At 71.6% G+C, this 57,671-nt stretch carries 41 protein-coding genes, 3 rRNA genes and 1 pseudogene (2 of these 45 only partly in view); 15 read left to right on the forward strand and 30 right to left on the reverse strand.

Going from position 1 to position 57,671, the window contains the following annotated elements; genetic code table 11:
* Positions 1-855, forward strand: the 3' portion of a protein-coding gene (locus tag O7611_RS27310) for a DUF885 domain-containing protein (protein WP_194803294.1). It extends 816 nt beyond the left edge of the window; only the last 855 of its 1,671 coding nucleotides appear in the window; the start codon falls outside the window, past its left edge; its stop codon occupies positions 853-855.
* A gap of 45 nt (positions 856-900) precedes the next feature.
* On the opposite strand, the gene O7611_RS27315 is transcribed toward O7611_RS27310, so the two are convergent.
* From O7611_RS27315 to O7611_RS27325, 3 genes are all read right to left on the reverse strand, one after another.
* Positions 901-2,445: a DUF6114 domain-containing protein gene (locus tag O7611_RS27315; RefSeq protein WP_269697801.1), complete on the reverse strand. Its 1,545-nt coding sequence runs from the start codon at positions 2,443-2,445 to the stop codon at positions 901-903.
* Positions 2,446-2,522: 77 nt separating this feature from the next.
* A complete protein-coding gene (locus O7611_RS27320) occupies positions 2,523-3,146 on the reverse strand; it encodes a DUF6230 family protein (RefSeq protein ID WP_194803292.1) in 624 nt (207 codons plus the stop codon).
* 392 nt (positions 3,147-3,538) lie between these two features.
* Positions 3,539-4,696 (reverse strand): DUF3068 domain-containing protein, encoded by a 1,158-nt coding sequence (locus O7611_RS27325; RefSeq protein ID WP_120572659.1) that lies wholly within the window; start codon positions 4,694-4,696, stop codon positions 3,539-3,541.
* A 113-nt stretch (positions 4,697-4,809) separates the two neighbouring features.
* On the opposite strand from O7611_RS27325, the gene O7611_RS27330 reads away from it, so the two are divergent.
* Together O7611_RS27330 and O7611_RS27335 are read left to right on the forward strand one after the other, a co-directional pair.
* Positions 4,810-6,033: an acyltransferase family protein gene (locus O7611_RS27330; protein ID WP_194803291.1), complete on the forward strand. Its 1,224-nt coding sequence runs from the start codon at positions 4,810-4,812 to the stop codon at positions 6,031-6,033.
* Positions 6,034-6,185: 152 nt separating this feature from the next.
* Positions 6,186-7,364: a glycosyltransferase family 4 protein gene (locus O7611_RS27335; protein ID WP_194803330.1), complete on the forward strand. Its 1,179-nt coding sequence runs from the start codon at positions 6,186-6,188 to the stop codon at positions 7,362-7,364.
* On the opposite strand, the gene O7611_RS27340 is transcribed toward O7611_RS27335, so the two are convergent.
* Genes O7611_RS27340 through O7611_RS27350 form a run of 3 tightly spaced genes read right to left on the reverse strand, consistent with a single transcriptional unit; the run spans position 7,349 to position 11,165 of the window.
* Positions 7,349-7,543: a hypothetical protein gene (locus O7611_RS27340; RefSeq protein WP_091425994.1), complete on the reverse strand. Its 195-nt coding sequence runs from the start codon at positions 7,541-7,543 to the stop codon at positions 7,349-7,351. The genes O7611_RS27335 and O7611_RS27340 overlap by 16 nt on opposite strands.
* A gap of 35 nt (positions 7,544-7,578) precedes the next feature.
* A complete protein-coding gene (locus O7611_RS27345; protein ID WP_269697802.1) occupies positions 7,579-9,288 on the reverse strand; it encodes a hypothetical protein in 1,710 nt (569 codons plus the stop codon).
* Positions 9,288-11,165, reverse strand: a complete 1,878-nt coding sequence (locus tag O7611_RS27350) for a hypothetical protein (protein WP_442929399.1) — start codon at positions 11,163-11,165, stop codon at positions 9,288-9,290. Before O7611_RS27350 ends, O7611_RS27345 begins: the two co-directional genes overlap by 1 nt.
* Positions 11,166-11,334: 169 nt before the next feature.
* Between O7611_RS27350 and O7611_RS27355 the strand changes: the two genes are divergently transcribed.
* On the forward strand, positions 11,335-15,858 hold the full coding sequence (locus tag O7611_RS27355; RefSeq protein ID WP_269697804.1) for an alpha-(1->3)-arabinofuranosyltransferase domain-containing protein: 4,524 nt from the start codon (positions 11,335-11,337) through the stop codon (positions 15,856-15,858).
* Complete coding sequence (locus tag O7611_RS27360) at positions 15,855-17,138, forward strand: lipopolysaccharide biosynthesis protein (RefSeq protein ID WP_269697805.1); 1,284 nt, start codon at positions 15,855-15,857, stop codon at positions 17,136-17,138. The genes O7611_RS27355 and O7611_RS27360 overlap by 4 nt, the downstream gene beginning before the upstream one ends.
* On the opposite strand, the pseudogene nudC reads toward O7611_RS27360, so the two are convergent.
* A pseudogene (gene nudC / locus O7611_RS27365) lies at positions 17,029-17,952 on the reverse strand (NAD(+) diphosphatase); the annotation flags it as partial. The gene O7611_RS27360 and the pseudogene nudC sit on opposite strands and share 110 nt — an antisense overlap.
* A gap of 186 nt (positions 17,953-18,138) precedes the next feature.
* On the opposite strand from nudC, the gene O7611_RS27370 reads away from it, so the two are divergent.
* Positions 18,139-19,962 (forward strand): VanW family protein, encoded by a 1,824-nt coding sequence (locus O7611_RS27370; protein ID WP_194803328.1) that lies wholly within the window; start codon positions 18,139-18,141, stop codon positions 19,960-19,962.
* 58 nt (positions 19,963-20,020) lie between these two features.
* Here the strand turns inward: O7611_RS27370 and O7611_RS27375 are convergent, their stop codons facing one another.
* The 5 genes from O7611_RS27375 to O7611_RS27395 form a co-directional block, all read right to left on the reverse strand.
* Positions 20,021-20,647 carry an NADPH-dependent F420 reductase gene (locus O7611_RS27375; protein WP_194803287.1) on the reverse strand — a complete coding sequence of 209 codons (627 nt, stop codon included), beginning with the start codon at positions 20,645-20,647 and terminating at the stop codon, positions 20,021-20,023.
* 205 nt (positions 20,648-20,852) lie between these two features.
* Positions 20,853-20,969: ribosomal RNA gene (gene rrf, locus O7611_RS27380) — 5S ribosomal RNA — on the reverse strand.
* 80 nt (positions 20,970-21,049) lie between these two features.
* Positions 21,050-24,158: ribosomal RNA gene (locus O7611_RS27385) — 23S ribosomal RNA — on the reverse strand.
* A 385-nt stretch (positions 24,159-24,543) separates the two neighbouring features.
* Positions 24,544-26,058, reverse strand: a 16S ribosomal RNA gene (locus O7611_RS27390).
* The 16S, 23S and 5S rRNA genes sit together here, the layout of an rRNA operon.
* 703 nt (positions 26,059-26,761) lie before the next feature.
* Complete coding sequence (locus O7611_RS27395) at positions 26,762-27,046, reverse strand: SCO4848 family membrane protein (protein ID WP_194803430.1); 285 nt, start codon at positions 27,044-27,046, stop codon at positions 26,762-26,764.
* Positions 27,047-27,169: 123 nt separating this feature from the next.
* Between O7611_RS27395 and O7611_RS27400 the strand changes: the two genes are divergently transcribed.
* The 7 genes from O7611_RS27400 (at position 27,170) to O7611_RS27430 (ending at position 35,731) form a co-directional block, all read left to right on the forward strand.
* Positions 27,170-27,613 carry a PRC-barrel domain-containing protein gene (locus tag O7611_RS27400; protein ID WP_194803431.1) on the forward strand — a complete coding sequence of 148 codons (444 nt, stop codon included), beginning with the start codon at positions 27,170-27,172 and terminating at the stop codon, positions 27,611-27,613.
* Positions 27,614-27,883: 270 nt separating this feature from the next.
* A complete protein-coding gene (gene trpS / locus O7611_RS27405; RefSeq protein ID WP_269697806.1) occupies positions 27,884-28,942 on the forward strand; it encodes a tryptophan--tRNA ligase in 1,059 nt (352 codons plus the stop codon).
* A gap of 271 nt (positions 28,943-29,213) precedes the next feature.
* Complete coding sequence (gene argS, locus O7611_RS27410) at positions 29,214-30,932, forward strand: arginine--tRNA ligase (RefSeq protein WP_194803433.1); 1,719 nt, start codon at positions 29,214-29,216, stop codon at positions 30,930-30,932.
* 150 nt (positions 30,933-31,082) lie between these two features.
* Positions 31,083-32,423: an MATE family efflux transporter gene (locus O7611_RS27415; RefSeq protein WP_194803434.1), complete on the forward strand. Its 1,341-nt coding sequence runs from the start codon at positions 31,083-31,085 to the stop codon at positions 32,421-32,423.
* Positions 32,424-32,470: 47 nt separating this feature from the next.
* Positions 32,471-33,646, forward strand: coding sequence for a hypothetical protein (locus O7611_RS27420; RefSeq protein ID WP_269697807.1), 1,176 nt, complete (start codon positions 32,471-32,473; stop codon positions 33,644-33,646).
* Positions 33,621-34,310, forward strand: coding sequence for a hypothetical protein (locus O7611_RS27425; protein WP_194803436.1), 690 nt, complete (start codon positions 33,621-33,623; stop codon positions 34,308-34,310). The genes O7611_RS27420 and O7611_RS27425 overlap by 26 nt, the downstream gene beginning before the upstream one ends.
* A complete protein-coding gene (locus O7611_RS27430) occupies positions 34,298-35,731 on the forward strand; it encodes a condensation domain-containing protein (RefSeq protein ID WP_269697808.1) in 1,434 nt (477 codons plus the stop codon). The genes O7611_RS27425 and O7611_RS27430 overlap by 13 nt, the downstream gene beginning before the upstream one ends.
* Before the next feature lie 52 nt (positions 35,732-35,783).
* On the opposite strand, the gene O7611_RS27435 is transcribed toward O7611_RS27430, so the two are convergent.
* The 3 genes from O7611_RS27435 to O7611_RS27445 all read right to left on the reverse strand — a co-directional run bounded on the left by O7611_RS27435 (position 35,784) and on the right by O7611_RS27445 (position 39,848).
* On the reverse strand, positions 35,784-37,889 hold the full coding sequence (locus O7611_RS27435) for an MMPL family transporter (protein ID WP_194803438.1): 2,106 nt from the start codon (positions 37,887-37,889) through the stop codon (positions 35,784-35,786).
* 113 nt (positions 37,890-38,002) lie between these two features.
* Entirely contained in the window at positions 38,003-38,668 is a 666-nt protein-coding gene (locus O7611_RS27440; protein WP_030504405.1) for a response regulator, read from the reverse strand.
* A 28-nt stretch (positions 38,669-38,696) separates the two neighbouring features.
* A complete protein-coding gene (locus tag O7611_RS27445; RefSeq protein WP_269697809.1) occupies positions 38,697-39,848 on the reverse strand; it encodes a sensor histidine kinase in 1,152 nt (383 codons plus the stop codon).
* Positions 39,849-40,017: 169 nt separating this feature from the next.
* On the opposite strand from O7611_RS27445, the gene O7611_RS27450 reads away from it, so the two are divergent.
* The gene (locus O7611_RS27450; RefSeq protein WP_135242443.1) at positions 40,018-41,097 is read left to right on the forward strand and encodes an inositol-3-phosphate synthase; all 1,080 of its coding nucleotides are present in this window, start codon (positions 40,018-40,020) and stop codon (positions 41,095-41,097) included.
* A 48-nt stretch (positions 41,098-41,145) separates the two neighbouring features.
* On the opposite strand, the gene O7611_RS27455 is transcribed toward O7611_RS27450, so the two are convergent.
* From O7611_RS27455 to O7611_RS27525, 15 genes are all read right to left on the reverse strand, one after another.
* On the reverse strand, positions 41,146-41,829 hold the full coding sequence (locus O7611_RS27455; RefSeq protein ID WP_194803440.1) for a 4'-phosphopantetheinyl transferase family protein: 684 nt from the start codon (positions 41,827-41,829) through the stop codon (positions 41,146-41,148).
* Positions 41,822-42,979: an acyl-CoA dehydrogenase family protein gene (locus tag O7611_RS27460; RefSeq protein WP_194803441.1), complete on the reverse strand. Its 1,158-nt coding sequence runs from the start codon at positions 42,977-42,979 to the stop codon at positions 41,822-41,824. The genes O7611_RS27455 and O7611_RS27460 overlap by 8 nt, the downstream gene beginning before the upstream one ends.
* Positions 42,976-43,629 carry a hypothetical protein gene (locus tag O7611_RS27465; protein WP_194803442.1) on the reverse strand — a complete coding sequence of 218 codons (654 nt, stop codon included), beginning with the start codon at positions 43,627-43,629 and terminating at the stop codon, positions 42,976-42,978. The genes O7611_RS27460 and O7611_RS27465 overlap by 4 nt, the downstream gene beginning before the upstream one ends.
* A complete protein-coding gene (locus O7611_RS27470) occupies positions 43,626-44,459 on the reverse strand; it encodes a hypothetical protein (protein WP_194803443.1) in 834 nt (277 codons plus the stop codon). Before O7611_RS27470 ends, O7611_RS27465 begins: the two co-directional genes overlap by 4 nt.
* A 5-nt stretch (positions 44,460-44,464) precedes the next feature.
* Entirely contained in the window at positions 44,465-44,740 is a 276-nt protein-coding gene (locus O7611_RS27475; RefSeq protein ID WP_209310374.1) for an acyl carrier protein, read from the reverse strand.
* A 34-nt stretch (positions 44,741-44,774) separates the two neighbouring features.
* Complete coding sequence (locus tag O7611_RS27480) at positions 44,775-46,031, reverse strand: type III PLP-dependent enzyme (RefSeq protein ID WP_269697810.1); 1,257 nt, start codon at positions 46,029-46,031, stop codon at positions 44,775-44,777.
* Positions 46,028-47,407: an ATP-binding protein gene (locus tag O7611_RS27485; protein ID WP_194803445.1), complete on the reverse strand. Its 1,380-nt coding sequence runs from the start codon at positions 47,405-47,407 to the stop codon at positions 46,028-46,030. The genes O7611_RS27480 and O7611_RS27485 overlap by 4 nt, the downstream gene beginning before the upstream one ends.
* Before the next feature lie 9 nt (positions 47,408-47,416).
* The gene (locus O7611_RS27490) at positions 47,417-48,346 is read right to left on the reverse strand and encodes a 3-oxoacyl-[acyl-carrier-protein] synthase III C-terminal domain-containing protein (protein ID WP_194803446.1); all 930 of its coding nucleotides are present in this window, start codon (positions 48,344-48,346) and stop codon (positions 47,417-47,419) included.
* Positions 48,343-48,615: an acyl carrier protein gene (locus O7611_RS27495; protein WP_228533073.1), complete on the reverse strand. Its 273-nt coding sequence runs from the start codon at positions 48,613-48,615 to the stop codon at positions 48,343-48,345. Before O7611_RS27495 ends, O7611_RS27490 begins: the two co-directional genes overlap by 4 nt.
* Positions 48,612-50,318, reverse strand: a complete 1,707-nt coding sequence (locus O7611_RS27500; protein WP_194803447.1) for an acyl-CoA dehydrogenase family protein — start codon at positions 50,316-50,318, stop codon at positions 48,612-48,614. Before O7611_RS27500 ends, O7611_RS27495 begins: the two co-directional genes overlap by 4 nt.
* Complete coding sequence (locus O7611_RS27505) at positions 50,318-52,039, reverse strand: acyl-CoA dehydrogenase family protein (RefSeq protein ID WP_194803448.1); 1,722 nt, start codon at positions 52,037-52,039, stop codon at positions 50,318-50,320. Before O7611_RS27505 ends, O7611_RS27500 begins: the two co-directional genes overlap by 1 nt.
* Before the next feature lies 1 nt (position 52,040).
* Positions 52,041-53,813 carry a fatty acyl-AMP ligase gene (locus O7611_RS27510; RefSeq protein WP_194803449.1) on the reverse strand — a complete coding sequence of 591 codons (1,773 nt, stop codon included), beginning with the start codon at positions 53,811-53,813 and terminating at the stop codon, positions 52,041-52,043.
* 115 nt (positions 53,814-53,928) lie between these two features.
* Positions 53,929-55,083 carry a hypothetical protein gene (locus O7611_RS27515; protein WP_269697811.1) on the reverse strand — a complete coding sequence of 385 codons (1,155 nt, stop codon included), beginning with the start codon at positions 55,081-55,083 and terminating at the stop codon, positions 53,929-53,931.
* Positions 55,080-56,114, reverse strand: coding sequence for a Gfo/Idh/MocA family protein (locus tag O7611_RS27520; protein ID WP_194803451.1), 1,035 nt, complete (start codon positions 56,112-56,114; stop codon positions 55,080-55,082). Before O7611_RS27520 ends, O7611_RS27515 begins: the two co-directional genes overlap by 4 nt.
* Positions 56,111-57,475: an aspartate aminotransferase family protein gene (locus tag O7611_RS27525; protein WP_269697812.1), complete on the reverse strand. Its 1,365-nt coding sequence runs from the start codon at positions 57,473-57,475 to the stop codon at positions 56,111-56,113. Before O7611_RS27525 ends, O7611_RS27520 begins: the two co-directional genes overlap by 4 nt.
* A gap of 181 nt (positions 57,476-57,656) precedes the next feature.
* Between O7611_RS27525 and O7611_RS27530 the strand changes: the two genes are divergently transcribed.
* Positions 57,657-57,671 carry the beginning of an inositol monophosphatase family protein gene (locus O7611_RS27530; protein ID WP_269697813.1) on the forward strand. The gene runs 810 nt beyond the window's last position, so the window shows 15 of its 825 coding nt (coding positions 1-15); it begins with the start codon at positions 57,657-57,659; the stop codon falls past the right edge of the window.

Below are 57,671 nucleotides of genomic sequence, written 5' to 3' on the forward strand. Positions count from 1 at the left end.
TCGGTCGACGACGCGGTACGCGCGCTCGACGCCGACCCGGCGCGGACGGTACGCGGCAAGGAGGCGTTCCGGGACTGGATGCAGGCGCTCGCCGACAGGGCGATCACCGAGCTGAACGGCACCCACTTCGACATCCCGGAGCAGGTACGCCGGATCGAGTGCTGCCTCGCGCCGACGAGCGACGGCGCCATCTACTACACCGGCCCGAGCGAGGACTTCTCCCGGCCGGGACGGATGTGGTGGGCGGTGCCGCAGGGCATCACCGACTTCTCCACCTGGCGCGAGGTGACCACCGTCTACCACGAAGGCGTGCCGGGTCACCACCTCCAGGTCGCCCAGACCGCCGTCCGAGCCGACCTGCTCAACCGCTGGCAGCGGCTGCTGTGCTGGGTCTCCGGGCACGGCGAGGGCTGGGCGCTCTACTCCGAGCGGCTGATGGACGAGCTGGGCTACCTCGACGACCCGGGTGACCGGCTCGGCATGCTCGACGGGCAGGCGCTGCGCGCGGCCCGGGTCATCGTGGACATCGGCATGCACCTGGAGCTGGAGATCCCGAAGGACAACCCGTTCGGCTTCCACCCGGGCGAGCGGTGGACGCCGGAGCTGGGCTGGGAGTTCATGCGGGCGCACTGCCGCGTGCCGGACGAGAACCTGCGCTTCGAGCTGAACCGCTACCTGGGCTGGCCCGGGCAGGCCCCCTCGTACAAGGTGGGCGAGCGGATCTGGTTGCAGGCCCGGGAGGACGCGAAGGCCCGCAAGGGAGCCGACTTCGACCTCAAGGAGTTCCACCGCCAGGCGCTCGACCTGGGCTCGCTGGGGCTGGACCCGCTGCGCAAGGCGCTGGCCCGGCTCTGAGCCGTGGTCCGGGTGCCGGCGGTGCGTCCGCCGGCACCCGTCGCCCTACGCGCCGAGGGTCAACCGCAGCGGCTCGCCGGTCAACGTGTTGCTGGTGACGTACGCCAGGTCGATGACCGGGTCGGTGAACGTCACCTTGAAGGGCAGCGTGACCGGCAGCCCGTCCGGGAACGGCAGGTCCGGGGTCAGCGTCAGCTTGATGCCGGCGAGCTTGCCGACGAACCGGGTGCAGTAGAACGCGACGTCGTCGCGGACGACGAGCTGAGGGGTCACGTACCGCTGGGTGCGACCGAGTGGACCGTCGGCGACCAGCAGGAAGTCGTCGGTCACCGCCTCCTTCATGCTGAACTTCAGCACCTTGAGCGCACCCTGCTCGGTCTGCAGGTCGGTGATCCCCTCGAACCGCAGCCCGGTCATGGCCACCTTGGAGCCGGTCAGCTTCGACGGCGTCCGGCCCACCTTCGGCAGGCCCGGGTCCGCGGCGATACGCGGCAGGGGCTTGCCCGGTTCCACCTTGCCGGGCTTCGCCGGGTCCACCTTGCCCGGCTTGTCCGGCGCCGGGCACTCGGTCGACCCGGGACGGGCCGTCGGCTTGCTCGTCGGGGCCGCCGATCCGCTCGCGGTCGGCGTGGGCGAGGGCGTCTCGCTCTTCTTGCTGCTGCCCTTGAACAGGTCACCGATCCCCTCGAAGAAGTCGGTGATGATGTTGCCCGCCCGCGTCGGGCTCGCGCTCGGCGACGGGGTGGGCGTCGCCGTGGGCGCGCTCGCGCCGGGCGCCGGCGTGGCGGGCTTCGACGGGCAGGCAGTGGCGGCGGGCTTGCTCGGGGCGGCCTGCACCGCGCGCGGCTGCACGGCGAGGCCGGCGGTGGCGAGGCCGAGCACCACGAGGACGATGCCGAAGGCGCGCGGGTCCGCCGAACGGCCCGCCCACTCCGGCGGCCCGCCGTCGGATCCGGCCGCCTGCCCGTTCACCGACTGCCGAGGGACCGGCCGCTCCCCGCCCGGCCGCTCGGCAGTCGGCTGCTCGACGGCCGGCCGTACGCCGGCCGGCACCTCGACGGTCGGTCGCTCGTCCGCGGGCTGCGTGTCCACGGGCTGCGCGTCCACGACGGTGTCGGCCTCGGCGTCCGCGGCGGTGCCGGGTTCGGCGTCCGCCTCGGTGTCGGGTTCGTCGGCGGCCGGACCGGCGGGACCAGCCGGAGGGGTCGGCACCCAGGCGAACGCGAGCGCGCTGCCCACGATGCCGAGCAGCAGGCCGAGGAAGAAGCCGCCGAGGTTGAGCCCGATCAGGGAGTAGACGGCGGTGATCGCCGCGACGATGGAGTAGAACAGCCGCTGCGGCGGGCTGAGCCAGAGCAGCACCCCGCAGGTCACCAGGATGCCCGGGATCAGCAGCGAGAGCAGGCCGGTGGCGCCGCTGCTGAAGCTCAGGCCGTTGAGGGTCAACCGGGTGGAGGCGAGCATCTCCACCCCGGCCAGGATGATCAACAGGCCACCCCAGAACGGCCGGCTCCGCTGCCAGCGGCGGAAGGTCCGCCATGCCCGGGCCGCGGTGCCGGGCCGGGCGTGGGACGGGTCGACGGTTGTCACGTACTCCTCCTGGCGGAGCGGGGACGGGGACGGTCGGGCGGGCCCGCGGTGGTCGGCCACCGCGGGCCGTGCTCAGCTCAGAAGCACTCCTTGCCCTTGGCGTCGTCGCCCACGTTGACCTTGAGCCGCAGCCCGACCAGGTTGAACGTCGAGGAGGTGGTGTAGCGGGACACCTGCTTCAGGTCACGGATGGTCACCCGGTCGGAGTTCTGGCCGAACGAGCCGCGCTGCGCCGTCGGGTTGAGGTCGCTGGCGTCGCGTCCGATCTTGATGTTGGTGAAGGTCGCGTTGCCCTCGAGCGAGTCCATCGCGATCACGAGGTCCTTGGCCCGGGCGGGCTCCTTGCCCTCACCGGCGTTGATGGTGAGCACCACCGGCAGGCCGGGCAGGTCGGCGCGGACGGACTGGCAGAGCTTGTACAGCTCCGCGCTGCTGATCTCGGCCATCGCGACCGGGCGGGTCGCGCCGGCCTTCCCGTCCTCGCCCTTCTCGCGGACGATGCCGCCGTACTGCTTGAAGCCCTCACCCTCCAGGCGGTCGGCGCCGATCTTGAACGTCTGCCCGGACACGGTGATGTCGGAGGCGATGGCGCCGGTCGACATGCCGAACAGGATGGCACCGGCGGCGGCCGTGGTGGGCACGATCATGGCGGCGAACCGCCGCCACCGGGTACGACCCTGGTTGTCGAGCCGATTCTGCACGGGTTCCTCCTCGAACGAATGTGCGCGGCGGCCGGTGGGGAACCGGCGGCCCGCGCCGGGCCCGTCCTCTGTTACCGACGGGTAACGATCGAGCCTGATCGTGCACCCGATGCGGTGCAGCTCACAACCCCCCGATTACCCGGCGGTAACACCGGGGTGAGACGGGGAGGTGACCACGCGTCACGAAATGCCAGGCCAAGGGCTGCCTAAGGGGCGAAATGTCGCGGCAAACCGGGCATAGATGACGGTGAGCGCGACGGAAAGTCACCGGATATCTCGCCGTTACAATCGAGTAACGAATGTAAAGTAGGTTCGCCCGCATGGGAGATCTTCACGACGGAGGGGTGGGCCGCGATGCGGTCCACCCCTCCGTCGTGCTTCCGGCTCACCGGTCAGCGGCGCTCCACCTCACCGGCGCCCGAACGCTGGGCCGGCACCGACGGGTCGTCGGACCGCCAGTTCGTCGACGCCGGCGGGATCTCGTCGTCGAGCGGGCCACCCACGGGCTCCTGGTCGACGCGGGTGGGCGTCGGGTCGGAGGTCGGCGCGTCCGCGCGGTGCCGGGCGTTGCCGTCGCCCTTGGGCCGGGTCACCAGCCACACGCCCGCGATCAGGGCGATCAGGCCGAGCACGCCGGCGATGATCGGGCCCCAGACACTGATCATGCCGATCTTGAAACGGTTGTCCTTCACCGTCTCGACGCTGCGGCTGATCGTGTCGTCGTTGTAGTTGAAGTCCGCGTCCAGCAGCACGGTCGGGGCGCCGGTGTCCGGACGCAGCTCCTTGTACTGCTGCTCGCGCACCTTGATGTAGGCGCCGGTCACCGGGTCGACCCAGAGCGTACGGGTGTTGCTGTAGACGACCTGGCCGCTGGTCGCGGTGGGGGCGAACTTGCCCAGCAGCGTCTTGACGCTGTCCGCCGGGGTGTTCAGCGGCTCGTTCTCGATCCGCTGCTCGAAGCGGTACGTCTCGACGCCCTTGATCTTCTCGGTGCCGGTGAACCGCGCCGGGAACGTCTTCTTCAGGTCGCGGTCGAACACCTGGTAGTCACGCTTGCCGGTGCCGAACGGGAACTTGTAGATCTGGCCCGAGTAACGCACGTTGCCGACCGGGGTCTGCTCCGCGCCGGACTCGTTGAGCCACTGCTCGTCCCACGGCGCCGCCGCGCCGGAGATCCGGTAGAGCGCCAGCTCGGTGCTGTACTGGCTGATCACATCCTGGTTGTCGCTGCGCTTGACCGTCTGGAAGACGTTCCAGATGACCGCGTCGCCCTTCAGCTCCTTGGGCACGCGGTCCTTGGTGTCCTCCGGCTGCGGGATGACCTCGATGCTCGATACGAGATCGGCCTGCGGCACCTCGATGCTCACCGCGCCGGCTTCGGACTTGATCTGTAGGAACTTCGCGCCCTTCGCCTCCGCGACGGACGTCGTTGGTTCCAGGTCATAGGGCAGCTTGGTCACGGCGGGGGCCACGTAGAACGGCAGCCCGGCCGCGAAGACCAGCAACAAGACACCTAGCCCGAAGAGCGCGGCGCCCACGCGAAGCTTCACTCATCCTCCTGTAACCTGCCGCCCTGCGGTCTGTCGTCCGGGGCACCCGATCCTTAGCATTGGCGGGAGGTTACTCCCCAGTCACCTGCAAAAGCGACCCCCTGGATGTCCAGATGTCCACAGCCACCACGCCAACAATCCCGGAGCCACCGGTAACGGGCCGTCTTCCCGCCCTCGACGCGCTGCGAGCGATCGGCGCGGTGGCGGTCGTCGGTCACCACGTCGGCTTCCAGACCGCCGTCACCATGAACACCACGTGGGGCGGCTGGTTGGCGCGCCTGGACGTGGGCGTGGCGATCTTCTTCGTGCTCTCCGGCTTCCTGCTGTTCCGCCCGTGGGCGCTCAGCGTCGCCACCGGACGGCCGCGGCCCCGCACCGAGCGGTACTTCTGGCGCCGGGCGCTGCGAATCCTGCCCGCGTACTGGCTGGCGGTGGTGGTCTGTTTCGTCGTCCTGCCCGGCAACCACCCGGTGTCGGCCGGTGACTGGCTGCGCCACCTCACGCTCACCCAGATCTACGAAGCCGGCCAGCTCGGGCACGGGCTCAGCCAGACCTGGAGCCTCGCCACCGAGGTCGTCTTCTACCTGCTCCTGCCGCTGCTCGCCGTGCTCGCCGTGGGCCGGACGTGGCGTCCCGTCCGCACCGTGCTGCTCGCCTCCTCCGGGGCGCTGCTGACCCTCGCGTGGGTCGCCATGATGGGCGCCGGCTGGCTCGACGGCGCGCTGCACACGATGTGGTTCCCGTCGTACGGCGCCTGGTTCGGCGGCGGCATGGCGCTGGCCGCGGCGCACGTGGCTCTGCGTACCGGCACCGCGCCGGCCGCCTTCCGCGTGCTCGACGACCTCGCCTCGGCACCGCTCGCCTGCTGGGCGGCAGCGGTCGCGGTGATGGCGATCGCGACGACGCCGATCGCCGGCCCGCGCGACCTGACCAGCCCGACCGCCACCGAGTTCGGCACCAAGCTGGCTCTCTACCTCCTGATCGCCGTCCTGATCACGATCCCGGTGGCGTTCGGCGGGCAGACCCGGGCCAAGGAGGCCTTCAGCAGCGGTTGGGCACGCTGGATGGGCCACGTCTCCTACGGCCTGTTCCTGTGGCACCCGCTGGTCATCGAGCTGATCTACCTGCTCGAGGACCGGCCGCTGTTCACCGGCGATTTCGTCGACGTCTTCGCCCTGACCATGATCTTCGGGCTGATGTACGCGGCGGCCAGCTACTACGGCGTCGAGCGCCCGCTTCAGATGCTCGGCACGCAACGCCGCCGCCGGCCGACCGGACGCGGACCGGCGCCGGGGACACCGGCCGCCACCACGCCGGACGTCGCGGCGCCCGCCTGACGGTCACCGACCGAACACCGATCGTCATACCGCGACGCCCGGCGGCTCAACGCCGCCACTCGGGGCATTGCCGGGCGCAAGTCCCAGCCCTTAATGTGACGCGCACCGCTAAATTACTTGAGAGTAGGGTTCGCGTGGAGCGTCGCTTCGGCATGCCCGGACACGTGCTGTTCCTCAACTGGCGAGACACTCGCAACCCCGAGGGCGGCGGTTCCGAGGTGTACGTGGAACGGATCGCCGCCGAGCTGGTGGCGCGCGGATTCCGCGCCACCCTGTTCTGCGCCGCGCACCGCGAGGCTCCCGCCGACGAGGTGAACGACGAGGGCATCCGGTTCGTCCGGCGCGGTGGCCGGCACACCGTCTACGTGTGGGCCGCGCTCTGCTACCTGGCCGGGGCGTTCGGCCTCGGCCCGCTCGCCGCACGCCGGGGCGGCCGGCCGGACATCCTCGTCGACGTCTGCAACGGCCTGCCGTTCCTCTCCCCGCTCTGGGCCCGGCGCCCGGTGGTCAAGCTGATCCACCACGTGCACCGCGAGCAGTGGCCGGTGGTCCTGCCGCAGTGGGCCGCCCGGTTCGGCTGGTGGGTCGAGTCGTCGCTTGCGGTACGCGTCTACCGGCGCTGCCGGTACGTCACCGTGTCCGAGGCGACCCGGCGCGAACTCGCCACCCTCGGCGTACCACCGGAGCAGGTGTCGGTGGTCTACAACGGCACGCCGGAGCTGCCCCGCACCGACGCCGAGCGCGCCCCGTTCCCCCTGCTCGTGACGCTGAACCGGCTGGTGCCGCACAAGCGGGTGGAGGTGGCGCTGCGTGCGGTCGCGGCGCTCGCCGACGAGCTGCCCCAGCTCCGGCTGGTGGTCGCCGGTCAGGGCTGGTGGGAATCGCACCTGCGTGAGGTCGCCGACGAGCTGGACATCGCCGACCGGGTGGACTTCCGGGGCTTCGTGACAGAGGAGGAGAAGGCCGCGCTGCTCGCCTCGGCCTGGGTCGCCCTGACGCCGTCACTCAAGGAGGGCTGGGGGCTGACGATCGTGGAGGCCGGCGCGGCGGGTACGCCGACAGTGGCGTTCCGGGAGGCGGGCGGCGTCGCGGAGGCGGTGGTGGACGGGCGTACCGGCCTGCTGGCCGACGACATCGACGACTACCTGGCGAAGGTGCGCGCGCTGCTGCACGACGACGAGATGCGTCAGGAGATGGGCGCCCAGGCCCGGCGGCACGCGGCGAACTTCACCTGGCCGGTGGCGGGGGAACGCTTCGCGACCCTGCTGGAGACTGCGGACTCGCCCCGCCCGGTCCAGCGGCGGGGCGACCCGTCCTACCTGTTGCCGTAGACCTCGGGGGCGTACGGGTCCTGCTTCCCGGCCCGCTTGGCCGCCTCCGTGGCGTTGCGCGCCTCGGTCGCGGCCTCCTCGGCCGTGGCGGTCGCGGCGGCCGAGAGCCCGCCGAGGGCCAGGACCCCGAGCAACGCCGCCACCAGGCCGGACACGACAAGGGTCAAAGCTCTACGCATGCCATTCCTCCGATGGTGAGACGTGCGAGCGGACGTTACCACGCAGTAGCTCGCCGGCGTAGGGTCGAAAAGGCGGCAGCCATGACCGCCAGAACGGCAGTTCCGCACGCCAGCACGACCAGCCAGCGGCTCGCTCCGGTCCGCGGCGGCGAACCCGAGGCGGCCGGGTTCCGGTAGAGGCTCAGCGACTCCCCCTCGTACCGGAGGTCGAGACCGGTCAGAACGGCCGGGTCCACTGTGCTCGGCGTACCGTGCTGCACCACCACCCAGCCCACCCCGGTGGCCGAGACGGGCCGCCCCTCGGCGAGCGCCCGGCGCACCTCGCGCAGGCGCGGATTCTCCCCGGCCACCGCGACGTCGTCGACCACCAGCGTGTCGTCGGTGAGCACGGTTCCCGGCAGATAGCGGGGCGCCGGGTCGAGCACCACCCGCCCCGGGTTCCACGGATAGGCCCGGTAGGTGGTCAGCGGCAGGGCGAGGACCTCCCCCGGGTCGTCGGGCAGGCGCTCGGCGACCGCCCGCCAGTCCGCCGGGTAGCGCACCGGGCTGATCCGGCCGGCGCCGCCGAACGCCAGGTCCGGCATCGCGGCCACCGGCAGGAGCAGCAGCCCGGCCAGCACGATCCCGCCGACCTCCCGGTCGATCCGGGCCACCAGCCGCTCGGCGCCCAGCGCCGCGCACACCACCAGCACGAGGGCGTACGGCGCGAGGAACTTCTGCCCGTCGCGGAGCAGTCCCGCGCCCGGCACGTGCGCCACCGCCCAGCTCAGCGCCGCGTTCCCGCCGGGCAGCACGGCGAGGGCGGCCAGCAGGTACCCGCCGCCGGCCAGCACGCCCAGCCGTACCGCCGCGCCCGCCGGCAGCCGGCGCCGCAGCAGGCCCGCGCCGGCCACCGCCAGGACCACGAGCACCACAGTCGCCAGCGGGGCCAGCGTGGCGGACCGGCTGGACGGGGTCGCCTGCACGTTCCAGATGCCGCCGGTGCCCGCGAGCGCCACCAGCGGGCCGGCCCAGTTCTCGGCGCGCGCCGAGAACGCCGCCACACCCGCCGGGTCGGACGTGCCACCCGCGCCGGTGACCAGGGCCGCCACGATCCACGGGGCGTTCAGCAGCGCGACACCGCCCACCGCGACCGCCGACGGGCGGAGCCGGGCCCGGTCCGCCGCCAGCACCAGCACCGTCGCCAGCGCGATCAGGCCACCGGTCGGGGTGATCGCGGCGGGCGCGGCGAGCAGCACCACCCGGGCGAGCGCGCCGTCACGGCCCGCCCGCAGGTCCAGCGCCGCCCGCACCAGCCACGGCAGTGCGGCGTACGCCAGCAGCAGCCCCCACTGCCCGATCAGCAGCCGCTCAGCCAGGTACGGCGTCCACGCGTACGCCACGGCGGCCACGAGTTGCACCGCACGCCGCTGCGTCGGCACCAGCCGTCCGGCGCCCACTGCGGCGAACAGGACCGCACCGGCCAGCGCCACCCGCTGCACCACCCAGCCCGGCACGAGCTGGGTCACCAGCGAGACCAGCGCGTCCATCGGCACCGCCCGGGGCAGGCTCTGCGCCGGGGCCACCAGATCCCAGCTCAGCGGCTGCCGGGGGACGAACACCATGTCGTACCGCAGCGCGTAGCCCGGCGCCACGAGCGGCGCCAGGATCAACGCGGTGACGACGACCGCCACGAGGTACAGCGGCAGCGTCTCCCGCCACCGCCGGAGCGCGGGGCCGCCGGCCTCGGCGGGACGTCCGGTCATTACGGCTTCGGCACCGCCCGGCCGATGGTGATCAGGTTGGTGCACAGCCGGACGCCCGGCGTGTTCACGGTCAGCTCGACGGCGGAGCCGGCGCCCTCGAGCATGAAGAACACGTCGTTCAGCCCTTCCTTCAGCGTGATCTCGCGGGTGGCGTCGCCGAGCTTGAACACCGCCGTCGAGTCACCGGAGCCGACGTAGCCGAAGTGCACCACGTACGGCCACTCCACCAGGTAGCCGTCCATCGGGATCCGGGCGGTCCGGCCGCCCTCGGCCAGGTGCCCGCAGCCCTCCACGGTGCCGGGCGCGACCTTGCGCCCCTCGACCACGACCGGCCGGATCCGGCCGTTCTCGTCGAACGTCGACGGCTTCTCGCTCATCGTCACGAACGTCGGCCGACGCTGGGCCGGACGGAAGAAGTGGGACTGGAGGTTGTCCGGCCAGAAGTATCCGGCCACGACCCGGTCCGGGACGGTCGTGTCGAAGAAGACGGTGCCCGGCGGCGCGGCGGCCAGCTCGGCCTGCGTCGTGGCCAGGTAGTCCCGCCCGTGCTTGGTGCTCCAGTTGTCGCCGAACCGCGCGGTGCTCCACAGCGTGCCCACGCCGATGGTGGCCAGCAGCACGACCATCGAGACCAGGCCGACCGCGAAGGCGCCCGGCTCCCGCAGCACGGTCGGCAGCGGCCACGCGGAGACGTCGTCCTCGTCGCTGTCCTTCATCCCGAGCAGCGCCACCCCGACGCAGATCGCGGCCACCAGCACCACGTCCGCGACGTACCGGGGGACGACGCCGACCAGCGGTCCCAACGGTCCGCCGAGCCGGGTCACCGCGAACAGCGCCGCGACCAGGCCGAGGTAGCAGGCGAGCAGCAGCCAGGCCCGCCCGGCGGTCGGCCGCCGCCGCACGGTGACCACGATCAGCGCCGCGAGCACCGCCCACGACAGCCACTTCGCGATGTCGTACGGGTCGGACAGCGGCGGCCCGTCACCGGCGTACGTCCAGCGCCACGGCCCGCCGAGCAGGCCCGGCACCACCGTGTCGCCGATCAGGTCGCCGAGGAAGGAGAAGACCTGCCCGACCGAGGTGGGCTCGTCCAGCCCACGGGCCGGGCGGGTCAGGTAGTACGCCAGGTACGCCCCGGACAGCACGGTGAGCATCAGCCACGCCGGCCAGAACCGCACGACAGTGCTCACCAGGCTGCGCCACGCGCGGCCCTTGGTGAACAGGAACGCGGTCAGCAGGAACAGCAGCGGCACGATCAGCAGCGCCTTGGTGTCGAAGAGCAGGCCGAACACCACCCAGAACGCCACCAGCACGAGGTGCCGCCTACGGCCGGTACGCACGTAGCGGACCTGGGCCGCCACCGCGAGGACCAGGGCGAGCTGCGGCGGCAGCACGAGCAGCCCGACCAGCCACAGCGACGACACCTCGAGCGTCAGCGGGCTGAACAGGAACAGGCTCAGCGGGACCAGCAGCCCCCAACCGGGCCGCAGCAGGTCACGCAGCAGCCGGTAGAGGGCGATCCCCACCGCCGCCTGCCCGGCCGCCAGCAGCAGGATCCACGGCCAGCCGGCGAAACCGGCCGCCCGGACCATCAGCCACGCGACCGCCAGCCCGGCCGGCATGAGGTGGTTGTTGAACGTGCCCAGCAGGTAGTCCGGGTCCAGGCGGGTGTCGAGCACCTGCGCGGCGATGACGAACTCGTCCTGCGAGAACCAGCCACGGGCGGCCAGCCCGGCGCGCGACGCGACGGACACGACGATGAGGGCGATCGCGACCGCGCGGACGCGGTCGGCGGCGATCCAGCGACCGATCGGTCCGGGTCCGTCGTCCTCCGCGCCGACGGCTGCCGGATGCGTCTCGGCCGCTGCTTGTGGCATTGACATGGTCGGCAGCCTGCCACACGCTTACACGCCGTGGGGACGGCCGTTCTCCTGATAACGCCTCGCCGCGCCCCCAGGTCGCCACTGCGCGTCCGGTCCGGATAACGTCGCGCGACACGCGTCATGTTGCAGGTGCGCGTACGGCCGGCGGAGACGGGAGCCGAAAATGCGTGCGGACGGGACGACAACGTCGCCGACGGGGACGGACACCCCGGCCCGGGAGACCGGCCGTGCCCGGCAGACGGCGCGACGGTTCCGGCACCTGACGATCTGCCTCGCGCTCACCGCCCTCGCCTTCCAGCAGGCACCCGGGCAGGTCGTACCGGACACCAAGGTCGACCTGAACGTCAACCCGGCGGGCTGGCTGCTGCGCTCGCTGCACCTGTGGGATCCCACCGGCACGTTCGGCCAGCTCCAGAACCAGGCGTACGGATATCTCTGGCCGATGGGCCCGTTCTTCCTGCTCGGGACGGAACTGGGCATCGCGCCGTGGATCGTCCAGCGGTTCTGGTGGGCGCTGCTGTTCTGCGTCGCGTACCTCGGTGTGGTGCGGCTGGCGGGCCGGCTCGGCATCGGCAGCCCCGCGGGCCGGATGATCGCCGGTGTCGCGTTCGCGCTGTCGCCGCGCATCCTGACCCAGCTCGGCTGGTCGTCGGTGGAGTCCTGGCCCAGCGCCGTCGCACCGTGGGTGCTCATCCCGCTCGTGGGGCTCGCCCGGGGCGCCCGGCTGCGGCGTGCGGTCGCCGGGTCGGCGGTCGCCGTCGCCTGCGCGGGCGGCGTCAACGCCACCGCCGTCGCCGCCGTGGTGCCGCTCGCCCTGCTCTGGCTCGCCACGCTCCGGCCGCTGCGCCGCCGCGTCACCGCCCTCGCGGCCTGGTGCGGCGCGGTCGCCCTGGCCACCGCGTGGTGGCTGATCCCGCTGCTGGTCCTCGGCCGGTACAGCCCGCCGTTCCTGGACTACATCGAGACCGCCCGCAACACCACGAGCGTCACCGACGCGGTGACGACGCTGCGCGGCGCCTCCTACTGGGTCGCGTACCTGGCCTCCCCGTTCGGCGCGAACATCCCGGCCGGCGCCCGGCTGGCCAACGACACGCTGCTCGTCGTGGCCACCCTGGCGGTCGCCGCGCTCGGCGTGCTCGGCCTGTCCCGGCGCGGCATGCCGCACCGCCGGTTCCTCATCACCGGCCTGCTGGTCGGCGTCGCGCTCGTCGGGCTCGGGCACACCGGCGACCTGCCGAACATCCTCGCCGGGCCGCAGCAGCAGTTCCTCGACGGCATCGGCGCCCCGCTGCGCAACGTGCACAAGTTCGACGTGCTGCTGCGCCTGCCGCTGGCGCTCGGCCTGGCGCACCTGGTCAGCCTCGCCGTACGCGCCGCCCGGACCGCGCCCGAGCAGCGCCGCGGTCGTGCCACCGCCCGGGCCTGGCTCACCGCCGGCACGGCGATGGTCGCGGTCGCGGGCGTCGCCTCGCCGGCGCTCGCCGGTGGCCTCGCCACCCCGGGAGCGGTGAAGGACGTGCCCGGCTACTGGCACGAGGCCACCGACTGGCTGGACGCGAACACCGGACGCGGACGCGTGCTCGTCGTCCCCGGCGCGCGCTTCCCCGCGTACGACTGGGGCAGCACCACCGACGAGATCGCCCAGCCGCTGCTGGACAGCCGGTGGGCGGTCCGCAACGCCATCCCGTTCACCCCGCCCGCCACGATCCGGCTGCTGGACGCGATCGAGTCGACGCTCGCCACCGGCGCCGGTTCGACCGGCCTGGCCGACCTGCTCGCCCGCTCGGGGATCAGCCACGTCCTGTTCCGCGCCGACCTCGACCACGGCCGCTCGGACACGGCCCGCCCGGCGGTCGTCCGGCAGGCGCTGGAACGCTCGCCTGGGCTGACCCGCGTGGTGTCCTTCGGCCCGGTACGCGGCGGCTCCGACACCCCTGACGAGTTCCGCGACCAGGGCCTGGACGTGCCCGGACGGGCGCTCGAGGTGTACCGGGTGGACCGGCCCGTCCAGCCGGTGGTCGCGTACGACCGCGACGACGTGACCACTGTCGTCGGCGGTCCCGAGTCGCTGCTCGACCTGGCCGCCTCGGGCCAGCTCGGCGCCGCGCCCACGATCCTGGCCGGCGACGTGAAGGCCGGCGAGACCAGCGGGCGGGTCGTGATGACCGACGGGCTGCGCCGGCGCGACGTCTCGTTCGGCCGGCTGCGCGACAACTCCTCCCAGACGCTCACCGCCGACGACACCTTCGCGGTGTCCGCGCCCGCGCACGACTACCTGCCCGACTGGGGGCCGGAGTGGTCGACAGTCGCGCGTTTCGAGGGCATCAGCGGGATCCGCGCCTCGACCGCCCGCTCTCAGATCGACGCCACCGGCGGCGCCCGGCCGGAGTACCAGCCGTACGCGGCGATGGACGGAAACACCGCCACGTCCTGGCGGTCGGCGCCGCACTCGGACAGCGACAAGCAGTGGATCGAGGTGAACCTGGCGAACCCGACCCGGGTCACCCGGGTGGAGGTGTGGTTCGACCTGAAGGCCGACGCCCTGCCCACCACGGTCACCGTGACCGCCGGGTACGAGAGCCGCACCGTCGAGCAGTTCGGTGACCACATGGTCTTCGAGCTGCCCGGCGTGCACGCCACCCGCAAGGTCGAGGTCTCCGTCGACGCCGCGTTCGACCTGCGCCCGTTCGGCGACAAGTCGGTCGGCATCAGCGAGATCAAGATTCCTGGCGTCGAAACCGGCCGGACGCTCCAGTTGCCCGCCGCCCCCGCAACCGAGCAGCCGGCCGGCGTCGTCGTGTCGGCGGCGCCGTCCACGCCCGCCTGTTTCACCGTCGACGGCCGGCCGCGCTGCTCCACCGACGCGATCCGCGGCTCGGAGGACGCCTCCACCATCGACCGCACCTTCACGCTGCCGGTCGCCGGGACGTACGACGCGAAGCTGTGGGCGCGACCGACCCCCGGCCCGGAGCTGAACGAGGCCTTGGACAAGCTGGTCGCCGACGCCCAGCCGTTGCGCCTCGCGCCGCAGGTCACCGCGTCCTCGACGGCGGTGCCCGACCCGGCCGGCCGGCCCGGCGCGGTCCTCGACGGCGACCCGGCCACGAGCTGGTCACCGGCGCTGAACGACGAGGCGCCGATCCTGCGCCTCACCTGGCTCGAACCGCAGGTCATCAGCAAGATCCGGTTCACCGTCGAGGAGGGGACCGCCGCCACCCGGCTCGGCAGCGTCCGGGTGGTCGGCAACGACGGGTTCCGCAGCAACCTGCTCACCAACGACGGGGTGCTCACGCTCGACCCGCCGATGCGGACCGACTCGATCACCATCCAGTTCCTCGACAAGCCGTCCGCCACCAGCACCGACCCGTACGGCCTGCGCCTGCCCGAGCCGCTGCCCATCGCTGTCGGCGAGGTGACGGTGCTGCCCCTCGGGACCACTGTCGCACCCCGCCCGGAGACGCCGCTGAAGCTGGCCTGCGGCTCCGGCCCGACGCTTCAGGTCGGCTCGTCCCGGATCACCACCACGCTCACCGGGACCGTCCGCGACCTGCTGGAACTGCGCGAGATGCCGGTCACCGCCTGCGGCCGGACCACGCCGAAGCAGCTCGACCTGGGCAGCGGCGAGCACCGCCTCGTCACCACCGCGAGCACGCTCGCCACCGCCACCCGCGTCGCGCTGACGCCACGGACCGCGACGCCCGCCGCGGCGGCCACCGCCGGCGACATCGAGGTGGGTTCCTGGTCGGCCACCGAGCGGCGGGTACGGGTGTCCGAGCACTCCGTCGACCGGGTGCTCGCGGTCCGGGAGAACACGAACACCGGCTGGCAGGCGACCATCGGCGGCACGACGCTCACCCCGCTCGTGGTGGACGGCTGGCAGCAGGGCTGGATCCTCCCCGCCGGTGTCTCCGGGGACGTGGTGCTGCGTTTCACGCCGGACACCCCGTACCGGATGGGTCTGCTGCTCGGCGGCGTCCTGCTGGCGGTGGTGGTCCTGCTCGCGGTGCTGCCCGACCGCCGGCCCGCCGGGGATCGCGCGGTCGTCGTCGCACCGGCGGCCCGGCGACGGCTCACCCGCTCGCTGCCGCTGCTGGCAGTCGGCGCCGCCGCGCTCGTGCTCCACAGCGGTCTCATCGGTGCCCTGCTGGTCGCGGCGGGCTTCATGCTCGCCGTACCCGGGCCGCGCCGCCTGCCCTGGACCGGTGACCCCAGGCGGGTCAGGAGAATCGCCCGGGCCGCCGAGACGTGGCTCCCCGGCGCGCTCATCGTGCTCGCCGGATGGATCTACCTGGAGTCGGCCGACCGGCACACCGACGCGCTGCCGCAGCTCGTGACTGTCGCCGCGCTGGGTGCGCTCTGGCTCTCCACTACCGCCCGCCGACGGCCGGTACGCCGGATCAGCCCGGCCTCGGCCGCAGCCGTGACCGTGCCGGCTCCCCGGATGCCGGAGCCGGCCGGACAGCCGGCGCTCGTCCCCGCCCTCGCCGGGGCCGCCGCGGCTCCCACCGCCCACATCGACCCGGGCGCGGGTCCTGATCGAGCGCCGGACCTCGACGCCGAGCCGGAGCCGGACCGGGATGCGGATCTGGACGGTCGTGCCGAGCCCGACCCGGACGGGCGGCCGGGGCCGGACGCCGCGCCGGGACCGGACGGCGGTCCGGCGTCCCGCGTCTCGGAGATCACGTGAGCGAGGGCCGGCCGGGCCCCGAGCCGGCGGGCGGCCGGAGGACCGGGCTGGGTGCGGCGGGCGTCGCCGTCACGCTCGCCGGGGTCCTGGTGAACGGCCTGGCCTACCTGGTGCCGGTGCTCGCCGCCCGGAAGCTCGACGCGGACGACCTCGGCGCGCTCGCCACCGCCCTCGGCCTGGTCGCCATCGCCGGTGTGCCGGGGCTCGGCCTGCAACTCGCGGTCGCGGTGCACCACGCCCGGCACGGCCCGTCCGACACCCGGCGGCTCACCGTGCTGACCGCCGCCCTCTGCGCGGGTGCCCTGCTGGTGGCGACGCCGGTGCTGGTCGCCGCGCTGGACCTGCCGACTGTGGTACCGGCGCTGCTGGCGGTCACCACCGCCTCGGTGGTGCTCTCGTCGCGTTCGCTCGGCGAACTGCAGGGCGGTCAGCGCTTCCTGCGGCTCGCCACCGCGATGGCGCTGCTCGCCGCCGCCCGCTACGGCGGGGTGATCGTGGGGCTGCTGCTCGGCGCGGGCCTGACCGGCGCGCTCGGCATCGGTGCGCTCACCGCCGCGCTGGCGCCACCGGCGCTGGCCTGGCTCACCGGTACGCCCCGGCGTCCCTCGGCCGCCCCGCGCCTGACTGTCGCCCAGGTGACCGCCGGATGCGGCGCGACGCTGGCGATGCTCGTCGTCTCCTACGCCGACCTGCTGCTGGCCCGGCAACTGCTGCCGCCCTCGGGCTCCGGGGCGTACTCGGTGGGGACGGTTCTGACCAAGGGCGCGCTCTGGGCGCCGCAGGTCGCCGCCGTCCTGGCGCTGCCGCGCCTGGCCCGTGGGGACCGCCGCAGCCGCACCGTCGCGCTCGCGGTGACCGGTGCCTGCGGTCTGGTCCTGGTGGGCGCGTCGGCTGTCGCCGGCGGGCTGGCCTTCCGGCTCGTCGGCGGACCCGGCTACACGGCGCTCGGCCGGTACGCGCCGCTGTTCGCCGCCGTCGGCGCGCTCTACGCGGTGACGTTCGTGCTGCTCAACGACCGCCTCGCCGGGGGCGTCAGGTGGGCGGCGGCGCCACTGTGGTTCGGCACGGCCGCGCTGGTGACAGTCGCCGCGACCGTGCGCCCGCGTACCGTCGGCGGTCTCGTCGTCGCGGCCCTCGCCACGGCCGCGGTCACGACACTGCTGATGGCCGTGCCGGCGCCTCGGCGGACAGCCAGTCACCCAGCAACAGGTGATCGATCGAGTCCACCCGGCCCAGCGGCCGACCGGACGCGATCCGCTCCCGCAGCTCCGCCCGGCTGAACCAGCGCGCCTCCAGCAGTTCCTCCCCGTCGACGCGGACCTGCTCGGAGGTGGCGACGGCCCGGAACGCCACCATCAGGCCGGCGGGGAACGGCCACGCCTGCGACCCCTGGTAGGTCACGTCGGTGACTGTCACCCCCGCCTCCTCCGCCAGCTCGCGGCGGACCGCGTCCTCCAGGCTCTCACCGACCTCGACGAACCCGGCGAGCGTCGAATAGGACCCCTCGGCCGCGCCCGCGTGCCGGGCCAGCAGGCAGCGCCCCGGCGGGCCGGGCGCCTCGACGAGCATGATGACGGCCGGCTCGATCCGGGGGAACAGCAGCCGCCCGCACTCCGCGTCCGCGCAGGTCCGGACGTGTCCGCCGCCGCCGGCCACCGCCGCCGCCCCGCACGCGCCGCAGTATCGCTGCTGCCGGTGCCACGACAGCAACCCCCTGGCGTACGCCTGAACGGCCGCACCGGCCGGGTCGAGCCGGCCCGCGAACGCCCGCAGGTCGACGGCACGCGTCGCGGCCGCCGCCTCCACGGCGGCCCGCTCGCCCAACGCGGACAGATCCGCGGCGAACACGGCGGCGTCCCCGTCGACCCCGAGGAAGACGGTCTCGCCCGCGGCGGCCCGGACGGCCGACGCACGTTCCCCGGTGAGCCGGACCGGGCCGTCCCCGTCGGCCAGGCAGCGGTCCCGCCACAGCGGCAGCACCACGCTCGCCGGATCGGTCAGCCGCTCGGCCAGCCAGTCCGCGTCCGTGCGCCGCGCCGCCGCCCGGTCCAGCCATCCGCCGCCGTACGCCGGCACCCGATCCTGTGTCCGCACCGACTCACCGTGCCACGATCCGTACCGCGGCACGGCCCCGAAACGGGTGATCGGTGCGACACCGGCGGTCACCCGACACGACCGCCGGGCCGGACCCTCCCGGCGGGCCCGAGCGTTGGTTACCGTAGGTGTCTCCCGCGGGGGAAGCGGTCCCCGCGTGTACTTCCGATCGAGGTTGCAGTGACGATGTACGGCGAGAAGATGCCGGCTGCCGACGACCGTCCCACCATCAAGGTGGCGGCGGTGAGCTGGCCCGGCGTCGAGATGGAGCCGGTCGCCACACCACCCGGAGGCGGCGCGGCCAAGCCCGCACGCTCGCGACGGGCCCGGCTGCTGCTGGCCGGCGGGATCGTTGCGGCCGTGCTCGCCGGCGGTGTCGGCCTGGGCGCCTACGCGTACGCCGGCGACGTGCCCCGCGGCACCACTGTGCTCGGCACCGAGCTGGGCGGGCGGAGCAAGGCGGAGGCGGCCCAGGCGCTCCGCGCCGAGCTGGAACGCCGGGCCGACACGCTCAACGCCCCGCTCGCTGTCACAGTCGGTGAGAACAAGGCCGAGCTGAAGCCGTCCGAGGTGGGGCTCACCATCGACGTGGACGCCACGGTGGCGGCCGCCGCCGAGGCCGACGCGCACGCGGTGAGCCGGCTCGTCGGCTCCCGGGCGGTCGAGCCGGTGGTCACCGTCGACCAGGCCAAGCTGGGCGCGGCCCTCCGCAGGGTGATGGGCACGCAGGGTCGCGAGATGACCATGCCGGCGATCATCTGGACCGGCACCACACCGAAGCCGGTCTACCCGAAGCCGGCGCTGACGATCGACACCGACGGCGCCACCGCAGTGGTGAAGGCCGGGTGGCTGGCCGCCGAGCCGGTCACCGTGCCGCTCGTCGAGAAGTGGCCGGCGACCACCCGCGAGGAGGTGGACCGCCTCGTCGCCGAGCTGGCCCGGCCCGCGGTGGCCGCGCCGGTCACGCTCACCACCGACGGCGGCTCGGTCACCATCCCGCCAGCCGCCATCGCCCGCTCGCTGCGCTTCTCCGCCGACGACGCCGGCACGCTCACCCCGAAGGTCGACGTCAAGCGGCTGCGTACCGCGCTCGGGGACCAGCTGACCAAGCTCGAGGTCGAGCCGCGGGACGCCGGGCTGACCATCAGCGGCGGCAAGCCGAAGGTGCTGCCCAGCAAGGCCGGACGCCAGGTCGACGCCGCCGCGCTCGGCCCGGCGCTGCTCGCGGTGCTCCCGAAGACCGAGGGCCGTACGGTGACCGCCGAACTGAAGCCGGCCGCCCCCGAACTGACCGAGGCGGAGCTGGCGAAGCTCGGCATCAAGGAGCGGGTGTCGAGCTTCACCACCCACTTCACCGGCGGTCTCTCGTCGCCGCGCAGCCAGAACATCGTCCGCGCCGCGAAGGACGTGGACGGCGCGCTGGTGAAGCCGGGCGAGACGTTCTCCCTGAACGGGCACACCGGCGAACGCGGCTACGACCAGGGCTACAAGGACGCGCCGACGATCGTCGGCGGCAAGCTGGTGCCGGGTGTCGGCGGTGGCGTCTCCCAGTTCACCACCACGCTGTTCAACGCCACCTACTATGCCGGGCTGGAGGACGTCGAGCACAAGCCGCACTCGTTCTACTTCAGCCGCTACCCGGCAGTGATCGAGTCGACCATCTACTGGCCGCAGCTCGACTTCAAGTTCCGCAACAACACGCCCTACGGCGTCCTGATCGACACGTCGTACACGTCCAGCTCGATCACCGTCTCGATCTGGAGCACCAAGATCTACGACAGCGTGAAGACCGAGTACGGCCCGCGCCGCAACATCACCCAGCCGAAGACGGTCTACCTGACGCCGGGGCCGAGCTGCATCGCCGCGACCGGCAGCGTCGGGTTCGCCCAGGACGCGTACCGGGTCATCAAGAAGGACGGCAAGGTGTTCAAGCGGGAGAAGTTCAGCTGGCGCTACGACGCCGAGCCGCGCTTCATCTGCGCCCCGAAGCCGGGCGGCGGCGACGACTGATCCACCGAACGCCGAAAGGCCCCGCCGGACGCATCCGGCGGGGCCTTTTCCATGCTTGTCACGGCCGCGCCGCGGCCAACCCTTCGCGTACGCCGTCGGCGTCCCGGTCGGTGCCGTAGACGGGCGTGTCCGGCTGCTGCCGCCAGCTCTCGTCCAGGGTGCCCGCGTCGACCGGGTCGAAGCCCAGCTCGTCCACCAGACCCATCACGATCCGCTTGGCGTCCGCGTCGTCGCCGGCCACCGGCAGCGCGATCCGGCCCGCCGTACCCGCCGGCTTGCCCTCGTCCATCAGGTGCGCGGCCTGGATGTTGTTGAAGACCTTCACCACCCGGGCGCCCTTGAGGTGGTCGGCGGTCCAGCGGCTGGAGCTGAGGCTGCGGTCGAGCAGCTCGGCGATGTCGCCGTCCCGCTGGGGGTAGTAGTTGTTGGCGTCCACCACGAGCTTGCCGTCGAACAGCGCCGCCGGAAGCTGCGGCACCGCCTTCAGCGGGATCGCGACGACCACCAGCTCGGCGCCCTGCACGGCCTCCTCCACCGGCACCGCCCGGGCGCCGGTCTCGGCGGCCAGGTCGGACAGGCTCTGTGGCCCGCGGGAGTTGGCCACCGCGACGTCGTGACCGAGTGAACGCAGACGACGGGTGAGGGTGCCCCCGATGTGCCCCGACCCGATGATTCCGATCTCCATGCCCACTCCTGTACCCCGTGCGGTCGGACCCGATCAGGGTCCCGGCGTACGACACGTCACGTTTCCCGCCACCGAGCCGGCAGGCGGACGTGCGTCGTCGGTCCCGGCTCGACGGTACGAGACGGAGGCGGCCCGGCGTGGTGTTTTCCGGGGGTGAACGCAATTCAGGGCCACCCCGGTCGGGGTGGCCCTGAATTGAAAGATTGTCCGGCGGTGTCCTACTCTCCCACACCCTCCCGAGTGCAGTACCATCGGCGCTGGAGGGCTTAGCTTCCGGGTTCGGAATGTGACCGGGCGTTTCCCCTCCGCCATGACCGCCGTAACTCTATGAACATGTCAACCAACCCAACCCTGGTGGGTGATCGTTTGTTCAGAGTTGCACAGTGGACGCGTAGCAGCTTGGTAGTCAAGTCCTCGGCCTATTAGTACCGGTCAACTGAACCCGTTACCGGGCTTACATTTCCGGCCTATCAACCCAGTCGTCTAGCTGGGGGCCTTACCCCACAATGTGGGTGGGATACCTCATCTTGAAGCGAGCTTCCCGCTTAGATGCTTTCAGCGGTTATCCCTTCCGAACGTAGCTAACCAGCCGTGCCCCTGGCGGGACAACTGGCACACCAGAGGTTCGTCCGTCCCGGTCCTCTCGTACTAGGGACAGCCCTTCTCAAGTATCCTACGCGCACGGCGGATAGGGACCGAACTGTCTCACGACGTTCTAAACCCAGCTCGCGTACCGCTTTAATGGGCGAACAGCCCAACCCTTGGGACCTGCTACAGCCCCAGGATGCGACGAGCCGACATCGAGGTGCCAAACCATCCCGTCGATATGGACTCTTGGGGAAGATCAGCCTGTTATCCCCGGGGTACCTTTTATCCGTTGAGCGACACCGCTTCCACATGCCAGTGCCGGATCACTAGTCCCGACTTTCGTCCCTGCTCGACCTGTCAGTCTCACAGTCAAGCTCCCTTGTGCACTTGCACTCAACACCTGATTGCCAACCAGGCTGAGGGAACCTTTGGGCGCCTCCGTTACCCTTTAGGAGGCAACCGCCCCAGTTAAACTACCCACCAGACACTGTCCCTGAACCGGATAACGGTCCGAAGTTAGATACCCAAATCAACCAGAGTGGTATTTCAAGATTGCCTCCACCCATACTGGCGTATGGACTTCACCGGCTCCCACCTATCCTACACAAGCTAATTCAGATACCAATGTCAAGCTATAGTAAAGGTCCCGGGGTCTTTCCGTCCTGCCGCGCGTAACGAGCATCTTTACTCGTAATGCAATTTCGCCGGGCCTGTGGTTGAGACAGTGGGGAAGTCGTTACGCCATTCGTGCAGGTCGGAACTTACCCGACAAGGAATTTCGCTACCTTAGGATGGTTATAGTTACCACCGCCGTTTACTGGCGCTTAAGTTCTCCGCTTCGCCCCGAAGAGCTAACAGGTCCCCTTAACGTTCCAGCACCGGGCAGGCGTCAGTCCATATACATCGAATTACTTCTTCGCATGGACCTGTGTTTTTAGTAAACAGTCGCTTCCCCCTGCTCTCTGCGGCCATACAACGCTCCACCCGCGCGGGGCTTCACGTCTCCGGCCCCCCTTCTCCCTAAGTTACGGGGGCAATTTGCCGAGTTCCTTAACCACAGTTCGCCCGATCGCCTCGGTATTCTCTACCTGACCACCTGTGTCGGTTTGGGGTACGGGCCGCTAAGAACTCGCTAGAGGCTTTTCTCGGCAGCATAGGATCACTGACTTCACCTGAATCGGCTCGGCATCACGTCTCAGCCCTAGTGGTGTGCGGATTTGCCTACACACCGGCCTACACGCTTACCCCGGCACAACCACCGGCCGGGCTCAGCTACCTTCCTGCGTCACCCCATCGCTTGACTACTACCCGCCAGGTTCCCACGCTCCCCACCATTGGTCCGAAGACCGCCGGCAGTTCGGGTGGTTAGCACAACGAGGTTCATCAGGGTCGCTCTTTCGCGGGTACGGGAATATCAACCCGTTGTCCATCGACTACGCCTCTCGGCCTCGCCTTAGGTCCCGACTCACCCAGGGCGGATTAGCCTGGCCCTGGAACCCTTGGTCATCCGGCGGAAGGGTTTCTCACCCTTCTTTCGCTACTCATGCCTGCATTCTCACTCGTGCCGCGTCCACAACTGGGTCACCCCGCTGCTTCACCCCCGGCACGACGCTCCCCTACCCATCCACACACCTGCATACCCCATCAAGGAGGCACGAAGTTAAAATGTGAATGCCACAGCTTCGGCGGTGTGCTTGAGCCCCGCTACATTGTCGGCGCGGAACCACTTGACCAGTGAGCTATTACGCACTCTTTAAAGGGTGGCTGCTTCTAAGCCAACCTCCTGGTTGTCTATGCGACCCCACATCCTTTTCCACTTAGCACACGCTTAGGGGCCTTAGCTGGTGATCTGGGCTGTTTCCCTCTCGACTACGAAGCTTATCCCCCGCAGTCTCACTGCCGCGCTCTCACTTACCGGCATTCGGAGTTTGGCTGATTTCGGTAAGCTTGTGGGCCCCCTAGACCATCCAGTGCTCTACCTCCGGCAAGAAACACGCGACGCTGCACCTAAATGCATTTCGGGGAGAACCAGCTATCACGGAGTTTGATTGGCCTTTCACCCCTAACCACAGGTCATCCCCCAACTTTTCAACGTTGGTGGGTTCGGCCCTCCACGCGGTCTTACCCGCGCTTCAGCCTGCCCATGGCTAGATCACTCCGCTTCGGGTCTAGAGCATGCGACTAAAAACGCCCTATTCAGACTCGCTTTCGCTACGGCTCCCCCACACGGGTTAACCTCGCCACATGCCACTAACTCGCAGGCTCATTCTTCAAAAGGCACGCCGTCACCCCGCAAGGCTCCGACGGATTGTAGGCGAACGGTTTCAGGTACTATTTCACTCCCCTCCCGGGGTACTTTTCACCATTCCCTCACGGTACTCGTCCGCTATCGGTCACCAGGAAGTATTTAGGCTTACCAGGTGGTCCTGGCAGATTCACGGCAGATTTCAGGAGTCCGCCGCTACTCGGGAACACCCACAGAAGACCAGCAACTTTCACCTACCGGACTATCACCGTCTACGGTCAGCCATTCCAGACTGTTCGACTAGCCACTAGCTTTGTAACTTCTCCAACAGATGTCAGTCTGTTGAGCAGGGTCCCACAACCCCGACCACGCAACCCCTGACAGGTATCACACGCCGCCGGTTTAGCCTCAATCCGCTTTCGCTCGCCACTACTCACGGAATCACTATTTGTTTTCTCTTCCTACGGGTACTGAGATGTTTCACTTCCCCGCGTTCCCCCCACACACCCTATGTGTTCAGGTGCGGGTGACATCACATGACTGATGCCGGGTTTCCCCATTCGGACACCCTGGGATCACAGCTTGGTTGACAGCTCCCCCAGGCCTATCGCGGCCTCCCACGTCCTTCATCGGCTCCTGGTGCCAAGGCATCCACCGTTCGCCCTTGACAACTTGACCACAAAGATGCTCGCGTCCACTGTGCAATTCTCAACAAACAACCAACCCACAACCCACAGCCCCACACCTACAACCACCACATGGTCACGGTTTGCGAGACCAGGCCATGCCTGGCGCCTTCCGCCCCCTCGGACACAGTCCACAGGAGGCATCTCAAGGCTCTGAAAAAACAACCTCGGTTGTTCCTTCAGGACCCAACAGGGTGCTTACATCCGCCACCAGCCGCACCACAGTCTCGTTCCCACCACCCAAGAGTGGCTGTACTAGAGGATCCGCAGCCGTTGCCGGCACCAGACTTGCCAGTGTCTCCGCCATCTGAGCACCCCGACCCGACATCCGCGGGCCGCGGGCTCCATGCCACCTTTCGGTGGATGGTGCTCCTTAGAAAGGAGGTGATCCAGCCGCACCTTCCGGTACGGCTACCTTGTTACGACTTCGTCCCAATCGCCAGCCCCACCTTCGACGGCTCCCTCCACAAGGGTTGGGCCACCGGCTTCGGGTGTTGCCGACTTTCGTGACGTGACGGGCGGTGTGTACAAGGCCCGGGAACGTATTCACCGCAGCGTTGCTGATCTGCGATTACTAGCGACTCCGACTTCACGGGGTCGAGTTGCAGACCCCGATCCGAACTGAGACCGGCTTTTTGGGATTCGCTCCACCTCACGGTATCGCAGCCCATTGTACCGGCCATTGTAGCATGCGTGAAGCCCTGGACATAAGGGGCATGATGACTTGACGTCATCCCCACCTTCCTCCGAGTTGACCCCGGCAGTCTTCGATGAGTCCCCGCCATAACGCGCTGGCAACATCGAACGAGGGTTGCGCTCGTTGCGGGACTTAACCCAACATCTCACGACACGAGCTGACGACAGCCATGCACCACCTGTGACCGCCCCCGAAGGACCTGCCATCTCTGACAGTTTTGCGGCCATGTCAAACCCAGGTAAGGTTCTTCGCGTTGCATCGAATTAATCCGCATGCTCCGCCGCTTGTGCGGGCCCCCGTCAATTCCTTTGAGTTTTAGCCTTGCGGCCGTACTCCCCAGGCGGGGCGCTTAATGCGTTAGCTGCGGCACAGGGAACCGGAGAGGCCCCCCACACCTAGCGCCCAACGTTTACAGCGTGGACTACCAGGGTATCTAATCCTGTTCGCTCCCCACGCTTTCGCTCCTCAGCGTCAGTATCGGCCCAGAGACCCGCCTTCGCCACCGGTGTTCCTCCTGATATCTGCGCATTTCACCGCTACACCAGGAATTCCAGTCTCCCCTACCGAACTCTAGCCTGCCCGTATCGACTGCAGGCCCGCAGTTGAGCTGCGGGTTTTCACAGTCGACGCGACAAGCCGCCTACGAGCTCTTTACGCCCAATAAATCCGGACAACGCTCGCGCCCTACGTCTTACCGCGGCTGCTGGCACGTAGTTGGCCGGCGCTTCTTCTGCAGGTACCGTCACTTACGCTTCGTCCCTGCTGAAAGAGGTTTACAACCCGAAGGCCGTCATCCCTCACGCGGCGTCGCTGCATCAGGCTTCCGCCCATTGTGCAATATTCCCCACTGCTGCCTCCCGTAGGAGTCTGGGCCGTGTCTCAGTCCCAGTGTGGCCGGTCGCCCTCTCAGGCCGGCTACCCGTCGTCGCCTTGGTAGGCCATCACCCCACCAACAAGCTGATAGGCCGCGAGCCCATCCCAAGCCGAAAAACTTTCCACCACCAACCATGCGATCGGAGGTCATATTCGGTATTAGCCCCGGTTTCCCGGGGTTATCCCAAAGCCTGGGGCAGGTTGCTCACGTGTTACTCACCCGTTCGCCGCTCGAGTACCCCGAAGGGCCTTTCCGCTCGACTTGCATGTGTTAAGCACGCCGCCAGCGTTCGTCCTGAGCCAGGATCAAACTCTCCAACAAAAACTTTGTCGAACAGCAATCAACCTGGCAACAAAAGTGTTGCCAAAGGAATCCCAACCAGCCAAACCAAACGGCCTGACCAGTCCGGGGTATAAAACAATTGGCACTGGCTTTACAAGCACCCTGTTGAGTTCTCAAAGAACAACCACACACCAACCAGAAGCACCACCATCAGCGGCACCCCGACCGGGGCATTTCGTTCGTTCACCCGCCGCTCTCGCGCCGGGCACTTTTACTACGTTACCTCACCGTCTCTGCCGTGTCAAACCGTGTGTCCCGGTCTGTCATGCTTCGTACGGGTCGGCGCCGCTGAGCACGCGCAGCAGTCACCCGCTGCGATGATCATCGGATTTGGCAGGCCGGCCGCTGCGGTTTCCCGCTAGCTCGCCCGGTGCCCTGCCGGTCGACAACCTTACCCGGTCGGTTCCGCTCCGCCAAATCCGCCCTGCGGCGTTTCGGCGGGCCTCGCCCGGACCGCGTCCTCGCAAGATCTCAGTCTTGGTCGTACCCGGTGCCACCGTTGTTCGATGCTCCCGGGTTTCGTCCCGTTTGCCCCGTTCCGCGCTGGCAGAGAGAAAGTTACGCGTCTGCGGGTTTGAACGTCAAATCGAGGGGTAGCGGTGCGCGTCACACCCGTCCGCAGCGCCCGCGATCAAGGAGTTCGCGTGCCGATCGACGTCCCCACCGGACACAAACTCCTTGATCACCGGGGTGGGGCGGAGGGCGAGGAGGGGGACGGGTGGGAGGGGCGGCGGGCGGCGCGGTAGGCGCGGATGCCGAGGACGCCCACAGTCGTGCCGATGGCCAGGGACGCGGCGATCAGCAGGGCGTGCACCCAGAGGAATCCGGTCGGGCTGCCCTCGCCGACGACGCCCGCCGACCAGGCGCGCTCGTCGTTCCAGATGGCGACCGCGAACCTCGGCCAGATCGCCCACGTCCAGACGCCGACGGCGACCAGGAACAGCGACCAACCACGTGACAGGACCATGGTCGGCCAGTATGCCAGCGCGCCGTCCACCCAGGTCAGGACCGCGGTCGGGCGCGGCAGGCGTTTCCGTTCCCGCCGCTGGGGCACTGATTCCGTCGAGCCGATTCGACGGAGGTGCCACCGATGCAGCCGTTCAACCCGTGGACCTGGCGGGATCCGTCCGCCCTGGCCGGTGGGTACGACCAGACCCGGCCCACAGACGTACCGGAACAGCGCACCGGCGAGGCGGACGACGGCCCGGACGCCCCCGGCCCGGGTACGCCGATCGACCTCACCGGCTACCGGGTGGAGGCGACTGACGGCCGGATCGGCTCCATCGACGAAGCAAGCGAGGACGCGGACGCGCGGTACCTGGTGGTGGACACCGGTCCGTGGATCTTCGGCAAGAAGGTGCTGCTGCCGGCCGGCACTGTCGCCCAGGTCGACCACCTGGACCGCGTCGTGCACGTGGACCGCACCCGGGAGCAGGTGAAGGAGTCGCCGGCGTTCGACGCGGACCACTTCGCGCACCCGGAGTACCGGGAGCGGGTCGGCAGCTACTACGCGGAGAGCTATCGACAGCAGTAAGCGCGGCAGGAGGCAGCGGCGCGGGCCGGTGAGCGGTTACCGTGTCAGTCATGGTCCGGCCGCGCAGCTGCCTCCCGGAGATCCGTAGCGGTCTCCCGGGCCACGCTGTCGACGGCCGGGAGCAGATCCTCGACGTACTCCGTGCCGGCGGACTCCGTTTCCGCGCCGGCGGGCGATGGCGGCGCTCGTTCTGACGAGCCCGCTCCACCGACCCGGGTGACACCCGGGTCGCGTCTCCCCGCCATCGAACGGCACGAAAGGCGTACGACCATGTCCTCTGCACGCATGCTCACCGGCGACCGCCCGACCGGCCGGCTGCATCTCGGCCACTACGTGGGCAGCATCGCCAACCGGGTGCGGCTGCACCAGCGCTACGAGAGCTTCTTCATCATCGCGGACCTGCACATGCTCACCACGCGCAACAGCCGCGCGGACATCGAGCAGGTGGCGCACAACGCCCGCGAGATGGTCACCGACATCCTCGCCGCCGGGGTGGAGCCGGAACGGGCCACGTTCTATCTCCAGTCGGCGATCCCCGAGGTCGGCGACCTGAACACGCTGTTCCAGAACCTGATCACGGTGCCTCGGCTGGAACGGGTGCCGTCGCTGAAGGAGATGACCCGCGACGCCGGCAAGGACGAGATGCCGTACGGCCTGCTCGGCTACCCGGTCCTCCAGGCCGCCGACATCCTCTGCGTGAAGGGCCAGGTAGTGCCGGTCGGGAAGGACAACGCCGCGCACGTCGAGGTGACGCGGGAGATCGCCCGCCGGTTCAACCACCTCTACGGCGAGGTCTTCCCGGTGCCCGACATGCTGATGTCGGAGACGCCGACGCTGGTCGGCACCGACGGCGCCGGGAAGATGAGCAAGAGCAAGGGGAACGCGATCGCGCTCTCCGACGACGCGGCCACGGTGCGCCGCAAGGTGATGGGGATGTACACCGACCCGAACCGGGTCCGCGCCGACGTGCCGGGCACGGTCGAGGGGAACCCGGTCTTCGATTACCACGACATCTTCAACCAGGACCGGGCGCAGGTGGCGGACTTCAAGGCCCGCTACCGGGCCGGCCGGGTCGGTGACGTCGAGGTCAAGGAGGCGCTGGCGACGGCGCTCAACCGGTTCCTGGACCCGATCCGGGAGCGCCGGGCCCGCTTCGAGGCGCAGCCCGGCCTGGTCGACGAGCTGATCGTCACCGGCACCGAGCGGACCCGCGTCGAGGTGCGCCGCACGCTCGTCGAGGTGCGCCGGGCGATGGGCCTGAGCAGCGCGTACACCCAGGTGCGGCGCCGGGCCGAGCGCTACCGCAAGGCCGTCGCCACCTCGGCCTGACGACGAGCCGGTCCGGGGTACGCGCTTGCGCCGACCCCGGACCGGCCGGTTACGCTGCCGGCATGGCCAGCTCGCACGCGTACCCGATGACGTCCCCCGACGTCCGGCTCGGCGCGCTGCGACGCCGGCGGTCCCGCGACCGCCTGCGCTGAGCCTTCCCCTCCTGCGACCGGCGGATCGAGCCGCCGGTCGTCATCGATCGTCCTCGCTCCGCCGTCGCGTTCCCGTCAGGTGATCCGCGCGGCGGATCCACAGCGAGATCGGCGTACTCATGGATCTTGAAAGGTTGCTTGCCGACCGGCTGGCGCCCGCGTTCGCGGCGGTGGCCGGCATGCCGGTGGACCCGGCCGTGCGGCGCTCGCAGCACGCGGACTTCCAGTCGGACGCGGCGCTGGGGCTGGCCCGGCGGCTCGGCCGTCCGCCGCGGGAGATCGCCGCGGAGGTACGGGAGCACGCGTCGCTGGCCGACGTCTGCGCGGCGGTCGAGGTGTCCGGTCCGGGTTTCCTGAACCTCACGGTGGCCGACCACGCGCTCGGCGGGCTGGTGTCCGCGCTGGCCGCCGACCCGCGGCTCGGGGTGCCGCCGGTGGCCGAGCCGGAGACGGTGGTGGTCGACTACTCGGCGCCGAACGTGGCGAAGGAGATGCACGTCGGGCACCTGCGGTCGACGGTGATCGGGGACGCGGTGGCCCGGACGCTGGAGTGGCTCGGGCACCGGGTGCTGCGCGCCAACCACCTCGGCGACTGGGGCACACCGTTCGGCATGCTGATCGAGCACCTGCTCGACCTGGGCGAGGCCGGGGCGGCGCAGGAGCTGTCGATGGGTGACCTGGACGGGTTCTACAAGGCGGCGCGGGCGAAGTTCGACGACGACCCGGCGTTCCAGGAACGGTCGCGGCGGCGGGTGGTGGCGTTGCAGGGCGGCGACCCGGCGACGCTGCGGCTGTGGCGGCTGCTGGTGACGCAGTCGGAGAGCTACTTCCTGACCGTGTACGACCTGCTCGACGTGACGCTGACCGGCGCCGACTTCCGGGGCGAGAGCAGCTACCACGACCAGCTCGCGCCGACCGTCGACGAGCTGGACCGGCTCGGGCTGCTGCGGCGCAGCGACGGCGCGGACTGCGTGTTCCCGCCCGGTTCGGTGGGCCGCGACGGCGAGCCGTTGCCGCTGATCGTGCGCAAGTCCGACGGCGGGTACGGCTACCCGGCCACCGACCTGGCCGCCCTGCGGCACCGGACCGGCACGCTCGGCGCGACAAGGCTGCTCTACGTGGTAGGCCTACCGCAGCGGCGGCACTTCGAGATGGTGTTCGCGGTCGGCGCGCAGGCCGGCTGGCTGGCCGCGCCGGCACGGGCCGAGCACGTCGGCTTCGGCTCGATCCTCGGCCCGGACGGGCGGATGCTGCGCAGCCGGGCCGGCGGGTCGGTGAAGCTGGTCGGGCTGCTCACCGAGGCTGTGGAGCGGGCCACCGCGCTGGCCCGGGAACGCAATCCGGAGCTGGGCGAGGCGGAGGCCGCCGCGGTGGGGCGCGCGGTGGGCATCGGCGCGGTCAAGTACGCCGACCTGTCCGGCGACCGGCACAAGGACTACGTGCTGGACTGGGAGCGGATGCTGTCGCTGGACGGGAACACCGCGCCGTACCTCCAGTACGCGTACTCCCGGGTCCGGTCGATCTTCCGGCGGGCCGGCGCGGCGGCGCGGCCGGACGCGGAGGTCTCGCTCACCGAGCCGGCCGAGCGGGCGCTCGCCATCGAGCTGGTCGGCTTCGCCGCGGTGGTCGAGGAGGTGGCGGGCACCCTGGAGTTCCACCGGCTGACCGCGTACCTGCACCGGCTGGCGGTCGCGTTCAGCGCGTTCTACGAACGCTGCCCGGTGCTGCGGGCCGAGGGTCCGCTTCGGGACAGCCGGCTCGTGTTGTGCGAGCTGACCGGGCGGGTGCTGCGGCAGGGCCTGGACCTGCTCGGCATCCGTACCCCGGAACGGTTGTGAGGCCGACCGGACACCTCCTGGGCATAGCCCTTTGGGCAGCTTGTGGGCCTGATTCGCGCGTATCTATGGTCGGTGCGTCTCCGCGAGCCCGACATGGGGGTGGGTCATGCCCGAACGTCCGACTACCGGCTCGGCGGCGGTGGCACCGTCGTGAGCACCACCGAAGCACCGACCACGATCGTCTGGGACGGCGCGTCCCGGATCCGCCGCCTCGCCGCCACGATCGCACTCGGCGAGACGGCCGGCGTCCTGGTGCCGGTGGTGGTGATCGCGCTGATGGCCCGGATCAGCGTCGAGGCGATGTACGTGCGCTCCCTCTACGTACCGTTGGCGCTGCTCTTCGCCGCCCTCCAGGTGGGCTTCGACGTGAGCAACCAGGTCTCCGCGTCGGTGAGCCGCGGCGCCGGCCGGGCCAGGGACGTCCTCCCGGTCGCCGCCAGCATGGCCCGCGTCGGCGTGGCCGTCTGGGGCACCGTCAGCCTCGTACTGATCCTGGCGGCGCCCTGGCTGGCGGCGCTGCTGAACGTCCCGGACGCGTCGGTGGGGGAATTCGTCGCCTTCACCCGCTGGGCCTGCCTGGCCAACCTGATCTTCTTCCCGACCGTGCTGCTCTCGTCGAGCCTGCGCGGCTACGGCCGGCCGGGCTCCGCGGCGGCCGTGGTGCTGACCGGCGCGGTCCTGGAGGTGGGCGGCGTCGCGGTCCTGGGCTTCGGCACCGACCTCGGCGTGTACGCGCTTCCGGTCGCGATCGCGATCGGCGGCGTGGCCGCGCTGACCGTCGGCATGGTGCAGGTGTACCGCTGCGGACTCTGGACGGCGAGCGGGCCGCTGACCTGGCGGCCGGAGGCGATCGGGCGACTGACCGGCACCGGACTGCCGGTCACCGCGTCGTTCGTGGTGATGGCCGTGGCGAACGCGGGCCTGCTGTGGGCGCTCAGCCCGTTCGGGCCGGACGTGGTGTCCGGGTACTCGGCGGCCGGCGCGCTGCAGAACCTGCTCATCGTGCCAGCCTCGGCGCTCGGTTCGGCGACCGCGATCGTGCTCAACCAGATGCGGGGCGCGGGGCGGCCCGGCGAAGGGCCGGCGGTGTTCGGGGCCGGACTGCGCCTGACCGCCGCGGTGTACGCGGTGCTCGCGGCCGCGATCTGGTTGGGCCGGGAGCCCCTGGCCGCGCTGCTGGCTGGTGACCCGACCGTCGCGTCGGAGACCGCACGGTTCCTGGGGATCGTCGGCCTGACCTACCTCGGTCTGGGCCTGAACGTGATGACGCTGCTCCTTCTCGAACAGGTCGGCGGGGGCCTGATCGCGCTGCTGCTGAACGTGCCCTACTTCGGGGGCATGGTCGTCGTCGGCAGCGCGCTGGCCCGGACCCAGCAGGATCCGTCGGCCCTCTACTGGACGATCGCGGTGCTCAACGCCTGCGGCATGCTGCTCGTCCCGCTCCTCACGTGGCGGCACGTCCGCCGGACCAGCCGGGCGGACGCCCGGTGAACCGCCCCGAATGGCGGGCGCGGGACGTTCGCCTGAGCGTCACGATCATGCACCATCCGGCTCGCGACGTCGCCCTGGACGTGCTCGTCGATGCGTGCCGCCCGCTGGAGGCACGCATCGTGCACGACCCGGACCCCGACGCCGCGCGCAGCCCGTTGCGGACCGCGAAGGTCGCCTGGGCCTCGATCGCCGAGGGCGCCACGCACCACCTGGTCCTGCAGGACGACGCCCGGGTCTGCGACGACTTCGCCGCGCACGTGCTGGCCGCCATCGCGCGCCGCCCGGCACACGGCATCGCCCTCTACACCGACTGGAGCAGCCCGCAGAACAGCTTCCTGTGCCGGCTGGCCGCGGTCGCCGGATCGCCGTGGGCAGCGCTGTCCCCGATGGAGTGGATACCGGCGCTGGCGTTCCTGCTGCCGGCCGACGTGGCCGCGGACCTGGCCGCCTACCTGGCGCCGATCCCCGACGAGGTCACCGACGACGACCAGATGATCGCCCGATACTGCCGGGAACGCGAGGTGCCGATGCTGGCGACGGTGCCGCACCTGGTCGACAACCGCGGGCTGCCGACCCTGATCGCCGGGCACGGCGGCCGGCACCATGCCACCGTGTGGGCGCCGCCGGTGCCGTCCGCCACGCACTGGGAACTCGACCCCCGGATCGACGCGACCCTGGCGTCGCGGTCCCGCTACCGGTCCCACGACGAGTACGTCGTGCAGGTCAAGGACTCGCGCTGCCTGATCCGGCTGCTGCGGCCGCACACCGGTGAGCCCGGCGGCAACGAGTTCTGCTGGTACTGGGCGGACTGGTGCGACCTGCTCGGGGTCGGCGCGGAGGAGGTGACGACCGCGCTGGCCGCGTACCTGGACAGCCGGCCCGGGCCGCGACCGCAGGCGCGGGCCGCCCTGGAGATCTGGGCCGCCGGATACCTGCTCGGGCTGGAGGCCGCCGCGGTACGCCGTGACCTGCCCGTCCCACTCGGCCCCGCCCACCCCGCCCGGATCCGTTCGGCCGTGTCGACCTGGGTGGACTCCGGCCTGACCGCCCCGGACGGCACGGCCCTCGGCGCCGCCGGCCGGGCCGCGCTCATCGACCTCGGCGTGGCCGCTGTCGCTCTCGGCCTGCACCGCCGGAGCCCTGACACCTTCGTCACGGCCGGCGTGCCGGCCGACGCCAGTGGAGAGGACATCCGACATGACCACGCTTGCCACGACTCCTGACCCGGCCCTGGGCACCGTGGTCGAACGGATGGCGCTACGCGAGGTGGCAGCCCACTTCCTCGTTCCGGCCGATCAGCCGCCGGGGGTGATCCGCCCGCCCGCACCCCCGATGGCGGTCCGGATCATGACCTGCCCGGACTGCGGCGCCGACGCCGACACCTTCGGGGACGCGGGCGTCGCGTTGCCCTTCGCGGAGTGGCGGATCGTCGCCGCGGACGACCCCGACGCCGGCGACCTGCCCACGCTGACGGTGCTCGGCTGCGAGTGGTTCGCGCCGCGGGCGATGCTGCCGGTGGCGATCGCCATCGAGCGGTTCGGCCCGGTGTCGGCGACCGGCTTCCGCAGCCGCGCGGTGGCCGTCACCGAGCTGCGTGGCCTGCCGTTCGACGCCGTCCTGGCGGCCCTCGACGAGCAGGAGAGCTGGGCCGACGCCGTGTGCGCCGGCAGCGGCCTGCCGCCGGGGCCGGCGCGGACCGTACCGGCCGCCAGCCGGCTGGTCAGCTCGGCGGCCACCTGGGCCGCCTTCCGCGCCTCGGTCACCGCCCGGTTCCTCGGCCCGCACGCGTCCGACGCCGGACCGGGCCGATGGAACGAGCGGTACCTGGAGAACCGCCGGGACGCGGCGGTCCGCACGCTGGACGGATACGCATCGTGTCCGGCCTGACCGCCGACGTGCGCTGGCAGCCGGCCCGCTTCACCGGTTCGCGGGCGGTCGTCGAGCACCTGACGTGGGGTCAGGTGCTCGTGGAACGCGACATCCGGCGGATGCCGCCGGGCACCGCCTACAACGTCACGGTGCCCGTGCTGATCCCCGACGGCGTGGACCTGGCGATGGTGTGCGCCGCTGTGGGCGCGCTGACCGGCCGGTTCGAGGCACTGCGTACGCGGTTCCCGCGGCGGGACGGCCGGCTGGTCCAGGAGGTGCTGGACAGCGGCAGCATCCCGGTCGGGGTCTTCTCCGGCGACGGTCCGGCCGAGCGGTTCACGGCGACCGCCCGGGAACTGGACGAGCAACTCCAGGCGACACCGTTCGACCACGATCGGGACCTGCCGATGCGCGTCCTGGTCTGCGTGCACCGGGGCGTGCCCCGGGCTCTGGTGCTCTGCATCGCTCACCTGGCCGCCGATCTGCAGAGCAGCCGCCTGGCGGCACGGGTGCTGGCCGAGATGCTGGCCTGCCGGGCGGCGGGGCGCCCCGATCCGGCGACTCCGGAACTGGTTCATCCCGCCGACCTCGCCGCCTTCGAGCGTTCCCCCCGGGGCCGTACGGTCAGCGCCGCCGCCGTGGCCCACCTGCGCCGGCAACTGAACGCGGTCCCGCTCGACAACTTCGCCGCGCTCCGGCCGGTGGCGCCGGCCGAACCCCGGTTCTGGCGCGGTGTCCTGGACTCGCCGATCTCGGCGCCGGTGCTGGGGATGCTCGCCGACCGGTACCGCACCAGCACCGCCACCGTCGCGCTCGCGGTGACCGCAGCCCTGCTGGGCGTGGTCGCCGAGACCGACAGGTGCGGATTGCTGCTGGTCGTCGGCAACCGCACCACCGCCGCACAGCGGGCCTCGATCGGCACGCTGACGCAGCACATGCCGGCCGTCGTCGACCTGACCGGGCCGGCCTTCTCCGACCTGGTCCGGCACTGTTGGGGCACTGCCGTGCGGGCCTTCCGGCACGGCCGCTTCGATCCGGTGGACGGGTGGGCGGCGCTGGCCGAGGTGAGCCGGGAACGCGGCGCCCAGCCGGAGATCAGATGCTTCTTCAACGACATGCGCGGCGCACCGGAGACGCCGCCCGTCACCGCGCCGATCGACAGTGACGTGGTGCGGCGGGTCCTGGCCGAGCCGCGCTTCCGGTGGACCGAGCGCCGGCCGGCCGGCGCCTCGTTCTTCATGGAGGTCGGCGACGTGCTCGACACCCCGGGGCACCTGCGCTGGACGCTGCTCGCGGACACCACCCTGCTGCCCCCCGACCTCATCCGTGCGGTCCTGGCCGGAGTGGACCGGCTGCTGGTGCGACTGCTCGACACCGATCTGCTCCTCTCCGAGGTGGGCGAGGCCGCCGGCCTGCGCGGCGTGGTGGTCCCGCACTGAACGATCCGATCGACCGGGGCGGGGCAGCGGGGGTCTGCCCCGCCCCGGTCTCTCAGCCCTGGGCGGTGGCCGTCAGCTCCGGCTGCGCGTCGACGGCGTCCGGAGCGGAGGGGACCGGCGGCCGGCCACCCAGGAAGCGAGGCGCCCACCACGCGGCGCTTCCGAGAATCGCCATCGTCGCCGGGACCAGCAGCATCCGGACGATCACCGCGTCGATCAGGACGGCCAGCACCAGACCCAGGCCGACCTCCTTGATCGGCGCGAAGCCCCCGGTCATGAAGCCGGCGAAGGTGACCGCGAGGAGCAGGGCCGCAGCGGTCACGATGCCACCGCTTCGCTGCAGGCCCTCCCGCACCGCCTGGTCCGGGGCCGCGCCGGCGAAACGGCGCTCACGGATCCGGGACAGGACGAAGACCTCGTAGTCGGTGGAGAGCCCGAACGCGATCGCCGCAACGACCACCGGCACGGTCAGGTCGATGCCGTCGAGCCGCTCACCGCCGAGCAGGCCGACCAGGTGCCCCTCCTGGAACACCCAGACCACCACACCGAGTGCGGCGAACAGGCTGAGCAGGTTGGTGAGCACGGCCTTCAGCGGGATCAGCACCGACCGGGTGAACGCCAGCAGCAGGACGAACGTCGCCAGCAGGACGATGCCGCCGGCGATCGGGAGGCGGTCGCGCAGCTCCTGCTGGTAGTCGACCAGACGGGCCGCGTCGCCGGTGACCTGCACCGTGAAGGGTGCGTCCAGGTCACGGATGTCGCGTACCGCCCGGGCGGTGTCCGGGTCGCTCGTCGGGTTCTCCGGGGTGGCCTGCAGCACGGCCAGCCCGCCGCCGCTGCGCCCCGGGTTCACCACCGAGACGCCGGGCACCGCGGCGACCCGCTGCCGGAAATCGGCCAGGTCGGGGTCGTCGGCCGAGGTCCGGGCGACGATCGTGATCGCGCTCGGGCCGGCGAGTGCCGGGAAGTGCTCGCGCAACGCCTCGGTGAGCTGGCGGGTGGCACTGTCGGCCGGCAGCGACTTCGGGTTGCTGGTGTCCAGCCGCAGGTTGGTCGCGGACAGCCCGGCCATGAGCAGGCCGACGAGCACCACCAGCAGGGTGAGCACCGGCATCTTCTGCACCCCACGGGCGACCGCGGCGAACGACCGGCCGCGCTCCTTCCGGGCCCGGACCGGCTTGATCCGGTTACGCAGCAGCTGGAGCAGCGCGGGCAGCAGGGTGATCGCGGCGAGCATGTCGATCAGCACCACGGCGGCGCCGGCCACGCCGATGGACCGCAGGAACGGATCGGCGAAGACCACCAGGCTGGCCAGGCTGACCGCGATGGTCAGGCCGGAGAAGACGATGGTCCGGCCGGCGCGTTCGGAGGCCCGCACGAGCGCCTCCTCCGCGTCCTCGGTCAGCGCCCGCTCCTCCCGGAACCGGCTGACCATGAGCAGCGCGTAGTCGACGCCGAGACCGATGGCGAGCATCGTGGTGACCTGGATCGAATAGATCGACACATCGGTGAAGAAGCTCATCACCAGCAGCGTGGTGAAGGTTCCGCCGACACCGACGAGGGCGATCAGCAGCGGCAGCCCGGCGGCGATCAGCGACATGAAGACCAGCAGCAACAGGAGCAGCAGCAACGGCGCGGAGACGATCTCGGCCCGCCTGGTGTCCGAGGTGGCCTGGTCGTTGAACTCGCGGTCGGTGAGCGGGCCGCCGGAGACCACAGCCGTCGTACCGTCGATCCCGGTCAGCTGCGTCCGTACCTTGTCGGCCAGCAGGTCGCCCTGGTGCGCCAGCTCCACGTTCACCAGGACCGCCGCGCCGTCGGTGGCGACCGGGGCCTGGGTACCGAACGGGTCGGTCACCGCCAGCACGCCGTCGACGGCGCGCAGCTCGGTGAGCGCGGCGGAGACCTTCGTACGGAAGGCCGGGTCGGTGACCGAGCCGCCGGAGATGACCGCGTTGATCACCGGTGGCGCGAGCTCGGCGTCACCGAGCGCCTGCGCGCCCTGCTGCGACTCGCTACCGGCGATGGCGCCGACGCTTGTCGTCATCCGGGCGAAGACGCCGTTTCCGACAGTGAAGCCGGCCGCTGCGATCACCAGCCAGATGACGAGCACGACGGCAGGGCGCCGGCGAGCGAAACGCGTAACGGCACGGATCATCACACAGCTCCTCAGGACGGAAAGACCGATGTGATCTCATCCTGATGAAGCGGGCCCTCCGGCAGATCGCCGCCGAGAGCCAAATCCGGTCTCACCCGAGCGAGGGAGAGCGCTCAGTCGAGATCCTCACCGGGACTGATCAGTCCGGCCTCGTAGGAGAAGACCACCGCCTGCACCCGGTCCCGCAGGCCCAGCTTGGCCAGCACGTTGCTGACATGGGTCTTGACGGTATGGTCGCTCACCGTCAGCCGGGCGGCGATCTCGGCGTTGGAGAGCCCACGAGCGACCAGGCACAGGATCTCCCGCTCCCGCCCGGTCAGCTCGTCCAGCCGGGCCGGCGGGCGGATCGCGCCCTGGGGCCGTCGCAGCAGGTCGGCGATCACCCGCCGGGTCACCGTCGGGGCGAGCAGCGCCTCGCCCTTGGCGATGACCCGTACCGCTTCGACCAGCTCGGCCCGGCGCATGGTCTTGAGCAGGAAACCGTTCGCGCCGGCCCGCAGCGCGTCGTGCACGTGCTCGTCGACGTCGAACGTGGTGAGGATGAGCACCCGCGCGTCGGTGGTGGCGCAGATCCGGCGGGTGGCCTCGATGCCGTCGATCGGGCCCTCCATCCGGATGTCCATGACCACCACGTCCGGCTTCTTCTCGGCCACCACCCGCAGGGCCTCCAGGCCGTCCGCCGCCTCGCCCACCACGGTCAGGTCCGGCTCCGCGTCGAGGATCATGGCGAAGCCACCTCGGACCAGATCCTGGTCGTCGACGACCACGATGCGCACCATGGGGCGCCACCCCTCGATTCGTAGCAGCTCATTCAGTGGGCAGGACGGCGCGCACAGTGAAGCCGCCGCCGTCGGGACCCGCTCCGACGCACAGCTCACCACCGCAGGCGGTGACCCGCTCCCGCATGCCCATCATTCCGTATCCGCCGCCGACATCCACCGCACCGATGCCGTCGTCGGTGACCGTGACCCGGATTTCGAGCGGGTTGAACTCGATCAGCACGTCCACCATCGACGCCCGCGCGTGCCGGATGGTGTTCGTCAGCGCCTCCTGCACCACGCGGAAGACAGTGGCGTCCACATCGGCGGGCAGGGGCCGCTGCTGGCCGCGCCAGCGCAGTGCCGCCTCCAGGCCGCCGCGGCGCGCCTCGCCGAGCAGTCGCGGTACGTCACCCACCCCCGGGACCGGAGCCGGCGGCTCCTCGCCCTCCGCCGAGCGCAGCGCGGCCAGCGATCGCCGGAGCTGGGCGATGGCGGACCGGCCGCTCTCGGCGATCACCTCGAAGGTCTTCTCGGCCCGGGCCGGGTCGGTGCGGGCCACCACCGGCCCGGCCTCCGCCTGGACCACCATGATCGCGACGGTGTGCGCCACGATGTCGTGCACCTCGCGGGCGATTCGGTTGCGGTCGCGCGCGGCGGCGGCGGCCCGTTCCTCCTCCTGGCGGGCAGCGCGTTCCTCGAGCACCGCGATCCGGTCGCCGCGGCCGCGGGAGGCGATCCCCATGCTGTACGCCGCCACGTACGCCATCCCGACGTACCCGAAGGTGGCGGCGTTCTCGCCCGGGACCACGAGTGAGACGACCACCCCCACGGCCTGCACCCCGATCGCGACCTGCCGCCAGGGGGACGGGCTCAGCGACGCGAACGTGTACGTCGCGACGAGCGGCCCGAACGGCAGCGGCGGCATCTGGTGTGAGAGCCCGAGGACGCTGATCGCCAGGCCCACAGTCACCGTGGTGAGCAGCGGGGCCCGCCGGCGCCAGATCAGCGGTAGCGACGCGCCGGCGGCCACCAGGATGTGCCAGACCTTGCCGTCCTCGGAGAACGTCACCGGCAGGGCGGTGCCGACGAACACGGCCACCGCGATCAGCCCGTCCAGCCAGAGCGTGGCGTTTCGGGGCAGCCGCGCGGGTCGTGCCCGCGTCCGGACGGTGGCCGGAAGAGGCATGGACAACGGCACGATCGGCTCCTCAACGCGCGACGGTCCCCAGTATGCGGCCCCGGCGGCCGTCCGGGGCGTACGCGCGCGCCCGGACCGCCGTCGATGTCCTGTTCAGGACATCGAGGTGGAGACCGGGACGAGCGGGTCGGTTGAATCGAGTTCTGTCGCAGAGAGAAGGAGGCACCACGTGGGCGCAGTCCGCGTCGCCATAGCCGGGGTCGGCAACTGTGCCGCGTCGCTGGTGCAAGGCGTCGAGTACTACCGGGACGCGAGGACGACCGACACCGTTCCCGGCCTCATGCACGTCGCCTTCGGCGACTACCACGTCGGCGACATCGAGTTCGTCGCGGCTTTCGACGTGGACGCGAAGAAGGTGGGCCGGGACCTGTCCGAGGCCATCGTCGCGAGTGGCAACAACACCATCAAGATCTGCGACGTGCCCCCGTCCGGGGTCGTCGTGCGGCGTGGCCCGACACTCGACGGTCTCGGCGAGTACTACCGGGAGATGATCGAGGAGTCCGACGAGCAGGCCGTCGACGTGGTTCGCGCACTGCGCGACTCCGGCGCCGACGTCCTCGTGTCGTACCTGCCGGTGGGCTCGGAGGAGGCCGACCGGTTCTACGCCCGCTGCGCGCTGGAGGCGGGCGTGGGGTTCGTCAACGCGCTGCCGGTGTTCATCGCCTCGGACCCGGTGTGGGCGGCCCGGTTCACCGAGGCCGGCGTGCCGATCATCGGCGACGACATCAAGTCGCAGGTGGGCGCCACCATCACCCACCGGGTGCTGGCGAAGCTCTTCGAGGACCGCGGGGTCCGGCTGGAGCGCACCTACCAGCTGAACTTCGGCGGCAACATGGACTTCATGAACATGCTGGAGCGTCGCCGGCTGGCGTCGAAGAAGCTGTCCAAGACCCGCGCCGTCACCTCGCAGGTGCCCCACGAGATGGCCGCCGGCGACGTGCACATCGGCCCCAGCGACTACGTGCCGTTCCTGGAGGACCGCAAGTACGCCCTGGTCCGCCTGGAGGGGCGGGCGTTCGGCGACGTGCCGCTGCAACTGGAGTACAAGCTCGAACTCTGGGACTCGCCCAACTCGGCCGGCGTGATCATCGACGCGGTCCGGGCGACCCGGATCGCCATGGACCGGGGGATCGGCGGACCCATCCTCTCCGCTTCCTCGTACTTCATGAAGTCGCCGCCCGAGCAGTACGACGACGCCGCCGCCCGGGACGCCGTCGAGCGCTTCATCCGCGGCGAGGTCGAACGCTGACCGACGGGTGACGGGGGAGCCGGAGTCCGGCTCCCCCGTCGTCGTTCGTCACGGTCCCCGCCTCAGATCGCCCTGGAACTCGTGGTGGTGGCAGACCGCGGGATCCGCTCCGGCCAGCGCCACGGCACCGCGGAAGGCGCCGTGGTCGGGCAGGTCCCGCAGGAAGTAGGCGCCGGGCAGCCGGCCGGACGGATCACGGATCACCGCACCGCTCGCCGCGCCGGGGACCGGCAGCCGCAGCCCGAGCGCCAGGCGCGCACCGGCGGCCTTGACGCACGCCTCCTTCCGGGTCCACAACCGCAGGTAAGCGGCGTAGGCGCCGGCACCGGCGGCCGCCACCAGCGCGGCCTCCGCGGGGGTGAAGAAGCGCGCGGCCATCCGCTGCGGATCCAGCCCGGGCCGGGGGTGGTCCAGGTCCACGCCGACCTCCCGGCCGGCGAGCGCGATCACCGCCCGTTCCCCGGCGTGCGCGAGGCTGAAATGCAGCGAACCGCCCGGCAGGTACGGCCGCCCGAGCGGCTCGCGGCGCAGCGGCAGCGCGGTGGGCCGCAGGTCAAGCCGCCCGGCGAGGATCCCGTTCAGGGCGGCGTGCGCCACGACGAAGCGACGGCGCCCGTCCGGATCGCCGATGTCCGCGGCGCGCCGCAGTTCGGCCGCGCCGAGCCAGCGGGCGGCGTCGACGTCGCGGTCCAGGTGGACGGTCCAGACGTCGACGCCGCCCGGCTCAGTCACGGTCGAGTTTGCCCTGGACGAGGCCCTGGAAGGTGTTGAGTCGCTGGATGTTGCCGGTGCCTTCCATGAATTCGACGCCCCGGGCGTCGCGGATCAGCTTGTCCAGCATCGGCTGCGTGAGCCGTGCGCCGGGGCCGAAGTACTCCAGCGCCTCCAGCGTCACCTCCTCGGCCAGCCGGGCCGCCCGGGCCTTCGCCGCCGAGGCCAGGTGTCCGTTGGCGGGCTGGGCGTCCACGATCGAGGCGGCCTGCCAGATGAGCTGCCGTACGCCGTCGATCCGCCGGCCGGTCCGTTCCCAGCGCAGCCGCTCGGCCTTGGACAGCGAACCGCGCTGCTCGATGACGTAGTCGTGCGCGGACCGGGCGATGCCCAGCGCGATCGCCGCCACGCCCGGCCGGAGACGGTTGAACATCTGCACGCCGCTCCACACGCCGCGCCGGGTGGGGCTGAGGTGGCGGCCGAGCACCCGGTCCTCCGGGACCGGCACGCCGTCCAGGGTGATCGCGCTGAGCTGGGCGCCGCGCAGGCCGATCGTCGGGATCGGCTCGGCCTTGAAGCCGGGCGCGCCGGTCTCGACGAGCACCGCGGTGGCGCCGAGCGGACCGGGCCGGTCGCGGGCGAAGACGACGCCGACCTGGGCCCGGGCGCCGTTGCCGATGTAGCGCTTGGCGCCTCGCAGCAGCAGGCCGCCCTCGCCGTCGGGGTCCAGTCTCGTGCCCATCGCCCCCGCGTCCGAGCCGTGGTCGGGCTCGGTCAGCGCGAAGAAGGTCCACGTCGGCGCGGCCAGCAGCCGGCCGTAGAACCATTCCTTCTGATCCCGGTCGGCGAGCAGGTCGACGAGCACCCCGGACAGCGAGGCACCGGGGGACGCGAGCATCATGCCGGCGTCCCCGGCGGCGATCTCCTCGGCGAACACCACCCGTTCCATCGCCGTCATGCCGTCGAACCGGTACCCGCCGATGAGCGTCCGGTCCGGCAGCCACGGCGCCGGGATGAGCATGGTGGACAGGTGCCGTACGGCCGGGTTGTCCAGGCACCGGTACACGGTGTCCGGGTCACGGTCCAGCTCCAGGGCCGTCGAGCGCAGGTCGCGCGCCCAGTCCCGGGCGTGCGCCCGGGCGGCGGTGAGCCGGTCGTCCAGTTCGATCACGGCGTCCACTCCTGTCCACCGATCCAGGCATCGGCCAGCAACTCCGACGCGTCGACCACAGCGCCCGGCCCGTCCGCGGTGAACCCGCTGGCTCCGAGCAGGCGCAGCAGCATCCGGTCGGCAACGGTGATCTGCCGGTGCAGCCAGGCCAGGGATCCGGCCGGGGGCGGCGTACCGGTGAGCCGGACCTTGATCTCGATCTGCTCGGTGACGGCGTCCGCCAGCGCACCCTTGATCATCTGTTGCAGCAGCAGCGGGGTGTCGCCGACGCGGCGGTCACCGAGGTGGGCGACTGTGACATCGAGCAGGGCCTCGGAGAGTCCGAGCCGGAGCCCGGCCAGCGCGGCCATCCAGTCCGGCCAGGGTGCCGGCGCGCCGACCGGGCCGGGTGCGCCCCGGTAGCGGACGGCCGCCAGCCGGCCGTCCGGTGTCTCGACAGTGCCGAGCCGCTCCACGGCGGCCGGGTCCAGGGCGGCGACGGTGTCCCCGGTCCAGACCCGGCCGGCGTCGTGCAGCGCCGGCTCGGGCAGCACGCAGCACCCGGTCGGGCCGCACGGCAGGGCCCGGTCCGCCAGCGCGGCGTGCATCGCGGTGAGCGTGGCGGTGAGCCCGCCGGTCCGGGCGCTGCGGCGGGCCTCCTCGGCGATCACGACCGCACCTCCGGGCCCGAGCCGGCGAAGACCGCCACGCACAGGGTGCCCGAGATCGGGTCGTGGTCCGCCACCGCGATCGGCCCGGCGGTGCCCGCCCGTTGCCGGGCAAGCTCGGCCCAGACACCCGCAGCACCCGACCCCGGCGCCGGAACGGCCTGATCGCCGCCGGTCAGGCCGGGACCGGTGATCAGGACGGCGTCCGCCGGCACCAGCTCGTCGAGCAGCGTCCCGGCTGCCGCCGGTGACACGTCCGGTCGCTGGTGCACTGATGTCCCGTCCGTGCCGGCCGGTTCGAGCAGCACCGCCACCCCGACGTCGTGGCCGGGAACCGGATACCGGGGCCCGACCACCTCGTACGGGATCGTCGTCTGTTCCAGGATCAGCAGCAACGCCCGGCAGCCGGGGAAGTCGCCGGAGTAGGTCCCGAGCAGCCGCAGGGCGGTGAACGCCGCCGCCGGTCCCTGGTCGGACACCGCGAAGGCGAGCGGATCGCCCTGCACCAGCTCGTTGAGGTAGCAGGCGGTGACCCGGCGCGGGTCGCCGTCCGGGGTGGAGTGCGCGATGGCGATCAGATCCACCGGCGCCGCGAGGTCGAGATCGCGCACCAGGCGGTCCGCCATCCCGGTGAACGAGTTCCGGGCGGCCGCCGCGTGCCGGTCCCGGTCGAAGCGACGACCGTACAGCTCGGTCATGTCCGACAGGTACTCCTCGAGCAACGGATCGCCCCGGTACGGCTCCGGATCGGGGTCGAACCGGCGGGCGATCACCTGAGTCGGCCGGAGCCGGCCGGTACGGACCGACGGGGCCGGGGCGATGGACAGGAACATCGGCGTCAGGCCAGGCCCTGCTCGATGACGTAGTCGGCGAGCGTGCCGACCGACTCGAAGTGGTGCTGCTCCAGCGTGTCCGAGTCGATCACCACGTTCAGCCGGTCCTCGATGTGCATGAGCAGTTCGAGGACGTTCGTCGAGTCCAGCCCGAGCTCGTCCATCAGCCGGGTCTGCTCGGTCACCTGGACCGAGTCGCGGTTCAGCACCGCGACGACGGCGTCGATCATGTGGTCGACGACCGCGGCGCGGTCGACGGTGGCTTCCGAAGCCATGGTCATGGCGGGCCTCCTGTGTGCCGGTCGGGATGGGTTGTCAGTCGAGGATCTGCGGGCCGAGCAGGTCTTCGACGGTGTCGCGGCGGCGGACCAGGCGGGCCCGGCCGCCGTCCACCAGCACCTCGGCCGGGTGGCCGTGGCTGAGGAAGAGCACCGGTGAGGCGCTCGGGCCGTACGCGCCGGAGCGCAGCACGCCGACCAGGTCGCCCGGCCGCAGCTCGGGCAGTTCCACGTTGCGGCCGACGGTGTCGTTCGGCGTGCACAGCGGGCCGGTGACGTTCCACGGGCCGGCGTCCGTGCCGGCCCGGTTGAGCAGCCGCATCGGGAAGTTGCGCTTGACGTAGGAGCCGATGCCGACGGCCGCCATGTGGTGGTTCGTGCCGCCGTCGGTGACCGCGAAGCGCTCCCCCATCGAACTCTTCACGTACCGCACCCGGGTGACGTAGGTGCCGCAGGGCGCGGTCAGGTACCGGCCGAGTTCCAGCAGGAGCCGGCCCCCGGGGTGCGCGGCGTGGAACGCCTCGACCACCGGGTTGAGCAGGCCGGCGACCGCGGCCGGGTCGAGGTCCGGCTCGCCGGGGAAGTAGGCCACCCCGAGGCCACCGCCCACGTCGACGGCCTCCAGGACGAAGTCCAGCCGCTCGGCGAGCCGCTCGGCCAGGTCGATGATCCGGCGGGCGTTCTCGGCGACCACCCCGGGATCGAGGATGCGGGTGCCCAGGTAGGCGTGCACGCCGATGACGCGCACCCCGGGATGGTTCTTGACCAGGTCGGCCTCGTCGAAGAGCTGCTGCTCGTCGATCCCGAACTGGCGCGGTTTGCCGCCCATCGTGAGGCCGGAGCCCTTGACCGCGAAGCTCGGGTTGACCCGAAGCATCACCGGTGCGATGACGCCCCGCTCCCGGGCCAGCTCGTCGATCGTCGCCAGTTCCCCGAACGACTCGCAGACCAGCGCGAAGACGCCCTCGGACAGGCACGCCTCGAGTTCGCCGCGGCTCTTGCCGGGGCCGAGGAAGATGATGTCGCGCGGGACCACCCCGGCGGCGAGCGCGGTACGCAGCTCCACCATCGACGACACCTCCGCCCGGGCGCCCTGCGCGCCGAGCAGCGCGCAGACGGCCATGTTCGGGTTGGCCTTCAGCGAGTAGAAGATCTCCATCGCCGGATGCAGCCGCTCACGCAGCCCCAGGTACTGCCCGCGCAGGCTGTCCCCGTCGTACACGTAGAGGGGCGTGCCGAACCGCTCGGCCAGTTCGGACATGGCCACGCCCTGGATCGTCACTTCTCCGGTCACCGTCGTGTTCCTTCCGCCACGGCCGCCAGGCGGCCCGCGATCTCGGCGTCCATCGCCGTCAGCTCGTCCGCCGTCGGCGCGGTCAGCAGGCCGTACAGCCGGCCGTCCGCAGCTCCCCCGCCCTCCCGTACCAGGGCGTTCACCGTCGAGAAGTTCTGCACCACCATCCCGGCCGCACCGGCGGCGCTCAGCAGCCACGGCCCCAGCCCGTCGCGGACCTCACCGAAGCGCAGCGGCCGCGCCAGGCGCAGCGGGTACTGCCGGGCCAGCGCGTACCAGCCCGCCGGCACCAGGTGCTCCTGGAGGCCGACCTGGTAGGTCGACATGTTGTGCCGTGCGTTGATCTCCACGACCGGGTAGACGCCGCCCTCCGGGTCGAGCATCGCGTCCACCCCGACCACGCCGTGGTAGCCGTCGCGGGCCAGCCGGGCGCCGAGCACCGCGGCGCTGTGCGTCACGACCGCGACCTGCCGCGCGGTCAGCCCGGCCGGCATCCGGTGACCCTTGTGTACGCCGTTGGCGGTGACCGCCTCCTTGACGAAGTCGAAGTGCACCCCGCCGTCGCGGAACACGGTGAACTGGTAGTTGAGGTCGACGGTCTTGGCGACCCACTCCTCCACCAGCAGCGCCAGCCGCCGATCGCCGGAACGGTCGGCCCGGCGGCGCAGCGTCCGGTGGATCTGGTCCAGGCGCGCCGCGTCCCGGATCAGCAGCAGGCCCTTGCCGGACACCCCGTACGAGTCCTTGAGCACCACCGGCCGCCCCGCAGCGAGCAGCGCGCGGGCGTGTTCGACCGCCTCGTCCAGCTCCTCGACGGTCTCGCAGATCCAGCCCGCGGACTGACGCAGCCCCAGCTCGGTGGCGATCCGCCGGCTGTAGATCTTCCCGTTGACGGCCTTGCAGACGGCCGCCGGCGCCCCGGCCAGCGCGACACCGGTCAGCGCGGCGAGCGCCTCCTCGTCGGCGGAGACCCCGTGCGGGACGATCGCGGCCGCCCCCGCCAGGGCGGACAACCGGGCCAGCAGGGCCGGACTGTCCAGCGCGTCCTGGGTCACCGTGCGGTGCGGATCCTGGCGGTCGGTGGTCAGCACATGCGGCAGGGCCGTCCCGAGCGTCTCCAGATGGGCCAGGTGCTCCGGGTCCGGCCGGTCCTTGAGCACCACGTAGTCGTCCGGGCCGGCCAGCAGCAGGGCGAACTCGTCCATCCGGTTCACCATCGCGTCGCCCGCGGTCAGCGCGACGCGCGGCAGACCCGGCTCGTCACCGCCCCACCGCTGCTCGACCTCGAAGTTGCCGAGGAACACCAGAGGGGTCCGGTCGGTGCCCAGCAACGCCGTCCGCAGCCGTCTGACGAAGGGTTCCCGTGTCGTCGTCATAGCGTCCTATCAGTGCTCGAACACCGCGGCGGCGAAGGTCGACCCCAGCCCGACCGCGGCCATCAGGTAGCGGTCGCCGGGCCGAAGCCGGCCCAGCTCACGGGCCGCGACGTAGTTGAGGAAGGAATCGGCGCAGAAGCAGTGGCCGGTGACCGGCATGTTGTCCAGGAACAGGCGCTCCACCGGGATCCCGACCTTGCGCGCCACCCGCACCCAGGACACCCGGTTCACGTTGTGCGGCAACACCACGTCGAGGTCGGCGACGGTGATCCCGGCGCGCGCCACCGCCGCGAGGATCACCTCGGCGAGCGCGTCCGGATAGCGTTGCTGGAACTCCAGGGACATCGCCGCGGTCAGGGACAGCCCGGCGTTGAACTCGCCGTGCGTGGCCGAGGCGTACGACAGCAGCCGGTCGCGCCGGCCCGTGCCGACCAGGACGGCGGCGCAGCCCTCCCCCATCAGCGCCGTGCCCGGGATCATCCGGGCCGACGGGGTGAACGCCTTCTCACCGACGAAGACCAGGGCCAGCGCGCCGGACTCGCCGTCCTCGGCGAGCAGCCGGCCGGCCATCTCGACGGCCAGCAGCCCGGAGGCGCAGGCGTGCTGGGTGACCGCGAAGGCCCGCGCGTGCCGCAGACCGAGGGCCCGCACCACGTCGTGCAGCGGATCCTCGGGGTACGGCGCGATCGCCTGCAGGGTCCGGGCCTGCACCACGTACCGGACCTGGGACTCACGGCCGCGCAGCTCGGACAGTTTCGCCGCGGCGTTGAGCATCAGGTCGGTGATCGTGCCCGTCGGTTCCCGCAGCACCTCGGCCAGCCCGTAGTACCGGCGGAACATCCGGACCTGGGTGTCGGTCAGCCCAAGCTCTCCGGCCAGCGAATCGATCGGCACCCGTTCCGGCGGCAGGTAGGCGGAGACCGCTTCGAGGGCGGTCACGTCCCGGCGTCCAGCGGCAGGCCGGACAGGTACTCGGTGAGCGCGTCGATGCTCGGGTGGTCCCACACGATCGTCGGTTCCAGGGGCATCCCGAGGTGGTCCTCGATCTCACCGCAGAGCGCGAGCGCGTACACCGAGTCGAGGCCCAGGTCGGCCAGGGGCGTGGCGGTGTCGATGGTGGCCGGATCCCGGTTGGTGAAGTCGGCGACGCGGTCCCGCAGCCACGGACGGAGCTGTCCGGCGGCCCGGTGGTTCGGCAAGATGGTCAATTCCGGCTCCTTGGAAGGTCGGGCAGCACGCTGTCGGACAGGTCGAAGGCCCGGCCGGCGGCGTACCGGCGGGCGAGCTCCGCGTGGATCGGGCCGGCCAGCGCGGCCGGCAGCGACCGGGACGTGCCGTCCAGCTCGTCGGCCAGCCGCAGCAGGGCCGCCGTCACCCAGGCCGGATCGGCCAGGAAGGTTCCCGGGTGGCGCTGCTCGGCCAGCCAGAGGTTCAGGCAGGTGGCTGCGGTCAGCACCGTGGTGTAGCGGGCGGTCAGGTCGAGCGCCGCCGGGTCGCCGCCGATGGCCAGGTCCGCCGGGCGGAGGCCGAGCGCGGCCGAACGCAGCCGGGCCAGCTCGGCGGTGAAGCGCCGGACCAGTCCGCGCAGCCGGTCGTCGCCGGCCGGCATCGTCTCGGCGGCGGCGAGCAGCTGGGCCGTGATCGGGTCGGCCGCCGAGGCGATCCGCAGCCGGTCGAACGGCAGGGCCGGGAGATCGGCGTCCAGGTCGTACAGGGTGGGCGGTGGCTCCTGGCCGGTCGCCCAGGAGCGCCGGGCGAGCCGGGGGAGCTGAGGGAGGACGGTGGCCAGGCAGGCGACCCGGGCCGCGTGCCCGAATCCCGCCGGCGCCAGGTCGCGCTGCAGCTTCTGGAAGATGCCGTACTCACCGGTGCGCAGGTAGCTCTGTGCACCGAGCAGCTCACCGAGCCGGGTCATGGCACGGATGGACCGGCCGGACACGACGTACTTGACGGCCGAGGCGTACGCGTTGGTGTCCTCGGGCAGCAGGTGCACGGCGCGGGCGACGGTGGTGGACAGGCAGTCGGCGATCAGCAGGTCCGTGAACGCCTCGGCCAGTGCCGTACGGACCACCGGCATGGCGCCTACCGGTCGTCCGCGCAGCCACCGGTCCTCGCCGAACCGCAGCACCGCGCGCAGGCCGGTGTCCAGCACACCCAGCGTCATCGCCGGCAGCCCGGTACGGGTCAGCTGGAACGAACGCAGCGCGACCTCCATGGCCGAGCCGAGCGGCCCGAGTGCCACGCCCGCGTCGACCGGGCACCGGTCCAGCTCGATCCCGCCGAGCTGCACCCCGCGCATCCCGCTGCTGGGGAACCGCGGCAGATACCGCAGCGCGCCCGGCGGCAGCGCGTCCTTCTCCACGAACAACTGGGTGTGGCTGCGGCCACCGGCCGCGTCCGAGGTACGACTGAAGATCACCATCGCGCTGCACCGCTGCGCGTTTGTGACCACCTCCTTGCGGCCGGTGAGCAGCAGTTCGCCCGGCCGCCCCGGGTCGGCCCGGAAGTCCACCCGGGCGAAGTCGTTGCCGTGTGCCAGCTCGTGGTAGACGGAGGCCACCCGACGGCCGGAGAGCAGCAGCTCCGCCAGCCGTCGCTGCTGGGCCTCGTCGCCGCCGGCCCACACGTTGACCGAGGCGATGAACGAGCTGGCGCCGTAACCGAGACCCAGGCAGGGGTCCCGCCGGAACACCGAGCGCATCGTCCGGATCAGCCGGTCCAGGCCGGTCATCCGGCCGCCGCGGGCGACCGGTACGAACTCGGCGTTGAGCCCGAAGTCGTCGAGCGCCAGCTCACCGTCGGCGAACATCTCCTGCCGCTCGTCGGCCGCCAGCACGGCCCGGTTCCCGAGGGGGTTCGCCGGGTCCCACGGATCGCCGAAGCGGCTCTCCAGATCCCGCATGGTGGTCATCACGCCTCCCCGGCGCCGTCGAGGTCGAGCACCGAGGGGCGACGGTCCGGGGCGAGGGACGCGTACACCCGGTCGTAGCCCTCGGGATGGTCCGGCGCGACGCCGAGGCGGTGCAGCACCCAGGTCAGCGCCGCGTCGAGCCACAGCCCGTCCGCCCACAGCGGGTCGGCGCCGGCGTGCTCGTGGTTGTGCAGCCACAGGTGCACCGCGCTCGCGCCGGCCACACACAGCTCGTACCGGTGGGCCAGGTCGTAGGCGGCGGGTTCCACGTCGTGCGGCCGTGGGCGGTACCCGGCGAGTTCGGTGTGCAGCAGCTCGGTCGCGGCCAGGAGCGCCTCGGCCCGGGCCGCCGGGCCGCCGGCCGCGCGGACGGCCGGTACCGCTGCGGACAGCCCGCGCAACGGCAGGCACCCGCGTCCGGCGGCCAGCGAGATCCGGTCCGGGTCCAGTTCGGGCACCGGCACCCGCAGGTCGGCCAGCGCCCGTAGCCGGGTCGCGTCCACCGGGTCGCCGGGCCAGCCCCGCGCCAGTTGGGGGAACTGGTTGATCAGCGCGTTGCGGTTGACCGGGGTGCTGCCGTCGAAGATCCCGACGATCCGGTGGTCCCGCTCCACCTTCTGGAAGCGTCCGTAGTCCGGGATGCCGGTCAGGAAGGCACGGGCGCCGAGCTGCTCGCCGCACCCTCCGATCAGTTCGTCGGTGAGCGTCGGCACGAAGGCCTTGAGCACCGGGGCGAGCACGCCCAGTTCCTCGGTCTCCGCCGTCGCCGCCCGGCTGACCAGGGCGGTCACCGCCTCGGCCAGGAACAGCATCGTGTGCAGCCGGCCCACCCCGCGCCGCAGGTACGGCACGTCGGCCAGCCGCCGCCCGTACAGCCGGCGGTCGGTCAGGTATCGCCGGACCAGCGCCAGCGCGTGGTCGGCGGCACCGAGCGACAACGCGGCGCAGGTGGTACGCGTCAGTTGCAGGGCGCGCAGCACCGTCTCCAGCCCGGCGCCACGCGCACCGACCAGTGCCGTCTCCGGCACCCACGCGTCGTCGAGGACGATCCCGCTGATGTCGGCACCCCGGATGCCGTGGGTCGGCTCCCCGGGCAGGCACCGGTACGAGTGCGCGGGAAGCTCCCGCTTGTCGGCGAGCAGCACTGTGAAACCGCGTGGCCCGCCGTCCGGGTCGGTCCGCGCCAGCAGGCACACCACACCTGCCCGGGTGGCGTTGTTGATCAGCCATTTCGTCCCGGTCACCCGGTACCCGCCGTCGCTCCGGACCGCCGAGACCTCGCCGCCGAGCAGGTCGCTGCCGTGGCCCGGTTCGGTGAGCGCCCAGCAGACGGGCACCCCGGCCAGGACCGTGCCGGCGAGCGCGCGCGCCTGCGCCAGGTCCGCCTCGTCGCGCGGCGACCGGGCCCAGACCGAGGCCGCGCCGAGGAACGTCTTGCCGTGTCCGATGGCCGTGGTCAGGTCCCGGCGCGCGATCACCCGCAGGACCTGGACCAGGGTGTCGAAGCCGCGCAGTTCACCGCCGTACGCCGCCGGGACGTAGTGCGCCGGCAGGCCGAGCCGGTCCAGGTGCGCGCAGATCTCCGCCGGGAACGCCTCGCTCTCGTCCGCGGCGGCGACCCGGGCGTGGTTGAACACGACGTCGGCGTCGTCCGGATCGCCCAGCCGCTCGTCGAGGTGCCGGGCCACTGCAGCGGCCAGGGGCAGGGTGGGCGCGGCCATCTCAGGCCCGCACCGGGTCGCCGGTCCGGCGCGCGGCCCGCACGCCGTCGGTGAGTTCCTCGTGTTCGGCGCCGAGGGCACCGGTCAGGAAGAGCATCCGGGCCAGGCCGCGCTGGATCTTGCCGCTGGTGGTGCGGGGCACCGTGCCGGGGCGGACCAGCACCACGCTGACCGCGCCGGTCCCGAACTCCCGGGACAGCACGTGGCGGACGGCGGTGACCACGGCGGCGCGGGCCGCCGGGTCGAGGGACCGGGCCCGGCACTCCTGCACCACCACCAGTTCCTCGTGCGGCACCTCGACGGTGAAGGCGGCACCGACACCCCGGGACAGGCTCTCGTCCACGGCGCGCACCGACACCTCGATGTCGTGCGGGTACAGGTTGCGGCCGTTGACGATCAGCAGTTCCTTGATCCGGCCGGTCACGTAGAGCTGGCCGTCGCGCAGCAGGCCCAGGTCCCCGGTACGCAGGAAGCCGCCATCGCCGTCGGCCAGCTCGTTGCCGAACACCTCCCGGGTGGCCTCCGGGTTGGCCCAGTAGCCCCGCGCCACGCTGGTGCCACGCAGCCAGATCTCGCCGATCCGGTCGGGCGGTTGCGGCAGCCGGGTGGCGGGGTCGACGATCCTGATGTCGAACTCCGGAGTGGACTCGCCGCTGCTGACCAGTTCGCGCACCGGCTCCGGGTGGCCGGCTCCGACCGGCGTCACGACGTTCCGTTCCAGTTCCTCGGCGTCGACGGTGAGCACCACCGGCGGGCGGCCGATGGTGGCGCCGCTGACGCTGAGCGTGATCTCGGCCAGGCCGTACCCGGGGCACATGGCGTCCGGCCGCAGCCCGGCGGCGGCGAATCGACTGGCGAACGCGGCCAGGGTGGCCGCCTGCACCGGTTCCGAGCCGTTCACCGCGCGACTCCACCGGGACAGGTCGACGCCGGCGATCTGCTCGTCGGTGATCCGCCGGGTGCACAGGTCGTACGCGAAGTTCGGTGCCGGGGAGATCTCGATGTCGTGCCTGTCGATCAGCCGGAGCCAGGTGCCGGGGCGCTTGAGGAACGTCGTGGCCGACATCCCGACGCTGCAACCGCCCCGCGAGAGTGGGGCCAGCAACTGCCCGATCAGGCCGAAGTCGTGGTACATGGGCAGCCATCCGCCGACGCGGACGCCCTCGCCGCCACCGAGGATCTCGTTGAACGCCCGCAGGTTGGGCAGCAGGTTCGCGTGGTCCACCACGACGCCCTTGGGGTCGCTGGTGGAGCCGGAGGTGTACTGCAGGAAGGCGATGGTGGACCCGTCGATGTCCGGCCGCCGCCATGCCGTCGCCCGCTCCAGGGGGACGTCGTCGAAGGCCAGGCACGGTACGTCGGACAGCCCGCACTCGGCCGCCCAGTCGCGGACCGCGTCGAGCGCCGCGGCGTCGGTGACCACCGCGGCCACCTGGGCGTTGTGCGCGATGCCGGCGAGCCGGTCCCGTTGCCGGCGATATCCGTCCGGCAGCGGGGCCGGGACCGGGATCGCACCGGCGTGCTGGACGCCGAGGAAGTTCTCGGCGAAGGCGGTGCCGGGCTCGTTCAGCACGAGCACCCGGTCACCCGGGCGGACGGTGCCGGCGAGCAGCACGGCGATCTGCCGGGCCCGGGCGGCCAGGTCGGCCCACGACACCGTGCGCACCTCGGCGTCGCCGGATCCGGGGTCCGCGTCGAAGATCAGCGCCGGTCGCTCCGGGTGGACGGCGGCACGCTCCTGCAGCAGGTCGACGAACGTTTCGTGGTCGGACATCAGGCGCTCCCCGCGGGTCGGTGACGTGCCGGACCCAGCGTCGCGCCGGATCCGGCATGTGCAGAAGGCTCGATCGAGCGGGCGGTTGGGGTAGCCGAACAGGTATGCCAGGCGGTCACGGCGTCTCCTGCCAGCCGCCGAGCCAGCCCTGCGCCACCCCGGCCAGACCGATGGCGACCAGCGCCGCCCGTCGTTCCACGGTCAGGCCGGCGGCGTCCGGCTCGGCCAGGCCGGAGGTGATCCAACTGGTCATCGCGGCCTGGGCGAGCCCCGCACCGACGGCTGCCGGGGGCCAGACCCCGTCCGCCTCGCCGCGGCGGACCGTCACCGCGTCCGCGCCTAGCAGGTAGCCGGCCGCCCACACCTCAAGGGCGAGTCGCCAATGGAGGCCCGAGGGCAGGCCGGTGACCCCGAGCAGGCGGTCGAACCCGTCCACCACCTGGTTCACGGTCAGCCCGACCAGGCCGCAGTGATCGGCCCAGTACCAGCCGAAACCGTGTTCGACGGGCTCCCCGGTGCCGGGGCGCAGCGGCCGCAACAGGCACCGGCTGCGATGCAGCTGCACGGTGTAGGGCAGCTTCTCGTCGGAACGGCACCGCCGTGCCAGGGCCTCCTCGGCGCTCGCGCTGAACTGCCAGTACGTCGGTGACAGGACCGGCGCGGGCAGGAAGACGGTGGCGTGGAACCGGCCCGGATGCCCGACGATCGTCGGGTCGAACCGGTGGTCGACCAGGTGCGGCACGGTCCCGACGACCGGGATGCCGGCCTCCCGGCAGAACATCACCACCATCTCGTCGTCGTCCTTGACGTCGTCCGGGATGCCGGCCAGGTAGTCGGCCAGTTCCCGGGCCACCCGCACCGGCAGGACGAACCCCTGGGTGGGGGTCCACTCGAACAGCGACAGCGGCGCGAACGGCCAGCCGGCGATCACCGCGCGACGGACCAGGTACGAGTTCTGCGGGCTGTCCCAGTGCGAGTAGAGCGAGATGCCGTGTTCCGGACGGGCCGCGATCGCGCGGTGGACCTGGGTGGCGAAGCTCCGGATCAGCCGGATGTCGTCCTGCAGCACCAGGTGGTGGGTGGCGCCGTCGGCGACGGCGCGCCAGGCCACCTTGGCGGTACGCAACGGGCTGGGCACCCCGTCCGGGTCCGGATCGGTGACCACCCGGGCGGCCAGCGGGGCGCAGTCGCGCACGAGCGATGGGATGCGCTCCCGCCGGCGCGGGTGGTGCATGATCGCCACGCTGAGCCGGATCTCGCTGGCCGTCACCGCGCTTCCGCGGCCGACAGCCCGGCCGGCACGACCGGCTCCCCACCGCGGGTCGCCGACCGGTAGGCCGCCTCGATCAGCGCCGTCGTGGTGACGACCTCCCGCATCGGCCGGTCCCAGCCGGTGCCCGCGGCGACCAGGCCGGCGAAGTCGGCGAACATGCCGGGGAACCACTCCTGGTGGGTCTGGTCCCGGTTCGGCGGGGCCAGGTCGGTGCGTTCCAGCCCGTCCGCCGTACGCACCTCGGCCATCCCGTCGTGCACGTCGGCCGCGCCGTCCGGGCCGCTGACCAGGTAGCGGTTCGACCGGGTGTCACTGACCCAGCTCAGATCGATCTCGCAGGTCCCGCCGTCGCCGAACTCCAGGTCCAGCCGGGCGGCCACGTCCATCCCGCCGGCGGCGTCGCCGTCCGCCCACTGCGCAACGCAGGAGACCGTCCGGGGCGCCTCGCCGAAGAGCTGGGTGGCCATGTACGCGCAGTGCGTCCCGTGGTCGAGCATGATCCCGCCCCGCGCCACCGAGATGTCCCGGCGCCAGTCCGGTTGCCATCCGGGCACCCCGCGCGCGTGCGAGTCGCGGGCGATCCGGAACCGGGCCCGCAACGGACCGCCGAGCCGCCCGTCGGCGACCGCGCCGCTGAGCACCCGCATCATCGGCGAGAAGCCGTAGTTGTGGGCGGGGTAGAGCAGCAGGCCCCGGTCCCGGGCCAGGTCGATCAGGTCGAGTGCCTCGTCGGTGCGGACCGCGACCGGCTTCTCGCAGATCACGTGCAGACCGGCGGCGAGCGCCTCGCGTTCCAGCTCGACGTGATGGTTCGGCGGGGTGCAGATGTCGACGGCGTCCACCGGCTGGGCGGCGAGCAGCTCGGCCAGCGTGGGGTAGGTGGCCAGGCCGGGGTCGAGCTGCCGGGCCCGGGCCCGCCGCTCCGGCGACGGGTCGAGCACCGCGACGACCCGGCCGGCGGTGACCGTACGGTAGGCGTGCAGTCGCCCTTCCCCGGCGGTGCCGAAACCGATGACGGCGATCCTCATGCCGGTACCTCCTCGAGGTGCTGGGGCGCCGCGCCGTCGATCAGGACGCGGCGGATGATCTCGACGGCCTGCTCGGCCAGCTCCGCGTCCACGTTCAGCGGTGGGTAGAGGCGCAGCGTGGTGCCTCCGGTCATCACCAGCACCCCGGCGTCGACCAACGCCAGGAACGTCTTCCGGAAGGTGTCCTTGTCCAGCGGCCGGCGGGACCGCTTGTCGGCGACCAGCTCGATGCCGATCGCGAAACCGGCGCCCCGGACGTCGCCGACGAGCGGGGACTCGTCGACGAGGGGCTCCAGCGCGGCCAGCATCTCGGCGCCGAGCTTGCCCACGCGGCTGGGCAGGTCCTCGTCGACGAGCACGTCGGTGGTGGTGGCGACCGCCCGGCAGGCCAGCGGGAACGCGCCGAAGCTGGACGAGCTCGCGCTCGGGTCGGAGAACGGGCTGGCGGCCATCAGATCCGCTGTGGAGATCACCCCGGTGACGGGGTATCCGGCGCCCATCCCCTTGCCGACGGTGACGATGTCCGGCGTCACCTCGTCGCGCATGAAGGCGAACGGTTCACCGGTACGGCCGAACCCGGTCATCATCTCGTCGACGATCAGCAACGCGTCGAACTCGTCGGCGACCGAGGCCAGCGCGGTCAGGTAGCCCGGTGGCGGCACCACGTTGCCCGACCGGCCCTGCACCGGCTCGACGACGAGCGCCGCCAGCGCGCCGGTGGAGTTCTCCTTGACGGTGTCCCGCACGGTCTCGACGCAGGCGTAGCCGCAGCTCGGGAACGTCATCTTCAGCGGGCAGTGGTAGCAGTTGGCGTACGGTGCGCTGAAATAGCCGGACGGCAACGGGCCGAGACCGGTCCGCGCCCCCGCGGTGAGCGCCAGGCTGCCGAGCGTCTTGCCGTGGAAGCCGCCCCAGAACGACAGGAACTCGTGCTTGCCGGTGACCGACTTGGCCAGCCGCAGCGCCGCCTCCACCGCCTCGGTGCCGCCGCTGTAGAGCTGGATCCGGTCCAGCGGCGGCGGCAGGAACCCGCGCAGCGACTCGGCCATCGCCCGGCGGCCGGCCGACCCGAACGCGCCGGCCGGCGCGGTGGCGAGCTCGGCGATGAGGGCGGCGATCAGGCGCGGGTTGGCGTGGCCGATCGAGTTGACCCCGCCGGCTCCCTGGAAGTCGATGATCTCGTTGCCGTCCACGTCGACCAGGACCGCGCCGGCGGCGGACTCGACGCACAGCTGCGCCCAGAGCATGACCGCCTGCAGGCCGGGCCCGATCACCTCCTGCTCGGCGGCCCAGTGCCGGGCACCACGTGGCCGGTCGGGCGTACGCCCAAAACGTCGGCCGTCGCCTGAACTCTCTGCCATCGCTCCGCCTCTCGGGTGCGGCCGATCCACCGGTCACGCCGACCGCGGACCGCTTTCCGCCCATGCTCGGGATCCGGCGGCGGGCCCGGGAGCCTCCATCGGCCACGACGAATGGGCATGCCCGGACGGCTGACACGTCCGGGCAGCGCGGCACCGAGGCGGACGCGGTTAGCGTGGCGCCGTGACCAGCACCGTG

Source organism: Micromonospora sp. WMMC273 (genome assembly GCF_027460285.1).
Classification (GTDB): domain Bacteria; phylum Actinomycetota; class Actinomycetes; order Mycobacteriales; family Micromonosporaceae; genus Micromonospora; species Micromonospora aurantiaca.

Coding starts and splice junctions, on each gene's coding strand:
- O7611_RS27330 (WP_194803291.1), top strand. CDS start 4,810: ATGTCCACAGCCACCACGCCAACAATCCCGGAGCCACCGGTAACGGGC.
- O7611_RS27335 (WP_194803330.1), top strand. CDS start 6,186: ATGCCCGGACACGTGCTGTTCCTCAACTGGCGAGACACTCGCAACCCC.
- O7611_RS27340 (WP_091425994.1), bottom strand. CDS start 7,543: ATGCGTAGAGCTTTGACCCTTGTCGTGTCCGGCCTGGTGGCGGCGTTG.
- O7611_RS27345 (WP_269697802.1), bottom strand. CDS start 9,288: ATGACCGGACGTCCCGCCGAGGCCGGCGGCCCCGCGCTCCGGCGGTGG.
- O7611_RS27350 (WP_442929399.1), bottom strand. CDS start 11,165: ATGCCACAAGCAGCGGCCGAGACGCATCCGGCAGCCGTCGGCGCGGAG.
- O7611_RS27355 (WP_269697804.1), top strand. CDS start 11,335: ATGCGTGCGGACGGGACGACAACGTCGCCGACGGGGACGGACACCCCG.
- O7611_RS27370 (WP_194803328.1), top strand. CDS start 18,139: ATGTACGGCGAGAAGATGCCGGCTGCCGACGACCGTCCCACCATCAAG.
- O7611_RS27375 (WP_194803287.1), bottom strand. CDS start 20,647: ATGGAGATCGGAATCATCGGGTCGGGGCACATCGGGGGCACCCTCACC.
- O7611_RS27395 (WP_194803430.1), bottom strand. CDS start 27,046: ATGGTCCTGTCACGTGGTTGGTCGCTGTTCCTGGTCGCCGTCGGCGTC.
- O7611_RS27400 (WP_194803431.1), top strand. CDS start 27,170: ATGCAGCCGTTCAACCCGTGGACCTGGCGGGATCCGTCCGCCCTGGCC.
- trpS (WP_269697806.1), top strand. CDS start 27,884: ATGTCCTCTGCACGCATGCTCACCGGCGACCGCCCGACCGGCCGGCTG.
- argS (WP_194803433.1), top strand. CDS start 29,214: ATGGATCTTGAAAGGTTGCTTGCCGACCGGCTGGCGCCCGCGTTCGCG.
- O7611_RS27420 (WP_269697807.1), top strand. CDS start 32,471: ATGCACCATCCGGCTCGCGACGTCGCCCTGGACGTGCTCGTCGATGCG.
- O7611_RS27425 (WP_194803436.1), top strand. CDS start 33,621: ATGACCACGCTTGCCACGACTCCTGACCCGGCCCTGGGCACCGTGGTC.
- O7611_RS27435 (WP_194803438.1), bottom strand. CDS start 37,889: ATGATCCGTGCCGTTACGCGTTTCGCTCGCCGGCGCCCTGCCGTCGTG.
- O7611_RS27440 (WP_030504405.1), bottom strand. CDS start 38,668: ATGGTGCGCATCGTGGTCGTCGACGACCAGGATCTGGTCCGAGGTGGC.
- O7611_RS27470 (WP_194803443.1), bottom strand. CDS start 44,459: ATGTTCCTGTCCATCGCCCCGGCCCCGTCGGTCCGTACCGGCCGGCTC.
- O7611_RS27475 (WP_209310374.1), bottom strand. CDS start 44,740: ATGACCATGGCTTCGGAAGCCACCGTCGACCGCGCCGCGGTCGTCGAC.
- O7611_RS27485 (WP_194803445.1), bottom strand. CDS start 47,407: ATGACGACGACACGGGAACCCTTCGTCAGACGGCTGCGGACGGCGTTG.
- O7611_RS27500 (WP_194803447.1), bottom strand. CDS start 50,318: ATGACCACCATGCGGGATCTGGAGAGCCGCTTCGGCGATCCGTGGGAC.
- O7611_RS27505 (WP_194803448.1), bottom strand. CDS start 52,039: ATGGCCGCGCCCACCCTGCCCCTGGCCGCTGCAGTGGCCCGGCACCTC.
- O7611_RS27510 (WP_194803449.1), bottom strand. CDS start 53,813: ATGTCCGACCACGAAACGTTCGTCGACCTGCTGCAGGAGCGTGCCGCC.
- O7611_RS27520 (WP_194803451.1), bottom strand. CDS start 56,114: ATGAGGATCGCCGTCATCGGTTTCGGCACCGCCGGGGAAGGGCGACTG.
- O7611_RS27525 (WP_269697812.1), bottom strand. CDS start 57,475: ATGGCAGAGAGTTCAGGCGACGGCCGACGTTTTGGGCGTACGCCCGAC.